47 protein-coding genes and 1 pseudogene (1 of these 48 running past the window's edge) are annotated in these 57,671 nt (G+C 40.8%); 26 read left to right on the plus strand and 22 right to left on the minus strand.

All coding sequences use genetic code 11. From position 1 onward, the window contains the following. A pseudogene (locus WJR50_RS16735) lies at positions 1-385 on the minus strand (hypothetical protein); the annotation flags it as partial. Between the two features lie 235 nt (positions 386-620). On the opposite strand from WJR50_RS16735, the gene WJR50_RS16740 reads away from it, so the two are divergent. Both WJR50_RS16740 and WJR50_RS16745 read left to right on the plus strand, forming a co-directional pair. Further along, positions 621-1,064, plus strand: a complete 444-nt coding sequence (locus WJR50_RS16740; RefSeq protein WP_341294458.1) for a hypothetical protein — start codon at positions 621-623, stop codon at positions 1,062-1,064. A gap of 49 nt (positions 1,065-1,113) precedes the next feature. Then, positions 1,114-1,695, plus strand: coding sequence for a T9SS type A sorting domain-containing protein (locus WJR50_RS16745; protein WP_341294459.1), 582 nt, complete (start codon positions 1,114-1,116; stop codon positions 1,693-1,695). Positions 1,696-1,711: 16 nt separating this feature from the next. Here WJR50_RS16745 and WJR50_RS16750 read toward each other — a convergent pair whose 3' ends face one another. From WJR50_RS16750 to glpK, 3 genes are all read right to left on the minus strand, one after another. Then, positions 1,712-2,452, minus strand: a complete 741-nt coding sequence (locus tag WJR50_RS16750) for an MIP/aquaporin family protein (protein WP_341294460.1) — start codon at positions 2,450-2,452, stop codon at positions 1,712-1,714. A 40-nt stretch (positions 2,453-2,492) separates the two neighbouring features. Next, on the minus strand, positions 2,493-4,052 hold the full coding sequence (locus WJR50_RS16755) for a glycerol-3-phosphate dehydrogenase/oxidase (protein WP_341294461.1): 1,560 nt from the start codon (positions 4,050-4,052) through the stop codon (positions 2,493-2,495). Positions 4,053-4,122: 70 nt separating this feature from the next. Next, positions 4,123-5,610 carry a glycerol kinase GlpK gene (glpK, locus tag WJR50_RS16760; protein ID WP_341294462.1) on the minus strand — a complete coding sequence of 496 codons (1,488 nt, stop codon included), beginning with the start codon at positions 5,608-5,610 and terminating at the stop codon, positions 4,123-4,125. Between the two features lie 318 nt (positions 5,611-5,928). Here glpK and WJR50_RS16765 point away from each other — a divergent pair, with 318 nt between their 5' ends. Continuing rightward, positions 5,929-6,768 (plus strand): universal stress protein, encoded by an 840-nt coding sequence (locus WJR50_RS16765; protein WP_341294463.1) that lies wholly within the window; start codon positions 5,929-5,931, stop codon positions 6,766-6,768. A gap of 58 nt (positions 6,769-6,826) precedes the next feature. After that, a complete protein-coding gene (locus tag WJR50_RS16770) occupies positions 6,827-8,116 on the plus strand; it encodes a cation:proton antiporter (protein WP_341294464.1) in 1,290 nt (429 codons plus the stop codon). On the opposite strand, the gene WJR50_RS16775 is transcribed toward WJR50_RS16770, so the two are convergent. Beyond that, positions 8,117-9,364, minus strand: a complete 1,248-nt coding sequence (locus WJR50_RS16775) for an ABC transporter permease (protein WP_341294465.1) — start codon at positions 9,362-9,364, stop codon at positions 8,117-8,119. 157 nt (positions 9,365-9,521) lie between these two features. Between WJR50_RS16775 and queA the strand changes: the two genes are divergently transcribed. Together queA and WJR50_RS16785 are read left to right on the plus strand one after the other, a co-directional pair. Continuing rightward, on the plus strand, positions 9,522-10,568 hold the full coding sequence (gene queA / locus WJR50_RS16780) for a tRNA preQ1(34) S-adenosylmethionine ribosyltransferase-isomerase QueA (protein ID WP_341294466.1): 1,047 nt from the start codon (positions 9,522-9,524) through the stop codon (positions 10,566-10,568). Between the two features lie 16 nt (positions 10,569-10,584). Further along, positions 10,585-11,259, plus strand: a complete 675-nt coding sequence (locus WJR50_RS16785) for a 2-C-methyl-D-erythritol 4-phosphate cytidylyltransferase (protein WP_341294467.1) — start codon at positions 10,585-10,587, stop codon at positions 11,257-11,259. A 32-nt stretch (positions 11,260-11,291) separates the two neighbouring features. Here the strand turns inward: WJR50_RS16785 and WJR50_RS16790 are convergent, their stop codons facing one another. Together WJR50_RS16790 and WJR50_RS16795 are read right to left on the minus strand one after the other, a co-directional pair. Then, positions 11,292-11,513 (minus strand): DUF2795 domain-containing protein, encoded by a 222-nt coding sequence (locus WJR50_RS16790; protein ID WP_090257868.1) that lies wholly within the window; start codon positions 11,511-11,513, stop codon positions 11,292-11,294. 203 nt (positions 11,514-11,716) lie between these two features. After that, positions 11,717-13,117, minus strand: a complete 1,401-nt coding sequence (locus tag WJR50_RS16795) for a DUF349 domain-containing protein (RefSeq protein ID WP_341294468.1) — start codon at positions 13,115-13,117, stop codon at positions 11,717-11,719. 210 nt (positions 13,118-13,327) lie between these two features. Between WJR50_RS16795 and ettA the strand changes: the two genes are divergently transcribed. Together ettA and WJR50_RS16805 are read left to right on the plus strand one after the other, a co-directional pair. Continuing rightward, positions 13,328-15,007 (plus strand): energy-dependent translational throttle protein EttA, encoded by a 1,680-nt coding sequence (gene ettA / locus WJR50_RS16800; protein WP_341294469.1) that lies wholly within the window; start codon positions 13,328-13,330, stop codon positions 15,005-15,007. Between the two features lie 112 nt (positions 15,008-15,119). Further along, a complete protein-coding gene (locus tag WJR50_RS16805; RefSeq protein ID WP_341294470.1) occupies positions 15,120-16,163 on the plus strand; it encodes a transglutaminase domain-containing protein in 1,044 nt (347 codons plus the stop codon). Here the strand turns inward: WJR50_RS16805 and WJR50_RS16810 are convergent, their stop codons facing one another. Further along, the gene (locus WJR50_RS16810) at positions 16,164-17,363 is read right to left on the minus strand and encodes an aspartyl protease family protein (protein WP_341294471.1); all 1,200 of its coding nucleotides are present in this window, start codon (positions 17,361-17,363) and stop codon (positions 16,164-16,166) included. A 285-nt stretch (positions 17,364-17,648) separates the two neighbouring features. Between WJR50_RS16810 and WJR50_RS16815 the strand changes: the two genes are divergently transcribed. Further along, positions 17,649-19,163: a serine hydrolase gene (locus tag WJR50_RS16815; protein ID WP_341294472.1), complete on the plus strand. Its 1,515-nt coding sequence runs from the start codon at positions 17,649-17,651 to the stop codon at positions 19,161-19,163. Positions 19,164-19,170: 7 nt separating this feature from the next. Further along, positions 19,171-20,646, plus strand: coding sequence for a sodium/proline symporter (locus WJR50_RS16820; protein ID WP_341294473.1), 1,476 nt, complete (start codon positions 19,171-19,173; stop codon positions 20,644-20,646). A 511-nt stretch (positions 20,647-21,157) separates the two neighbouring features. Here WJR50_RS16820 and WJR50_RS16825 read toward each other — a convergent pair. From WJR50_RS16825 to WJR50_RS16835, 3 genes are read right to left on the minus strand one after another with little or no spacing between them, the layout of a single operon-like run. Continuing rightward, positions 21,158-23,080, minus strand: coding sequence for a RecQ family ATP-dependent DNA helicase (locus WJR50_RS16825; protein ID WP_341294474.1), 1,923 nt, complete (start codon positions 23,078-23,080; stop codon positions 21,158-21,160). Positions 23,081-23,137: 57 nt separating this feature from the next. After that, on the minus strand, positions 23,138-23,998 hold the full coding sequence (locus WJR50_RS16830) for a DUF4249 family protein (RefSeq protein ID WP_341294475.1): 861 nt from the start codon (positions 23,996-23,998) through the stop codon (positions 23,138-23,140). 2 nt (positions 23,999-24,000) lie between these two features. Further along, positions 24,001-26,388, minus strand: coding sequence for a TonB-dependent receptor (locus WJR50_RS16835; RefSeq protein ID WP_341294476.1), 2,388 nt, complete (start codon positions 26,386-26,388; stop codon positions 24,001-24,003). A gap of 344 nt (positions 26,389-26,732) precedes the next feature. On the opposite strand from WJR50_RS16835, the gene WJR50_RS16840 reads away from it, so the two are divergent. From WJR50_RS16840 to WJR50_RS16855, 4 genes are all read left to right on the plus strand, one after another. Then, a complete protein-coding gene (locus WJR50_RS16840) occupies positions 26,733-27,164 on the plus strand; it encodes an FKBP-type peptidyl-prolyl cis-trans isomerase (protein WP_341294477.1) in 432 nt (143 codons plus the stop codon). A gap of 152 nt (positions 27,165-27,316) precedes the next feature. Next, positions 27,317-29,497 (plus strand): peptidase domain-containing ABC transporter, encoded by a 2,181-nt coding sequence (locus WJR50_RS16845; protein WP_341294478.1) that lies wholly within the window; start codon positions 27,317-27,319, stop codon positions 29,495-29,497. 10 nt (positions 29,498-29,507) lie between these two features. Next, complete coding sequence (locus tag WJR50_RS16850; RefSeq protein ID WP_341294479.1) at positions 29,508-30,908, plus strand: HlyD family secretion protein; 1,401 nt, start codon at positions 29,508-29,510, stop codon at positions 30,906-30,908. Between the two features lie 6 nt (positions 30,909-30,914). Next, a complete protein-coding gene (locus WJR50_RS16855) occupies positions 30,915-32,399 on the plus strand; it encodes a TolC family protein (RefSeq protein ID WP_341294480.1) in 1,485 nt (494 codons plus the stop codon). Here WJR50_RS16855 and WJR50_RS16860 read toward each other — a convergent pair. From WJR50_RS16860 to rsfS, 5 genes are all read right to left on the minus strand, one after another. Then, positions 32,396-32,836 (minus strand): T9SS type A sorting domain-containing protein, encoded by a 441-nt coding sequence (locus tag WJR50_RS16860; RefSeq protein WP_341294481.1) that lies wholly within the window; start codon positions 32,834-32,836, stop codon positions 32,396-32,398. The genes WJR50_RS16855 and WJR50_RS16860 overlap by 4 nt on opposite strands. A 68-nt stretch (positions 32,837-32,904) precedes the next feature. After that, on the minus strand, positions 32,905-33,738 hold the full coding sequence (locus WJR50_RS16865; protein ID WP_341294482.1) for a hypothetical protein: 834 nt from the start codon (positions 33,736-33,738) through the stop codon (positions 32,905-32,907). Further along, positions 33,698-34,480, minus strand: coding sequence for a UDP-2,3-diacylglucosamine diphosphatase (locus WJR50_RS16870; RefSeq protein ID WP_341294483.1), 783 nt, complete (start codon positions 34,478-34,480; stop codon positions 33,698-33,700). Before WJR50_RS16870 ends, WJR50_RS16865 begins: the two co-directional genes overlap by 41 nt. Before the next feature lie 116 nt (positions 34,481-34,596). After that, positions 34,597-36,735 (minus strand): ATP-dependent zinc metalloprotease FtsH, encoded by a 2,139-nt coding sequence (ftsH, locus tag WJR50_RS16875; RefSeq protein WP_341294484.1) that lies wholly within the window; start codon positions 36,733-36,735, stop codon positions 34,597-34,599. A gap of 58 nt (positions 36,736-36,793) precedes the next feature. Beyond that, on the minus strand, positions 36,794-37,165 hold the full coding sequence (rsfS, locus tag WJR50_RS16880) for a ribosome silencing factor (RefSeq protein WP_341294485.1): 372 nt from the start codon (positions 37,163-37,165) through the stop codon (positions 36,794-36,796). 58 nt (positions 37,166-37,223) lie between these two features. On the opposite strand from rsfS, the gene WJR50_RS16885 reads away from it, so the two are divergent. The 3 genes from WJR50_RS16885 to WJR50_RS16895 all read left to right on the plus strand — a co-directional run bounded on the left by WJR50_RS16885 (position 37,224) and on the right by WJR50_RS16895 (position 40,323). Then, on the plus strand, positions 37,224-38,015 hold the full coding sequence (locus WJR50_RS16885) for a biotin--[acetyl-CoA-carboxylase] ligase (RefSeq protein WP_341294486.1): 792 nt from the start codon (positions 37,224-37,226) through the stop codon (positions 38,013-38,015). A 102-nt stretch (positions 38,016-38,117) separates the two neighbouring features. Continuing rightward, entirely contained in the window at positions 38,118-39,428 is a 1,311-nt protein-coding gene (ahcY, locus tag WJR50_RS16890; protein WP_341294487.1) for an adenosylhomocysteinase, read from the plus strand. Positions 39,429-39,690: 262 nt separating this feature from the next. Next, positions 39,691-40,323: an FkbM family methyltransferase gene (locus tag WJR50_RS16895; protein WP_341294488.1), complete on the plus strand. Its 633-nt coding sequence runs from the start codon at positions 39,691-39,693 to the stop codon at positions 40,321-40,323. 31 nt (positions 40,324-40,354) lie between these two features. Here the strand turns inward: WJR50_RS16895 and WJR50_RS16900 are convergent, their stop codons facing one another. After that, positions 40,355-41,176: a glycosyltransferase family 2 protein gene (locus tag WJR50_RS16900; RefSeq protein WP_341294489.1), complete on the minus strand. Its 822-nt coding sequence runs from the start codon at positions 41,174-41,176 to the stop codon at positions 40,355-40,357. A gap of 150 nt (positions 41,177-41,326) precedes the next feature. On the opposite strand from WJR50_RS16900, the gene WJR50_RS16905 reads away from it, so the two are divergent. Together WJR50_RS16905 and WJR50_RS16910 are read left to right on the plus strand one after the other, a co-directional pair. Beyond that, a complete protein-coding gene (locus WJR50_RS16905) occupies positions 41,327-42,013 on the plus strand; it encodes an O-methyltransferase (RefSeq protein ID WP_341294490.1) in 687 nt (228 codons plus the stop codon). A 189-nt stretch (positions 42,014-42,202) separates the two neighbouring features. Next, positions 42,203-43,123, plus strand: a complete 921-nt coding sequence (locus WJR50_RS16910; RefSeq protein ID WP_341294491.1) for a hypothetical protein — start codon at positions 42,203-42,205, stop codon at positions 43,121-43,123. Here the strand turns inward: WJR50_RS16910 and WJR50_RS16915 are convergent. After that, entirely contained in the window at positions 43,091-44,194 is a 1,104-nt protein-coding gene (locus WJR50_RS16915) for a glycosyltransferase family 4 protein (protein WP_341294492.1), read from the minus strand. The two genes, WJR50_RS16910 and WJR50_RS16915, sit on opposite strands and share 33 nt — an antisense overlap. A 49-nt stretch (positions 44,195-44,243) precedes the next feature. Beyond that, positions 44,244-45,995: a PorP/SprF family type IX secretion system membrane protein gene (locus tag WJR50_RS16920; protein ID WP_341294493.1), complete on the minus strand. Its 1,752-nt coding sequence runs from the start codon at positions 45,993-45,995 to the stop codon at positions 44,244-44,246. Between the two features lie 184 nt (positions 45,996-46,179). Between WJR50_RS16920 and WJR50_RS16925 the strand changes: the two genes are divergently transcribed. From WJR50_RS16925 to nadD, 6 genes are all read left to right on the plus strand, one after another. Then, positions 46,180-47,442, plus strand: coding sequence for a DUF819 family protein (locus tag WJR50_RS16925; protein WP_341294494.1), 1,263 nt, complete (start codon positions 46,180-46,182; stop codon positions 47,440-47,442). Between the two features lie 24 nt (positions 47,443-47,466). Then, positions 47,467-47,724, plus strand: coding sequence for a (2Fe-2S) ferredoxin domain-containing protein (locus tag WJR50_RS16930; protein WP_341294495.1), 258 nt, complete (start codon positions 47,467-47,469; stop codon positions 47,722-47,724). Positions 47,725-47,852: 128 nt separating this feature from the next. After that, positions 47,853-48,884, plus strand: coding sequence for a DNA polymerase III subunit delta (holA, locus tag WJR50_RS16935; RefSeq protein ID WP_341294496.1), 1,032 nt, complete (start codon positions 47,853-47,855; stop codon positions 48,882-48,884). A gap of 82 nt (positions 48,885-48,966) precedes the next feature. After that, on the plus strand, positions 48,967-52,143 hold the full coding sequence (locus tag WJR50_RS16940) for a tetratricopeptide repeat protein (protein ID WP_341294497.1): 3,177 nt from the start codon (positions 48,967-48,969) through the stop codon (positions 52,141-52,143). A gap of 75 nt (positions 52,144-52,218) precedes the next feature. Further along, entirely contained in the window at positions 52,219-52,779 is a 561-nt protein-coding gene (locus tag WJR50_RS16945; RefSeq protein WP_341294498.1) for a fasciclin domain-containing protein, read from the plus strand. Positions 52,780-52,819: 40 nt separating this feature from the next. Continuing rightward, positions 52,820-53,404 carry a nicotinate (nicotinamide) nucleotide adenylyltransferase gene (gene nadD, locus WJR50_RS16950; protein ID WP_341294499.1) on the plus strand — a complete coding sequence of 195 codons (585 nt, stop codon included), beginning with the start codon at positions 52,820-52,822 and terminating at the stop codon, positions 53,402-53,404. Positions 53,405-53,408: 4 nt separating this feature from the next. Here the strand turns inward: nadD and frr are convergent, their stop codons facing one another. The 3 genes from frr to WJR50_RS16965 form a co-directional block, all read right to left on the minus strand. Next, positions 53,409-53,972: a ribosome recycling factor gene (gene frr, locus WJR50_RS16955; protein WP_341294500.1), complete on the minus strand. Its 564-nt coding sequence runs from the start codon at positions 53,970-53,972 to the stop codon at positions 53,409-53,411. 81 nt (positions 53,973-54,053) lie between these two features. Then, positions 54,054-54,758: a UMP kinase gene (pyrH, locus tag WJR50_RS16960; RefSeq protein ID WP_341294501.1), complete on the minus strand. Its 705-nt coding sequence runs from the start codon at positions 54,756-54,758 to the stop codon at positions 54,054-54,056. A gap of 108 nt (positions 54,759-54,866) precedes the next feature. Then, positions 54,867-55,370 carry an acyl-CoA carboxylase biotin carboxyl carrier protein subunit gene (locus WJR50_RS16965; RefSeq protein WP_341294502.1) on the minus strand — a complete coding sequence of 168 codons (504 nt, stop codon included), beginning with the start codon at positions 55,368-55,370 and terminating at the stop codon, positions 54,867-54,869. A gap of 65 nt (positions 55,371-55,435) precedes the next feature. On the opposite strand from WJR50_RS16965, the gene WJR50_RS16970 reads away from it, so the two are divergent. Beyond that, positions 55,436-57,671, plus strand: the 5' portion of a protein-coding gene (locus WJR50_RS16970) for a M1 family aminopeptidase (RefSeq protein WP_341294503.1). Its footprint extends 326 nt past the window's final position; only the first 2,236 of its 2,562 coding nucleotides appear in the window; the start codon lies at positions 55,436-55,438; its stop codon lies off the right edge, out of view.

The raw sequence follows: 57,671 nt of genomic DNA on the forward strand, positions 1-57,671 counted from the left end.
CTAAGTCATGCCACCAAATGGGAACACTTACCCCTCGGTAAAGCACACTCAGGGTGAGAAAGTGATAGGTTTTGCCGTCCCACTGCCATCCACAATCAGATATTGGGTCCTTCTCTTTCAATAAGCTTACCGAAGCCTGCAACAGGCCTATCCAGATGCTCTTGCTGACCTTCCCCGACCACAGCCAACGTTGCAAACGCTGGTAGTGTGAGCGAGAATCAGTGGCCGTGTTACCTAACAGTTTTCCCACTGATCCTTTCAACTTCCAAAGGTTTACCGTCTTCTCCTCTAATAGCAATGCCACCATAAGTAGCGTATTCTTTAGCTGAGCTGTTTTCCAGTCTGGAACTACTTTCTTAAATTCGTCCAATAAGTGAGTGTACATGTTGGTTGTTTTAGTGTTCACCTTTACAACAAACTATTGTGCCTCACTTATTCATTTGTACCGTAGTATACTGGAAAAGATAATGATTTCTATTTTTTCAGGCTAATGAGCGCAATTTAATAGTTGAGTTTTGATTATGGCATGACCAGCGTAAGGTTTTCGCCTATTCACAGGTAATCAAGATAGCATTGCGTATAATGTTTGTTTACTGCTCACAAAAGTAATTAAATTTTTTATGCATTTATTAAAACTCAACTCATGGCAAATTGCTATGAGTGGTATACTTTTATGTATAGCCCTTCCTTTATTTTCCTATGGTCAGCCTTCGCTAGATAAAACAGCAACTACCGGTGATTGGGGTAATAATAATACATGGATGCCCACCGGAGTACCCGGTGATGGAGATGTTATTCTCATTCCCGCAGGAGAAACTGTGACTGTCAGAGGAACAGATCATACACTTAATAATGCAGTTATGATTGTTGAAGGAGATCTGGTAATGGAATCAACTTGTTGGATTTGTGCGGATTATGGGAGTTTAACATTTAATGGCGAAAATTCAGGAGTCATTATTGAAGATGGGGGAGAAGTTATTGATGGCACTGCCTTTGGAGGTGATACACATTTTATAGCAGTGCAGGGTTCAAACAGTATGGTCTGGAGACAACTGCTCATCTAACTGTGGTGATATTGAGGGAAATTATACTTCTACAGGGACAGCGACGGCTATGCCCACTACCTTATCAAATCCCATACCCGTAGAGTTAATTTATTTCTCAGGATACTATCAAAACAAATCTGTGTTTTTAGAGTGGGCTACTGCTTCTGAAACAAATAACAGCCACTTTGAAATTGAAAGAGCAGTTGATGGATTTGAATTTGAAAAAATAGGTGAGGTACAGGGAGCGGATAATTCCACCAGGAAAATTGAATATGTCTTCGAAGACCAACAGCTATCATCAAGGATGGGAAGTATATTTTATTATCGTCTCCGGCAAGAAGACTATGATGGACAATACGAGTACTCTAAAAGTATTGCTGTTTTTAATGAAACTTCCGGTGTCTTAAATCTATGGCCGACTCCCTTCACTGATCATATTAACATATTAATCAACAGTATGGCTAGCGAGTCATTGGAAATAATAATATATGATGTCAATGGAAATACATTTGCATTAAACGATTTTGAAATCTTAAAAGGAAAAAATACCCTTGAAGTCAATGATTTAGGAAGGTTACCAAAAGGTATTTACTTTCTGAATATGGGTAGTAAAAACCTTCAATACAAACGAAAACTGATTAAGTATTGAAGGTGTAATACTAAAGCTACTGCAGTAGCAAATAACTCAGGCCTGCGAGTACACCACCGATAGATGGGCCTACTACAGGTACCCAGGCATAGCGCCAGTCACTGTCTCTTTTTTTATGTACGGGAAGAATCTGGTGCATCAGGCGTGGACCTAAGTCTCTTGCCGGATTAATGGCATAGCCAGTAGTTCCTCCCAAAGAAAGACCTATTGAAAAAACCAACAATGCTACAGGTAAAGCACCAAGCGCGCCCAGGCCAAATTCAGTATCACTGGAAAAATCAGCCGAAGTAAATGAAGGAGCGGCAATATATAGCACAGCGAATACGAGTACAAAAGTACCTATAATCTCAGAAATCATATTGTTTAGAGGACTTCTGAGGGCGGGTATGGTGGAAAAAATGGCCAGCTTTGCATCCTGATCTTCAGTAATTTCTACATGTTGACGGTAAAACAGCCAAACCAGTAAAGCTCCGAAAGCAGCACCTAACATTTGGGCAAGAATATAGACGGGTACTTTGGCCCATTCAAATACTCCCGCTGCGGCTAAGCCTAGAGTTACGGCAGGATTGATATGTGCCCCGCTATATTCTGTCACGGTAAAAACGGCTACAAAAACAGCCATTCCCCATCCAAAAGTGATTACGATCCATCCGGCATTGTTACCTTTTGTCTGGTTGAGTACAACATTTGCTACCACTCCATTCCCCAATAAAATGAGCAGAGCGGTGCCGATAAACTCAGCTGTGAAGTTTGACATTTTTGATAAGTAGTTTAGTAATATGAGGTTATTGTATAATCTATTTGAGTATGTATCCTTCAGCTAGCTTGGTATAGGCTTTTACCTGCTGATCTTCCCAGTTTTTATCTTTATCTAGCTCACGTGCAAGAAGCCTGGCAACTTCAGGTGCCATTTCAATACTGGCTCGGGCATTGAGCAGTAAAGAGCGGGTTCTTCTTGAAAGAAAATCTTCTACAGTTCGTGCCATCTCCTGTTGAGCAGCCCATATCACCTGTGCTTTCACTACAGGCAGATCTTTATGGATTTGCTCTCCCAGTTCTGTTTCTTTGTTAATAAGCTTACGAATAGCAATAATATCTGACCCATAAAAAAACAGAGGGTCTTCTCTGTTTACATTTTTTAGCCAGCCATGAATACGCAAATCTTTGGTCTTGGTTTGTCTCTCCTCCAAACCAGCAATAAGAGAAGCTTTGTCAATTGTATCTTCTCCCATCTTGCGATAAGTGGTCCACTTACCTCCAGTAATGGTGACCAGTCCGCTAATGGATACCATAAGAGAGTGGCTGCGTGAAATCTGAGCAGTGCTTTTGCCATCACCTGTACTCACCAATGGGCGAAGTCCGGCAAATACACTTAACACATCTTTACGGGTAGGGTCTTTGCTCAGATATTTAGCGGCATGCTCAAGGATAAACTCAACTTCTTCTTCCAGTGCTTTAGGTTCCAAGCTCGGGTTTTCAACCGGTGTATCAGTAGTGCCAACAATGGCCTTGTTGTTCCAGGGTACCACAAAAAGTACCCGGCCATCCTCTGTTTTAGGAACCATAATTGCCGATTCTCCGGGCAGGAAATCTTTGTCCAGTACGATATGCACTCCCTGGCTAGGGCGGACAATATCTTTGGCTTCCGGGTTGTCCATTTTTATGACATCATCCACAAAGACACCGGTGGCATTTACTACCACTCTGGATTGTATCTGGTATTCTTTGCCGGTCTCCATATCTTCTGCAATCACCCCACTCACCATATCACTGGTTTTAAGTAAACCTTTTACCTTCATATAATTTACCAGGGTCCCGCCAGCGTCAGCGCAAGTCTGGGCCAGATTGATTGCCAAACGGGCGTCATCAAACTGTCCGTCGTAATAGATTACTCCTCCGCGTAGCCCTTCTGATTCTATGGTGGGCAGCAGTTCAAGGGTTTCCTCTTTGGTGAGACTTTTGGAGGGACCAAGGCCAAGCTTACCTGCCAGCACATCGTATACTTTCATACCAACGGTATAAAATGGGCCTCCCCACCAGTCGTAGGTAGGGATGATAAAAGCCTGATTTCTTACCAGATGGGGAGCATTCTTCATCATCAGGCCTCGCTCATGCAAAGCTTCAACTACCAGAGAAACGTCCCCTTGCTGGAGATAACGGACACCCCCGTGGGCTAATTTGGTACTGCGGCTGGAAGTGCCTTTGGCAAAGTCTGCCTGTTCCAGAAGCAAAGTAGTATATCCACGGGAGGCTGACTCTAGTGCTGTACCTAGTCCGGTTGCACCTCCACCAATCACGATAACATCCCAAATCGTATCATGCTCGGCTATGGTGTTGATCATAATATCTCTATCCATCACGTAGGGGTTTTAAATTAGTGCTAATAGCAGTTATAAGAAAAGAAGTCTGAGAAATAAAAATTGTTTATTACTCAATCCAGGATTTTGACCTTCCAATAGCCTTGTCCCATTGCTTGCGCAACTCTTCAGAGTCAAAATTCTTGTCAGGTTCAAAAGTACGATCCATCTGCCACTGATCCTGTATCTCTTCCAGGTTATTCCAGTAGCCTACTGCCAGACCGGCCAGATAGGCTGCTCCAAGTGCTGTGGTTTCCATTACTTTAGGACGCACTACGGGTATCTGCAGCAAATCTGCCTGAAACTGCATCAGTGTATTGTTAGCAGTCGCTCCACCGTCCACTCTTAATTCTTTAAACTCAATATCAGCATCTGCCTGCATTGCTCTAAGCACATCCATTGCCTGGTAAGCAATACTTTCCAGGGCTGCACGAGCAATGTGCCCATCGGTTGTACCACGGGTAAGTCCCAAAATTGCTCCTCTTGCATACTGGTCCCAATGAGGGGCGCCCAGTCCAGTGAGCGCAGGCACTAAATATACTCCACCATTATCTTCTACAGTATTAGCAAGTGCTTCTATTTCAGAGGAGGATTTGATGATTCCTAAGCCATCTCTGAGCCACTGCACGATTGCTCCGGCAATAAAAATACTACCTTCCAGGGCGTAAGTAGTTTTTCCATCAATCTGCCAGGCTATAGTGGTAAGTAGCTTATTTTTAGAAAGAATCGGTTTATTACCAGTATTCAGCACAACGAAGCTCCCAGTTCCATATGTATTTTTGATCATCCCTTCCTGAATGCACATTTGTCCGAAGAGGGCGGCCTGCTGGTCTCCGGCAATACCCCCGATAGGAATTGGTTCTCCGAAAAGCTTAGGATCAGTTTCACCATACTCCTGGCTGCTGGGTACTACCTGGGGGAGCATGGCCATAGGTACATCAAATTTTTTGGTGATCGTAGTGCTCCACCATAGTTTATGGATATCATACAGCAAAGTACGGCTGGCATTGGTGACATCGGTAATATGGAGATGGCCACCGCTAAGTTTCCATATCAGAAAACTATCCACTGTACCAAACGCAAGTTTTCCCTGTTCAGCCTTTTTTCTGGCATCCGGCACATTATCAAGAATCCACTTAACCTTAGTGCCACTGAAGTAGGCATCTGAGATGAGCCCTGTTTTGTTACGGATAGTTTCTTCAAAGCCTTCTTCTTTGAGTTGATCACAGTATTTTGAAGTGCGCCGATCCTGCCAGACAATTGCTTTATAAATCGGTTTGCCTGTTTCTTTATCCCAGATGATAGTAGTTTCTCTTTGGTTGGTGATGCCAATGGCAGCGATCTGCTTTGCTTTCAGATGTGCTTTCTTGATGGCTTGTTTGGCCACCTCAAGTTGGGTTTCCCAGATTTCATCAGCATCATGTTCTATCCAGCCTGGTTTGGGATAATATTGCTTAAATTCTTTTTGGGCTACTGCGACCATTGAGCCCTGATAGTCAAAGATAATGGCACGTGAGCTAGTGGTTCCCTGATCAAGGGCAAGGATATATTTTTCCATAGGTTAGTTGTTATAAGACTTAAACCTTATTCCGGCAAAGTATTAAGATTGTTTTTTAGCAATTTAGCTTTTCAGTGACTAAAAAAAATATTTTTCATAAGGCTACCCATGATACTAAAAATCTCTTAATTCCATCAAAAAAAGGATATTCTTTTTAGTATTTTCAATTATGGGAATAGGCTATCCCCGATTGTTTGTAGATATAAAAATATCCTTAACTGATAAAAAATAAATATTTCTATTCATCCAGATTAGCACAGGATTTGGATAAATTACTTTTATATTGTATCAGGTTTTATCGCTTCTCTTGCACTTACAATGTTCAAAAAACTCGCTATCGCACTAGCATTCTCCCCTCGTTATGAAGCTATCCTGCATGAGTCCAGGCGTTTCCAGGAGCTTTTTAATGCACACTTGGTAATTATTCACATAGGCAACAAGTCTGATGATAAGGAACAACTCCTTGAAGAAAAGCTGGATGAAATCGGCTTTGAGAAAGATAAAGTGAAAGTAGTATGGCAAAAAGGAGAGCCCGCCAAGCAGATTCTAAAAGTATGTCATAAAGAAAAAGTGGACCTGCTGGTAGCGGGAGCCATGAAGAAAGAGAATATTTTCCGTTACTATATAGGTTCAGTAGCCCGTACCATATTGCGCAAGGCAGAGTGTTCGGTTCTGGTACTTATTCATCCTTCTCATCAGCCACAGCCATTTCGTAAGATTGTGATCAATGGAGGAGAAAAGGAAGCTTTATTTGCTACTCTGTCTAAGGGAGTAGCACTGGGTAAAATGGAAAATGCGCTTCAGATCCATATTTTGCGAGAGGTGCGTATGCTGGGACTGGCAATGGCGGTGGCCGGAGAAGAAGGTAATGAGGATGAATACGGACTTACTAAAAGAAAAATCGTTGACGAAGAAGTGCAGAATGTAAATAAGCTACTCAAAAAACTGGATACCGGAGGAATTAACGTTAACGTTAAAGTAATTGCAGGCAAGCCTGAATTTGAGATTGCAAAGTTCTCGCGTAAGGTAAAATCTGACCTGCTCATACTGAGCGCACCCAAACATAAGCTCAACCTTATTGACCGTATCTTTCCTCATGATATGGAATATTTACTGGCCGATCTTCCCTCTAATCTTCTGGTAGTTCAAAATCCCTGATTAGTTTGTATTTGTTTTTTTCTATTATCTTTAGACAGGTACATCTGTTTAGAGCTATATGGAAAAACTTAACCACGCCGAAGTAGTCAGCCTGCTCATTCAACTTAGCCTTATGTTGGGGGTAGGAAGACTTTTGGCTGAGTTGTTCCGTATCTTTAAACAACCTGCAGTTGTGGGTGAAATTATTGCTGGTATCATACTCGGACCAACCATATTAGGAGCTATTTCACCGGAAGCATTTCACTGGCTTTTCCCTTCAAGTGGACCTACTTCAATTGCATTGGATGGCTTTATACAAATGTCAGTGATATTATTGCTGTTCATTGCTGGCCTAGAAGTAGAACTGCACATTGTATGGCAACAGGGAAAACAGGCTTTACTTACCAGTTTGTTTGCCTTAACTATTCCTTTCATTATCGGTTTCCTGGTCACCTATTATTTTCCTGACTTCTTTAGGTTAAGTAGCGATAGTGATCAAAGGCTGGTTTTTGCACTTTTTATTGGCACCACGATGGCCATCACTGCTTTGCCAGTTATTGCCCGTATATTAATGGATTTATCTCTTTTTAAGTCAGGGATGGGTATGTTGATTATCGCTTCTGCAATGATCAACGACCTTTTAGGGTGGTTAATTTTTACTGTAATCCTCAGTATGATGGGTAATAGTGCAGGTATGGCGGTATGGCAGACAATCTTACTTACGATTGGATTTACATTAGGTATGCTCACTTTGGGTAAAGGCTTGATTAATAAAGGATTACCCTGGATCAATAAAAAGATGTCCTGGCCGGGAGGAGTACTTTCCATTGCGATGGCCTTCTGCCTTCTGGCAGCAGCTTTTACAGAGTTTATTGGGATTCACGCAATTTTTGGGGCATTTATTATTGGCGTAGCAGTAGGAGATTCTCAGCATCTTACAGAAAGAGCCAAAGAGATTTTGCATCATTTCATCAATAGCATTTTTGCTCCTTTATTTTTTGTGTCCATTGGTCTGCATATCAATTTTGTCAGCAGTTTTAATCTCCCTTTGGTTGTGGTTTTGATTGTTTTGGCATTTGTAGGAAAAGTCAGTGGCGCCTACATTGGGGCAAGAAGTGGTGGCTTAGAGCGTCCCCAGGCTTTAGCAGTTGGTTTCGGAATGAATACCCATGGTACTCTGGAAGTGATACTGGGAGCAATAGCGCTGGAAGCAGGACTTATTAGTGACGAAATATTTGTGGCCATACTCGTCATGGTAATATTGACTATTGTCACCTCAGCTCCTTTGATGAAGTATTGTTTGGAGTGGCAGGACAAAACAAACACAGTCAGGAAAACAAGTACCGAAAGCTCACCCAATCCTAAATAATTAGGCTCGGATAGCTTCTACCGGGTCCATACGGGAAGCTACTAAGGCAGGAATTAATCCTGAAATTACTCCTACCAGGCTGGAAACTGTAAGGCCTAAGATGATATTTTTGGGAGTCAGAACCAGGACAAGTGAGCCAATAGGAATAAAGGTAATCAAATAAACCAGAAATAATCCTGCCAGTCCACCGAAGAGACTGAGGAAAATAGACTCAAACAAAAACTGAAAGAGTATAAAATGATTTTTTGCGCCCAGGGCTTTCTGGATACCAATGATATTGGTGCGTTCCTTCACCGAAACAAACATAATATTGGCGATACCAAAACCACCTACCAGGATAGAAAAGCTACCAATGATCCAACCGGCGATGCCAATCACATCAAATATATTACTTACTACTTCTGCGAAGGCTTCCGGTCGGTTGATGGCAAAATCATCTTCTTCCAGCGGACGAAGCCCACGTCGGCTACGCATCAGACCAATAACTTCATTTTCCAACTCTTTCAGCCCTTCATCTTGCTCATAACCACGAATACCAATGGTAGAACCTATTCCATACCTGCTGCCACTAGCGTATAATTTTAAAAAACTATTATAAGGAATAAGGCAGGTAGCATCCAGGCTGGGCGTGTCAATAAAATTTTCTCCCTGCTCCTCAAACACGCCAATGACTACAAATTTAAGTCCCTGTACTTTGATCTCTTTACCCAAAGGGCTAGAGTAAGGAAAAAGCGTTTGCGCTATTTCACTGCCGATAATGGCTACATTTCTCGCCAGCTCTACTTCCCGAGGAGAGAAGTAACGGCCGTACGTAAGAGGAGTATCATACACCTGATTATATTCAAAAGACACTCCGATCAGCTGCACATCGTTCATACTGCTGCTTTCGTGCTGGAGCAGTGCGTTTCCTCTTTCTGCAAAAATTGTCAGGCTGGAGGCCAGGGAGATATTTTCCTGAAGAAAGTCAAACTCGGTGAGTGTAGGTTGAGGACGCTTATAATATTTCCACCAGGGATAATTGTCTTCAAAAATCCAGGGCCATTTCTCTACACGGATCACCTGATCACCCAAAAAAGACAGGCTATCGCGAATACTACGTTCTAGTGAGTCAACAACAGTAAATACCGTAATAATCGCAAAAATGCCTACAGTAACTCCCAAAAGGGAAAGTACAGTACGCAAAACATTGGCTTTTAAAGCTTGCCACGCAAAAATCAGGCTCTCAGCAACTAATTTGATAAAGATCATGTTAATCCTATCTGCCAGCTAATTGGTGAATTTAAATTTGAATATGTTACGATTTCAAAACAAATGTGTAACTTTGCGATTTGCTTTACAGGCACATCTGTCTTGGCAGACATATTCCTTAATATAATAGCAAGCTAATTAATTCTGATTACATCTTATGAAATTATCGGCATTTAAGTTTGAACTTCCTTCAGAACTTATTGCACAGTATCCTGCAGAAGTAAGAGACGAAGCACGGATGATGGTGGTGCATCGTGATACTGGTGAAATTGAGCACAAGGTTTTCAAAGACATTGTAGATTACTTTGACGAGGGTGATGTTTTAGTAATCAATGATACCAAAGTTTTTCCTGCCCGTTTGTATGGTAACAAAGAAAAAACCGGTGCTCAGATTGAGGTATTTTTGCTGAGAGAGCTAAATCAGGAAATGCATCTTTGGGATGTGCTGGTAGACCCTGCCCGAAAAATCAGAGTAGGTAATAAATTATATTTTGGCGATGGCGAACTGGTAGCTGAAGTAATAGACAATACCACTTCTCGCGGAAGAACAATCCGCTTTCTGTATGATGGTGAGAATGAGGAGTTTTATAAAATCATTGATTCATTAGGAGAAACACCTCTGCCTAAATACATCAAAAGAAAAGTAGAAGCTGAGGACCGGGAGCGTTTTCAGACCATTTATGCTAAGAATGTGGGAGCTGTAGCAGCCCCTACGGCTGGTCTCCATTTCACGCAACAGGTGATGAAGAGAATGGAGATCAAAGGAGTACATATGCCTCCGATTACCCTGCATGTAGGCTTAGGAACATTCCGCTCGGTGGATGTAGAAGACCTTACAAAGCACAAAATGGACTCTGAAAACTTTGAGATCAGTAAAACTACTGAAACCCTGGTGAATGAGTCTTTAGACAACAAGAAGAGAGTTTGTTCAATAGGAACTACATCCATGCGTGCCTTAGAATCTTCTGTCTCTGCCAATGGACGACTAAAAGCAAATAATGGCTGGACGGATAAGTTTATTTTTCCTCCTTATGAGTTCAAAATCTGCAATGCGCTGGTAACCAATTTCCATCTACCTCAATCCACTTTATTAATGATGGCCTGCGCATTTGGAGGTTACGAATTGATGATGCATGCTTATGAGACAGCTGTGAAAGAGAAATACAAATTTTTCTCTTACGGTGACGCTATGCTAATCATCTAATAAATCTTTCTTTCCCGTGCAAAAATTTGCTGTAATTGTAGCAGGAGGAAGTGGCAGCAGAATGGGCTTATCTACCCCTAAGCAATTTATTATGCTTCATGATAAGCCTATTTTGATGCACACAATAAATACCTTTTACCAATACGATCAGCAAATTCACATCGTACTTGTGCTTCCCAAACAGGAAATAAGCCGGTGGCAACAGCTCTGTGATGAGTTTAACTTTCAACATACTACTCAAGTCGTTGAAGGAGGACAAAATAGAACTGCCTCTGTAAGGAATGGCTTAGAGGCAATTACTGCCCAGGAAGGGCTGGTAGCTATACATGATGGTGTAAGGCCATTAGTATCATCAAAAATAATTGAAAAATCATACGAAGAAGCAGAGTCAAAAGGAAATGCCATTGTCTCTGTACCGCTTAAGGATTCTATTCGCTGGAGGGTAGGGGAAAATAATAAAGCTGTAGACCGTAGCGAATACTGCCTGATTCAGACACCCCAAACCTTTAAGCTTTCATTAATCAAAGCAGCATACAAAAGGATAGACAACCAAGTTATGACTGATGATGCCAGTGTGCTGGAAGCCGGAGGTGCCAATATAAATCTTATAGAGGGGGATTACAGAAATATCAAGATAACAACCCAGGAGGATTTAAGAGTGGCAGAGGCGTTATGGAGCTCCCTGCCTTAATAGCTTTTATGCAGTTTTTCTCTTAAATACTATTAGTATTCATCCTCATTAAAGAAGAAATCTTCTTTGGTCGGATAGTCAGGCCAAATCTCTTCAATATTTTCATAAGGCTGACCATCGTCTTCCAATTCCTGCAAGTTTTCTACTACCTCTAAAGGAGCTCCCGAACGGATGGAGAAATCAATGAGTTCGTCCTTTGTCGCGGGCCAGGGGGCATCCTCAAGGTAAGAAGCTAATTCTAATGTCCAGTACATGATCCTAATCTTTTTCTTTTCTAACTAATTGATTCAAACAATAAAATGTAATAAAGTAATATTGCAAACGAAATCTCAAAAAACATTCTTAGGAAAACAAATTCCTTACCAGTTCAAGAAATACTGTACACCTATAAAATGCATAATTATGTGATTAATAACATGCAATAAAAAAAAGTTCAAAACAACAAATTAAAGAGTAATTATTTCTGGGATTTTAAGTCATTAATTAACTCTTCCATCAAAGCTTTCTTTACAGCCACTTTTCTTTGCTGCGCTTTCAGCTTGATTTGAACTTCCCGATCCATATTGTTATAAGAGCCAGGGGAGAACTTATCCGCATTTTCTTTGTAAAGATCAAGTTCTTTTTCGTCTCTTACGATTAGGTTGCTTAAAAGATTAATTTTCAGGTTAATTTTTTCCTGCACATCAATATTAGTGTAGTCAGGATTTTTGGATTGCACCAAACGATTTAGAAAACTTTTTTCACTGGCCATATCACAAGCCCTGATAAAGTCGGAAGTAATGCTACCTCCTACTTCACGAGGAAGCTTTCCGGTTCTTTTCCACAAAAACCTCAGTCTTTTTACATCTTCTACCACATCTTCACTGTCTTTTTCAGCAAGCTGGTTAGCCTGAGAAAGAAGCTCTTTCTTACGCTCCAGCATCTCACTTACATTATATTCAGAGTTCTGCTGAAAGTCAGGTTTTCTTCGGGGAGAAAAGCTGCTGCCTCCGGAAGAGCGATAACCACCTCCGGGCCGCGAAGATGAGGAGCCGCGGTATCCTCCTCCCTGAGAGGAACGATAGCCACCACTACTTCCACCAGAAGGATACCGGTTCTGAGGTCTGAAGAATTTTCCTGTAAGATACTTGAAGTCTTTAAAAAGCTTACCGTATAATTTAGGAGGGATTTTGCCAATATCACGCCAGGCAGACTGTAACTCTTTTACTCGTTCTTTTGCGGCCTGACGATCATCACTGCGTTGCAGTCCTCTGAGTTCATATATGATATCGTAGTACTTCTGGATACGGTCACCGATCATTTTCTTACGATCCTCAAAGAACTGGTTGCGGCGCTGAAAAAAGTTGTCTAACACCTCAGTGAAACGTCCTTCTATTTCTTCTTCATGCTCTTTATCAACTGCTCCGGTACGTATCCACTTATTTTTAATCTCTTTAAGCTGGTCAGCTGCTTCCTGCCAGTCGGTACTGTTCTCATACACTTCAGCCTCGGCGATAAGTGCCTGTTTAATTTCCAGGTTTTTCACCCTATTCTTAGAGATGATATCTCTAAGCATTTCTTCAAGCTCATCAAGCTTTTCGTACAAAACCACATAGTCGCCCAGTGCATCAAAATTGGCGAGCTGCTCGCGCATATGAACCAGCTTCATCAGGTATGATCCCTTATTATCGGACTCTTCAATGGCCTTACTAAGGTTGTGTACTTTGGTTTCCGCCATAGCAAAGCGGTCCTCAAAATATTTAATGGTCGACTCTTCACTTTCTCTGACCTCTCCGATTTCTCTTTCGGGATATTCAAGAAAAGCATTACGATAGATTTTACCGTCTTTGATAAAACCGTAGGGATTCTTTGACTCCACTTTTCTAATGTTAGTTTAAGATTGATTATTAGCGATAAAAAGCGCTTTGTTAATGCATGTTTTACCCTTTACGATGATAATTAAATTTTGTGCTACGCGCAAAAATATGTTGAATTTATAATTAATTTGTTATTCTTTATCCATAATAACTTGCAAGATATTTTTTTAGTACGTCTTGTAATTGCGCAACACTATAAAATTCTAGTAACAATGAGTAATGAAAAAATCATTTTTTCCATGTCGGGTGTGAGTAAAATTTACCCTCCCCAGAAGCAGGTATTAAAAAATATATACTTATCATTTTATTATGGTGCCAAAATCGGAGTGATTGGTCTGAATGGGGCAGGGAAGTCTACTTTACTCAGAATTATCGCAGGAACAGAAAAAAACTATCAGGGAGAAGTGGTTTTTTCTCCTGGCTATTCAGTAGGAATGCTGGAGCAGGAGCCTAAGCTTGACCCTGAGAAAACAGTAAAAGAGGTGGTAGAAGAAGGGGTGCAGGAGGTTGTAGATTTGCTCAAAGAGTTTGAAAAAGTGAATGAAGCATTTGCCGACCCGGCTGTAATGGAAGATCCAGACGGTATGCAAAAACTGATTGACAAGCAGGCCAAGATTCAGGAGGAACTGGATCGCGTAAATGCCTGGGAGCTTGACAGTCGCCTGGAGAGAGCTATGGATGCTTTGCGCACTCCACCTTCTGATGCAAAAGTAAGTAAGCTTTCTGGTGGCGAAAAAAGAAGAGTGGCTCTTTGCCGTTTACTCCTTCAGGAGCCAGATGTTTTATTATTGGATGAGCCTACCAACCATCTGGATGCTGAGTCGGTGCTATGGCTGGAACAACATCTGCAGCAGTATAAAGGAACGGTAATTGCCGTTACTCACGACCGTTACTTCCTGGATAATGTGGCCGGATGGATACTGGAACTGGATAGGGGAGAAGGTATTCCCTGGAAAGGTAATTATTCCAGCTGGCTGGAGCAGAAGCAGAAAAGATTATCAGAAGAAGAAAAATCTGAGTCTAAAAGGCAAAGGACATTGCAGCGTGAGCTGGAGTGGGTACGCATGACTCCCAAAGGGAGACAGGCAAAAGCCAAAGCGCGTCTCAGTGCTTACGATAAATTATATAATGAAGAAGCCAAAGAGGGAGAGGCCAAGCTTGAACTATTTATTCCTCCGGGACCACGCCTAGGGAGCAAAGTGCTTGAAGCAGAGCATGTATCCAAGGCTTTCGGGGATAAGCTGCTGTACGAAGATTTATCCTTTAATCTTCCTCAGGCGGGCATTGTAGGTGTGATAGGTCCTAATGGTGCAGGAAAGACTACACTCTTCAATTTAATTACTGGAAAAGATAAACCCGATCAGGGGGAGTTGGATCTGGGGCCTACTGTAGAGTTGGCTTATGTGGATCAGGAACATGATGTGCTGGATCCCAACAAAAGTGTGTGGGAAACCATCTCCGGAGGTAATGAACTGATTGAATTGGGTGGAAGGCAGGTGAATTCCAGAGCTTATGTGAGTAAGTTTAACTTTAGCGGAGCAGATCAGGAGAAGAAAGTGGGTAAACTTTCGGGTGGAGAGCGTAACCGTGTACACCTCGCTATGATGCTCAAAAAAGGAGCGAATTTACTGCTGCTGGATGAGCCTACCAATGATCTGGATGTCAATACACTGCGTGCGTTGGAAGAGGCTCTGGAAAGTTTTGCGGGTTGTGCGGTTATCATTTCTCACGACCGCTGGTTTCTGGACAGAGTAGCTACGCATATTCTGGCTTTTGAAGGAGACTCTCAGGTATATTGGTTTGAGGGTAACTTCACTGATTATGAAGAAAACCGCAAGAAAAGGCTGGGAGATACTGAACCTAAACGTATCAAATACAAGAAGATAGCCTAAGGAAATTTATCTGCATCATACAACGTTAACTTTGCAAACCTGTGTAAGAAAACTAAAGGTTGTGGATTAGAAAATAGCTACTAATCCATGACCTTTGAAAGAAAAAGGTGATATGAGAAAGTTCATGTTGTTAAGCGTATTGTTGCTGGTATTTCAGTTTAGCGTAGCCAATCCTCCTTCCGAGTACAGTAAAATTGATGAGCATGCCCGAAATACTCCTGCCAAGTACAATCGTAGTGTAGAAGATTTGGCCCAGTATTTAACCAAGCCTGCAAAAAATGACTTTGAAAAAGTAAGAAGCTTTTTTGTATGGATGTCTGAAAACATCACTTACGATGTGGATTTATTTCGTCGTTACCGCCCGGGATCATCGTTGAATATTACCGCTGAAGATGTCCTTAAGCGAAAGAAAGCTGTCTGTCAAGGATATGCCGATTTGTTTACTGCGCTCTGTGATGAGGTAGGCATCAGCAGCAGAATGGTACCCGGCTATAGCAAAGGCTTTGGTAACAGCAATCGTACGGATTTCAGTACTGCTGACCATGCCTGGAATGCAGTATATCTTGATAATAAGTGGTATTTACTGGACGCAACCTGGGGAGCAGGAGGACTAAATGATAAAATGCAATATGTAGCTTATTTTAATGAGCAGTATTTTCTTTCTGACCCTAAAGTTTTTATCAAAGATCACATGCCTTTACATCCGATGTGGCAGCTATTGGATTGTCCGGTAAGTCTCAAAGCCTTCGCCAAAGGAGATGAAGCTATAGCGCTAGAGTTATCTGCCGGGAAAAATTGCATAGATTACAATCAGCAGATTGAGGCACTGGATGCGTTAGAGGATGCTGAGCGTACTATTAAATTAGCTGAGGCCGCTTATTCATTTAATCCGGAAAATCATGTAGTGATGGCCCGGGGGTATATGGACTATGCGCATCATATAATGAAAAACATCAGTAGAGAACTGAGGTCTAGAGAGGAAATTGAGCATGCGATAAGTGCTCAGGAAGATGCACTTCAGTATCTTAAGAAGGCTCAAGCCTTATTACAAAAAGTAAAAGATGGCAGCGCAGATATAGAAAAAGACTTTGTTGCCAAAAACATTAAACATAGCGAAGACAATATTAAAGCAATGAAATCAGCATTGAAAAGCTAATCATAATGTTTTAGGATGAAGATTTAGCCTCTTAATCTCATTATTTCTTTTAATCACAATTTCAATATTTCGGGCAGATTTATTCAGGAGGTCGTTCACTTCATAAGATGAGCGACCTTCTGTTTTTACATTATTGATCATCACAATCTCATCATCTTCTGCCAATCCCGCCACAGAGGCTGGTGAGTTGTCAAAAACATGCTTTACAAATATCCGGTCTTCCTTTTGATCAGATTTGACTACCAAGCCTGAATAGGCATCTTTAAACTCTTCTACAAATGAATTATTAGGATACCAGTAAGTAATGCCGTTTTTATAATCGAAAGCAATGTTAAAGCGTTTAAGTAGACCATTTCCAATGTGACCTACACCATCCTTAAAAGCTCTTTTTTGATATTTTGAGCGGTTAAGCCGAATTGGGATATTGGTAAGGCGATAATTTCCAACATCCAGACCATCAAGTCTGCCAGCATAATTTTTGTCAATCAGGCCGGTAAATGTCATAGTGTACACCAACTCGGTGCGGCCAACTTTCGAGAAAAGCTTGTATTCGTCTACAAAAGGTGAATAAACGGTGATAGAAGAGCCTGAACCATTATCAATCTGCAGTCTGCCTTCAAGCGTTTCCCCATTAGCAAGCGTAAGGGCTGCATGGATATAAGGTCTTCCTGAAATTAGTTCAACCTTGTGAGCCGTAAAATTTTTGGGAGGCTGGAAATCATTAGGGTCATAAAAGTCTAATGCAAAATTGTCATAATTCACAATAATCACATAATGATCAAGTAAATCGTGACCAATGATGCCATCCACATTTCTCTCCAATACCTTATCCAGATGAGCTAAAGAAAGATGAGAGATACGCACATTATCTACGGACAGGCCGCCGACATTCACCTGATTACGTTTGGAGTAATAAATAAGAGAAGGCCCTTTGGCTGTTTTTACGGATGATAAGCCATCACTTGTGAGTTTAATTCGCTCAGCTTTTTGCTGACTGATCACGGTAGAAGCTGCTCCGGTATCAAAAATAAAGTTGAGAGGATCAGATCCGTTTACCCGAATTTGAATAAAAATATGCTCGGCATATAATTCAAAAGGAACAGATGCCAAAGTGCCTTTAGCAAAAACGCGTGGACCAGAAAACAGACCGCCTAATGGCAATAATAACAAGAAGTATAATCTGGCTTGGGAAATTCTCATTACTGACAAATTACACTGTGGTTTGATTTGAAACTACAAAGTATATTATTAACAATCATGATACCAGTACGATCAATCAACTTAAAATATACCTATTAAAATTGTGAAATAAAACTCTCTCTCATACACATGTTCGGTGGATAGGGTATTTGTCAATACTTTCAGCTGAGAATTGAGAGAAAATATAATTAGGAGTTAACTCTTGACTGTGCATTTAGATGATGGGTTTTGTGATTTATTTTTAACTTTATAGCTATTTAAATCGCTAAGCCGGAGGAATGTTTTATGAAAAGCCTATTCAATAAATTAATCTTTGTTTTACTCCCTTTGATGTTTATATCCCTCCTTGTTGGGGGGCAGTCATTAGATAAACGTAAAGCTATTGATGAAATATTTAGTAAATATCATGAGCATGAAGGCTTTGAGGGGGCAGTATTGGTAGCTGAAAAAGGGGAAATAATCTACAAAAATGCTTTTGGCCTGGCGAACCGTGAGTGGAACATACCCAATCAGGTGGATAGCCGCTTTGACATAGCATCTATCAGTAAGCAGTTTACAGCCATGCTGGTCATGCAAATGTATGAAGAGGGTAAAATTCATCTGGACAGTGCCATTTCAACGTATTATCCTGAGTATCGCTCCGATATTGGTAAACAGGTTACAATTCATCATCTTTTGACACATCGCTCCGGTATTCCTAATTATACCAGCATTCCTTACGTGTGGTCAGACTCTTTGGTCAATCGCTACAATAAAGAACAACTGGTTCAGAAGTTTTGCAGTGGTGATTTAGAGTTTAAGCCAGGTACAAAATACAGTTATAATAACACAGGATACTTTTTGCTGAGCGTGCTTTTGGAGAAGGTGAGCGGTTTGCCTTTTGATCAACTTCTACAAGAGAAAATTCTCATTCCTGCCAAAATGATGGCTTCCGGTATAGATAAGCGGACAAAACTCATCAATAAGCGGGCTTATGGTTATGTCAGGGAATTAGAGTCCTACGAAAATGCTCGCCCTATGCATATGGATAATCTGCAGGGAGCAGGTAATATGTATGCTACGGTAGAAGATTTGTATCTGTGGGATAGAGCTTTATATACGCATAAGCTGCTTTCCAAAAAAGGTATTCGCCAGATGATGACACCCTATAGCGATCCTAGCGATTCATGGATTCCTCCTTACAATAATTCCTACGGCTATGGTATGGGAGTAGCCTCTATTCCTCTTGAAAATAATGAAGAGACTGAATTGGTATTTCATAGTGGCCATATCACAGGCTATAGTTCTTTTATTGCTCGTTTTGTGGATGATGAACATTTGGTAGTGATGTTGAGCAATACCGGTAATGTAAGCACAGCCCGTATGAACGAGGTTACTCAGGAGGTAAAAAATGTGTTGTACAATTTACCCTTTGAAGTACCCAAGCGTTCACTCCGCAGCTCATTGCTGAAGGTGAGTAAAGAGCAGGGTATAAGAGAAGCTATTCTGAAATATTATGAGCTGGTTGAGTCTTTTCCATATGAATATGATGATACAGAAGAACAACTGAGATTGGTGGCTCAAGATTTATTAGCTGCTAACATGAGAACTGCCGCAGTAGAATTTTTCAAACTAAACGCTAAAGTCAATCCTGGATGGCGAACCTATAATACCCTGGGCGACGTGTATTACGAAGAAAAAAAATATGAGGATGCCTCTTATTATTACAAAAAATCAATCCAGGTAAACCCCAAACAAACAGATAAAGAAATTAATGCTTTTAATGCCTCTCAACGAGCCCTCTCCAGCCTGAGCCAATAATTTAAGGATGACAGCCAAGTATATCGTATTAATCATTTACTTTTTAGCGCTATTTGGTATTGGCTTACTAGCAGCAGCCAGGGTAAAAGACATTAAAGACTATTACGTAGGAGGTAAGAAGCTTGGTTTTTGGGTAGTAGCTTTCTCTACCCGTGCTACCGGGGCATCCGCCTGGGTACTCTTAGGGCTTACCGGTATGGGAGCTATTTTTGGAGTATATGCATACTGGGTGGCACTGGGTACTTTGCTGGGAGAAATCATAGCTTGGTTTTTTATGGCAAAACCCTTCAAGCGCCTTACTGATCAATTTGATAGCATTACTATACCCGATTATCTGGAGAGCCGCTTTAAAGCAAGCTCACCCTGGCTGCGAGGAATAGCCGCCACTGCACTTTCTCTTTTTGTGATGATTTATGTAAGTGCTCAGATTGATGCTACCGGCACTGCGTTTGAGACTTTTTTGGGCTGGAACTATTTCTTAGGAGCAATTTTCGGATTCCTGATTGTAGTGGCTTATATGTCGTTTGGAGGTTTTGTAGCAGTGGCCTGGTCAGATGTTTTTCAGGGTTCCATCATGCTCATGGGTTTGCTTACCATACCTGCTTATTTTTTATTTACTGCGGACATAGGGCAAATTACTGCCGACCTTAAAAGTATTGACCCTGGTCTGTTGAATATCTGGGGGAGCGAAGGGCTTACTGCGATAAGCATAAGTAAAATCATAGGCTTCCTGATGATAGGCTTAGGCTATCTGGGCTCGCCCCAGCTTTTTGTAAGATACATGTCTATTAAGAATACTGCTGAAATAGATATTGGCAAATGGATATCGGTGACGCTTACACTTTTTATGAATGTATCGGCGGTGACCATCGGAATATTGGGGAGGTACTATTTAACTTCTCCAGCTGATGATCCGGTAGCGGTTTTAGGAAATGGAGGGCAGGGTGTACTTATTTTGTTAGTTGAGACTTTAATGCCCGATATTATCAGTGGAATGTATATTGCAGCTATTCTGGCAGCGATCATGTCTACCATTGATTCGCTCTTGGTACTGGCCTCCAGCGCAATTTCTCGTGACTTCTATCAGAAGATATTCCATCCCAGTCTGAAAGATGCTCAATTATCCCTTTTTTCTAAGAAGATTACGCTGGTTTTGTCTTTCACAGCTCTTTTACTGGCTATGATTGTGGCTTTAACTTCACCAAACCGCACTATTTTTTGGTTTGTGATTTTTGGCTGGTCTGGTATCGCCGCTACTTTCTGCCCGGTAATGATCTTATCCTTATTCTGGAAAGACTATAACGAGAAAGGTGCTATTGCTTCCATGGTAAGTGGCTTTTTGTGCGTGCCGGTTTTTAAGTTTGTTTTGCCTGAACTACCAGAATATGGTATATACTTTCAAAATATAGCTGAGCTGTTTCCTTCCTTTATTATTTCTATCTTTCTTGGAGTCACTGTCAGCTTACTGACAAGAAACAAGTAATAAATTCATATTCTTTTACATAATATTTACATTTTGATGATTTTATATCAATTTACTTTATGTTGCTTTATTGCATTTAGCTTTTAATAAATTCATTTTTAGTATGGAAAGTTGAAAAAATAGTATTATATATTGCGATTATGATAATTTTTTAGATTATGAGCTTAAAAAAAAGTACCTAAGCTAGATATTTTCATACATATGTGCTATTTTGCATAAAAAAAGTAATATACATAAACATATGGATAATTTGTATTCGTTTCACAGACTATCTCTAGAAGAAAGGACCCAATTCATCCTTGGAAATGGAGTTTTACTATGCAGCCGTTATTTTGCCGGAAGAAAAGTATTTCTATACTTCACTGGTAAATTTTATGCAGAAATATGGTTTGATACGCGTAAAAGTAAAGTCTCAAACATAATCCCTTTTACTACCACCAAATGTTTGAAGCCCTACTTAGAACTAATAGATATCAGTGATGTATTTAAACCCAAGGTAGATTAAAAAGTATCAATCAACTGCTAATCTACCTTGCTCATCATAATATAGTTCTCCATAATCAAGCATTAGGCGAATAGTTTCCAATAGTTGTTGTTCATTTGCAGGCTGTAGGTCAGCGAGTAGCTTTTCGGAAGCAGTAGGAGTATCGGTAAGGTACTTTTTTACCAATGTGTTTAGCTCCTTATATTCAGCCTGACTTAGGGCTTCATGTTGAGGCGAACGGAGATTTTTCTTTTCTACACAAATATCACAGATGCCACAGGCATCATAGCTGATTTCGTTAAAATATTCAAGCAGTAACTGAGTCCTGCAGCGATGCTGATGTTCGGTATAGTGGATTACTGCGTTTACCTTATCTTTATAAATAGACTTTTTCTGCTCAATGTCCTTATTGGTGATCGGTAGACGGTTGCTATCATAACGGGGCGTCATAAAAGTACACTGCGGTTTATCTTTCTGCTCTTGGTACATTACTACTTCCATATCAGCCATAGCACTGAGCAGTTTTCGGATTTGTACTGAAGGAATTTTCAGTTGGCGGGCCAGCTCATTCTCAGAGATACTCACATAATTTGCATACAACTCACCGCCATACAGCCTTTGGAGAGCTTTCGTCAAGGGATCAAATCTGCCATTGGCTACCTGAAATTTATACATCTCGGTATGATCTATCAGAATATGGAGTTTGGAAGGCGTAAAATAGGCTTCATTGAGTTGTATGAGTCCGTGCTCTTCCAATCTTTGTAAGGCATAATAGGTGGGAGCACTATGCAAGCGGTAAGTTTTGATAAAATCATTCAGGTCAAAATCATAACTAGCCATGTTACTGCTGCCCACCGCAATCCGGTAGTAATTGGCCAGATTTTGATAGACCTGCCTGATATGAGCAAGGTCAGGATGGGCGTCTTCTATTCTACGCTCTAAATTTTGAATATCACTCTGATCGTATAATATGATCGCATAAGCTTTTTTCTCATCTCTTCCGGCACGACCGGCTTCCTGATAATAAGCCTCTAAATTATCCGGCAGGTCTACATGTACCACCACACGTACGTCGGGTTTGTCAATGCCCATCCCAAAAGCATTGGTTGCTACGATAACTCTGGTCTTATTGGCTATCCATTCCTCCTGCTTTCTTGAGCGTTCGTCATTACGTAGGCCAGCATGGTAAAAATCGCTACTAATCTTTTGTTTTTGAAGCCATTGAGCAATGGCCTGAGTACGTTTGCGGCTGCGCACATAGATGACTGCAGTGCCAGGAATATTGCGCAAAATTTCCAGCAGCTTTTGTTCTTTGTTTTCCACTCTACGTACACCATAGGACAAATTGGCCCTGGCAAAGCTTTTTTGGAATAGCTTCGCATTTTTAAAAGCTAGCTTTTGTTGTATGTCCTGCTTAACCTCTCGGGTAGCCGTAGCAGTGAGAGCAATTATATTGATATCAGGAAAAAGCGCACGAAAATCAGCGATCTCCAGATATGGTGGGCGGAAATCATAACCCCATTGGGAAATGCAGTGTGCCTCATCTACGGCTATAAGCCCTATGTGCATACGCTTTGCCCGTTCAATAAAAATATCGGTTTTGAGGCGCTCCGGAGATACGTATAAGAATTTAATATTGCCGTATACACAGTTATCAAGATGCAGGTCAATCTCCCGTCTGCTCATACCTGAATAGATGGCAACTGCTGATATTTTTCTTTGTCGGAGTTGTTCCACCTGATCTTTCATGAGGGCGATGAGCGGTGAGATTACGATGCAAACGCCCTCCCGTAGCAAAGCCGGTACCTGAAAACAAATACTTTTGCCACCACCTGTAGGAAGAAGGGCAAGTGTATCATGACCTGAGAGCACACTTTCAATGATTTCTTCCTGCATAGGTCGGAAGTGATCATAGCCCCAGTATTGTTTCAGTATAGCTCTAGCGGACATTGAAAATCAATATTGTAGTTTTGCAGAAAGTAACTAAATGCAGATTGATTTCAAATCTTATTCTTTTTCTTCAATGGTGGCTCCACCTCCCAGGGCTGAAGAAACCTGGAAAAAACCTAAAGGAGGCTGATCAGGGTTGGTGATATTAATGATGTTAGTGGTCGGATTGCTGGGAGGAGAACTGAACAGGCCTCCGTCGTTGAAAAGCAGCTCAACCAATTCATTATAATAGCTGAACATACTTTTTTCCAGACTATACATCTCTATACGTACAGAATCTCCTACCTCAAAAGCATAGTTCGCCAGCTGTAGGGTATCTATTTCTGCACGAAGAAACTCATCACTCTGGATCAGGTAGTCGCCTCTATCATTATAGAGAGAGTCATCTTCGTAAATCTTGAAACGATAATAATTAATGCCTCTTTCTTTGGGTGTCCTTCCACTAAAGAAAAAGTAGTACCCTTCCTCTAAAAAGGCAGTCTCTTCACGATAGCTATATGAAAAAGAATCCAGTTCAGCTACTGGTAAAATTGTACCTGTAGATTCATATTCGTTTCCCTGATAGCTTACCCTCAAACGGTAAGTGTCGCCCAGGACTAAAGGGATTGTTTGATTCTGATATATACCTTCCTGGTCTTCAATAGGCGGTAAGTCATAAGTGATTCCATTGGTCAAATCATCAAGCTGTAGGTTTGCGTCATTTACCAGGTTATAGACCTCCTGATCGTAATAATTTCCTGATTGAGAAACACTGACGCTCACTATATTTTTTTCGGGCTCATCAGCCCAGTAGGTCAAATTCCCTTCAATCACTAGCTGAGGCTCATCTACCGGTAATTCATAGTCAATCACTTCCTGGCAAGCTCCCAAGCTTCCTAAAAGTAGAAGGGCAATGAAATATATTATGTAATCTCTCATGCTTAAAACTTAAAATTATAGGTGATGGAAGGAATGATGCTGAAAAGATACGTTTTGATGGCTGCCGGGCGTACACTTTCAATCGCTTCATCTCCTTCCAGATCAAAATCAGGGTCTTCGTTATAGAGGTTTTCAAAGGTGATGATAAAAGGGTTTTTTTGCGCATAGGCATTGTACACTGAAAAGCTCCAGCTACTATTCCAGCGACGCCCTTCTTTTTGCTTACTATCTAATACCACTGACAGGTCTAGCCTATGAAAATCCGGCAGGCGGTAAGCATTTCTTCCGTAAGGGTCGTAGTAAGGTACAGATTGACCATCCAAAGAATATCTGCCTGAAGGAAGGGAAACTGCCAGTCCTGTAGAGTAAACCCATGTTCCGGAGAATGTTAATTGCTTATTAAGCTGATGTGAAAGTACCAGAGAAAAATCATGAATACGGTCGTAACGTGCGTTATAAGCTCTTCCGTTGTTAATCCCATCTATTTGTCGGCGGGTTCGGGAAAGAGTATAGCTTAGCCATCCGGTGGTTTTTCCTACATTCTTTTTGAGTAAAAACTCTGCTCCATAGGCCCAACCTCTGCCCGCAGAGATTTCAGTTTCAATATTATTATTGAGCAAAATATCAGAGCCAGACTTGAAGTCAATGACGTTTTGCATCCATTTATAGTAAAATTCCACTGAGGCTTCCAGCGTATTGCTGGCAAAATTCCGGAAGTATCCTGCTGCAATCTGGTCGCCAATCAGAGGCTCAACATAGGTGTCAGCGGGTATCCAGCGGTCAATCGGTAGGCCTGCAGTTGCATTGGAAGCCACCTGCAGATACTGCCGCATGCGGTTATAAGATGTTTTTATGGAGCTATTGCCATTGATGAGGTAACGTGCTGAAAACCGTGGTTCTATACCATGATAAAGCTTGATATTTTCTCCGCTAGCGTACTCTTTCGTATCAGTGATAGTTTCGTCAGAAATAGGAGTACCCTCTTCATAAAGAAACACTTTGCCAGGTCCTATCTGCTGAAAGATAGAGTACCTCAGGCCATACTCCATAGAAATGCGATCGCTGACTTGCTGCTGATTGCCAATATAAATCGCCTGTTCCAGCGCAAATTTATCATCCAATATAAGAGGGGCGAAGTTGGTATCGCCAGAAGGGATGATACTGGGTGGAGCAAATTTATGAAGCTGTACCTGGTAGCCGAAGTCTATAGAGTTTTTAGGGTTAGGAAAAAAGTTGAAGTCCATTTTGGCACTCATTTCCCTGAGCCTTGCCGTCCAGATAAACTCTGCGACTTCCGTATCAATTTCAAAACCATAGTCAAAATTACTATACACGAAAGTAGTATTCAGGAAAAGCTGGTCGGAGATCAGGTAATTCCAACGGGCAGTGGCAGTAGCATTTCCCCAGTTTAGCCCAAACTCATCCGCTATGCCGAAGCGATCACGGCCAAAGTAACCTGACGCAAAAATTTTGTGCTTATCATTGAACTGGTAATTGGCTTTGGCATTAAAATCATAAAAATACAGGGTGTTGTTCCTGATATCTTCATCATTGGATAATTTGAGAAAAAGGTCAGCGTACGTTCTTCTACCGGAGAGGATAAATGAAGACTGGTCTTTCACGATAGGGCCCTCCACAGTTAGTCTGCTGGAGATAGAACCAATACCTCCCGAAACGCTATATTTCTTATTGTTGCCTTCTTTCATCTGTATGTCAAGAATAGATGAAAGGCGACCTCCGAAGCGAGCAGGGATTCCACCCTTGTAAATTTCCAGATTTTTAATGGCATCAGGGTTAAATACTGAGAAGAAGCCTAAGAAATGGGAAGGGTTAAAAACAGTGGCTTCATCCAGCAGTACAAGGTTTTGATCGGCAGACCCTCCTCGCACAAACAAGCCAGTAGTACCTTCCCCTGCTGACTGTACTCCCGGAAGGAGTTGCACGGTTCTTAGAACATCAACTTCTCCAAACAATGCTGGTAAGGATTTGATCTTCTCTATTTGAAGTTCTTCCCGGCTCATCTTAACATCCTGAAAGTTATCCTCCGGACGGGTAGCTGAGATGACAACTTCCTGCAGTTCCATTTCCTCATCGCTCAGTTCAATGGTAATAGTAGTATCAGCTTGCAGAGAAAGGATAAAGCTTTGAGATTTGTAACCCAGGTAGGAATAATTAATAGTATAGTTTCCCTGTGTCAGGGTAAGCGAATAAAAACCATAAACATTGGAAGTAGTGCCGGTTCCAGCGCGTTCTTTGAGCGAGACAGTGGCTCCAATCAAAGCTTCTCCATTACTGGCATCTTTGACATAGCCGCTAATGGTATATTGATTTTGTGCATTAAGTTGATGGGAAAGTATGGCTATCAAAGCCATACAGAAAAACTGTTTCATGTAATCGTGGGTCTTACACTGTGGTTAATGCTTGCAAAAATATCACTATCCTTTATCACTTTAGGTAACAACGCTATGACAGGCTTAGGGATGTAGTTTTTTATGAAAAAAATGAAAACTTTTTATCCTGCAAAAGACTTCTCATTGGGTAAGAATCAATTATTTGATGCACTAAACGGATTGAATTGTAATATATCAATCATTAGTTGTGTCTATAATTGGATTTAACAAAGTTGCTCCTCATCAATTTCCATGAGGGGCTTATATTTAGTATATTTGCAAAATAATTTATTCGGGCAAATTGCCTGATTTTTAGCATATAATTTTATATAAATTTTCTTTTTATGACTGTTGCTAAGAGTGGAAACACAGTAAAAGTACATTATACTGGGAAGCTTAAAGACGGTACCGTTTTTGATTCTTCCCTGCAACGCAATGAACCATTGGAGTTTACTCTGGGCCAGGGCAATATGATTGCTGGTTTTGAGAAAGCTGTTGATGGAATGCAGGTAGGCGATTCTACAGTAGCTGATATACCCGTGGCTGAGGCCTACGGTGAAGTAAGAGATGATATGATTCTGGAAGTTCCTAAAAAAGATGTTCCTGAAAATATTACCCCTGAAGTAGGGCAGCGCCTTGCTGTTCAGCAAAAGGACGGCCAATCAATTCCAGTTACCATTTCAAAAGTGTCGGAAGAAAGCATCACACTGGATGCAAATCATCCACTGGCAGGTAAAGACCTTGTTTTTGAGATTGAGTTGCTGGAAATCAAGTAAATAATAATTTATCATTTAGTATTTGAAGGCTTGTACATTGTGTGCAGGCCTTTCTTTTTAAAAAAATATTGGGAAAACTTGAACTAATGCCAAACATAGAGGTTCATCTATCGTATATGATAGTATTACTATTTTTTGATATAGTTTAACTAATGAATAACCAACAGATTCCTGAAATTCTCAATAGCTTCGGACAAGTACTAAAGCATGAATTCATGTCTCATGCAAATAGTGATGCTCATCAAAACTTTCGGTCTTATAGCCAGAAAGAAATCAATGATTTTATATATGACCTTACTGAAGCGGGAAATAATATTCAATTGGTATTTATGCCAAATACCATTGCGATAGATGAGCTACAAAGCTTTCTTGATGAGATAGAGTTTCCGGTGTTGTTTTTTATTCGTGAGGATGATGTCGTAAATCCTGTAATGTTTTGGTTGGGAAAAGAAACGCTGGAGGCGAAAATATTTACAGAAGAGGGACAAAGAGAGTACGAAGATGCTACAGTCTTAAGAGATGCTGCGTTTTATCAAGATGCGCATGGCCAGGTGGTTTTTATGACAGCTTTCCCGTATCGGAGCATGGTGAGCGATGAAAGAGAAACTTCTGATGAGCATCTCAGCCCTCTCAAGAGATTGCTTAACCTGCTCGGTACAGAGCGAAGAGATATCGGATATATCTACATTTACGCAGTAGCCGTGGGGATTATCAGTCTGTCATTACCCCTGGGTACGCAGGCGATAGTAGGTTTTATTTCTGGTGGTATGTGGTTCAATTCTGTCGTACTGCTAATCAGTCTGGTTATTATAGGGGTATTGATAGCAGGAGGATTGCAAATCATGCAGATTTCTATGGTAGAAGTTTTGCAAAGAAGAATTTTTGCCAAAGCCTCTTTTGAGTTTGCTTACCGTATTCCACGTATCAGAAGCGAAGCCTTGTTTAACTACCACGCTCCGGAGTTAATAAACCGCTTTTTTGATATTATGACAATCCAAAAAGGCCTGCCAAAGCTGTTAATTGATCTTTCAACCGCAGTGCTTCAGATATTTTTCAGTCTTGTGCTTTTGTCTTTTTATCACCCTTTCTTTGTCTTTTTTGGCCTTTTGCTGGTAGCTATACTGGTAACTATTTTTTACATTACAGGTCCAAAAGGACTAAAGTCATCCATTGTAGAGTCCAAATACAAATATAAAGTAGCTTTTTGGCTGGAAGAATTGGCACGTACCATCAGTTCATTTAAAATGGCAGGTACTACCCAGTTACCCATGAAAAAGGCAGACTATAATATCAACAATTATTTAAAGTATCGTAAAGAACACTTTAGCGTACTTATCAAACAGTTTTCCTATGTAGTAGTCTTCAAAACCTTTATTACTGGTGGTTTGCTAATATTGGGTACGTTACTTGTAATTGACCGTCAGATTACGCTAGGGCAGTTCGTAGCCTCAGAGATTATTATCGTCCTGATATTAGGGGCAGTAGAAAAAATTATCCTTAACATGGATACTGTATATGATATGCTAACTGCGGTGGATAAGATAGGGCATGTGACAGACCTGCCTCTGGAAAAAAATGAAGGAATCAAGCTTCCCGCAAACTATTTTGAGAACGGAATCAACATCAATATCAAGAATCTGAATTATACTTATCCGGGAAGTAAAAAAGCAGCGCTAAAAAATATTAACTTAAGCATAAAGGCTGGCGAAAAGCTGTGTATTGCAGGCTATCACAGTGGTGGGAAGTCAACCCTGGTTAATATCATTGATGGGATCTATCAGTCTTATGAAGGGATTGTAACTATTAATCAACTTTCACTGAGAGATCTGGATCTTAGTACACTGAGAGATCATATCGCTAAAAATGTTTCGCAGGATGATATTTTTGACGGTACGGTACTGGATAATGTAACGGTGGGAAAACCGCGCTCAGACTATAGCACTGCCATTAAAGCAATAGATGATGTGGGCGTAAGTGATGAAGTAAATCAGTGGGCCGATGGTTTGCATACTGATCTGGTGAGTGGAGGAAAAAATATTTCTACTTCAACGGCTCATAAACTAACGCTTGCACGCTGTGTGGCTAAAAATCCGAAAGTGATCATTTTGAATGACTTTTTTCAGTTTTTTGAAGGAGCCGAGAAATTGAAACTTATTAAATACCTTACGAGTTCTGAGCATAATTGGAGTTTGTTATTGGTTTCCAACGACCCGATGATCATGAAGCATTGTGACAGAGTTATTATCATGAAGGAGGGAGAGATAGTGTCAGAAGGTAAGTTTGCTGACTTGAGTACCGATCACCATTTACAAGAAGTTATAGTAAACGATTAATATCATTGATATGAGCAATCTGTTTAGCGCTGATAGAGCAGGGGCTACAAGAAATACTTGGATGGGTACTAGCATATCTTCCCGACTAGAATCCATGAAAGTTTTAGAATCCCCACGAGCAGGTAGAGTACTAGCGCGTTGGATAGGCGGTATCGGGATATTTTTGTTCTTAGTGCTTTTTTTACCCTGGCAGCAGAATATTGTCGCTACAGGAGAAGTTACTGCCTTTTCTCCTAAAAATCGTCCTCAGACTATTGAGACCGCTATTCCCGGGCGTATTGAAGAATGGTATATCAGGGAGGGACAGGCAGTAAATAAAGGGGATACCATACTCACTTTAGCGGAGATAAAAGATAAGTTCTTTGATCCGGAGCTACTGATCCGTTTGCAGGAACAGATTACTGCCAAAGAAAGCAGTATTGATGCAAAAGAACAGAAGGCTTTTGCGCTCGAGCGTCAGGTGAAAGCGCTCAAAGAGGGACTAGGACTAAAAATTAGGCAGGCCCGGAACAAAGTACAACAATCTGAACTAAAAGTAGCCAGTGACAGCATGGATTACCAGGCTGAAATAGTGAGCTTTGATATTGCTAAAAATCAGTTTGAACGCCAGAAAGTCATGTTTGATCAGGGCTTAAAATCTCTCACTGAATTACAGGTGAAAGAGCAGAAATTTCAGCAGTCGCAGGCAAAATTACTCTCCAGTGAAAATAAATTTCTGGCCAGTAAAAATGAGTTGATCAATGCGGTAATTGAACTGAGCTCAATTGAAGCTGACTATCTGGAAAAAATCAGTAAGGCAGAATCTGACCTGAGTATGACGCGTTCTGATCTTTACGATGCAAGTGGTAGTCTGGCAAAGCTAAGAAATGAGTATGCCAATATGAGAATCAGAGCTGATCAATACCACATTATTGCTCCCCAGGATGGGTTTGTCGTCAAAGCTTTGAAAACTGGTATTGGAGAAACGATCAAAGAAGGGGATGGAGTGGTTACTATCATGCCCAGGGACCCTGATATAGCTGTAGAGTTATATGTAAAACCTATGGATGTACCTTTACTCACCGAAGGCAGGCATGTACGCGTTGAATTTGATGGGTGGCCGGCTTTACAGTTTTCAGGTTGGCCCAGCGTAGCAGTAGGTACATTTGGAGGTAAAATTGAAGTTATTGATTATGTAGAAACAGAGCTCAAACAAGGTAAGTATCGAGTGCTGGTAAAGCCTGATCCAGAGTATGACGGTGACTGGCCAGAACAGCTGAGAGTAGGCTCAGGCGCAAACGGTTTCATTATGCTGGATGAAGTTCCTCTCTGGTATGAAATATGGCGTCTGTATAATGGTTTCCCTCCGAGCCTTGAAGAAGAACCTTCTGGCGAAAATAATGAGACTTATCAGGCCAAAGCAAAAAAGTAATCAAAAATGAAGAATAGGAATAGAGAAATGTGGGCACTGTGCTTCCTGGTAAACCTGGGCCTTATTTTCTCGGCACAGGCTCAAAATGAAGAAGTGTTAAACACAGAACAGGCATTCTCAATTGAAGATTACTTTGCAAATATTATTCAACACCATCCCGTAGTAAGGCAGGCCAGGTTTCTTTCAGATTTGGCTCAGCAGGAAATTCGTTTGGCAAAGGGGGCTTTTGATCCTAAACTTAAATCAAATTACAATATCAAGGAGTTTGATGGTACTACCTATTATAATACCTGGGATAGTAAACTTGAAGTTCCTATATGGTTCAATACAGACTTAAATGTAGGCTATGAGCAAAATGACGGCGAGTATCTGAACGAACAACTCAAAAATACCAGTGATGGGTTGATCTATGCAGGTGTAGCTTTACCCATAGGCCGAGGTCTTTTTATTGATGAAAGAAGAGCTGCGGTACGTCAGGCCAACCTTATGCAGGTAATGGCAGAGGCCGAAAAGATCAAAGAAATTAATAAGGTCCTTTTAAAAGCTGCTAAAGCATATTGGGATTGGTACAATGCCTATCAGAATTTCCTTATCTATGAGGAAGTAGAGACCTTGGCAAGAGAAAGGTACAATGCTATTGTTCAACAGGTAGTTAATGGAGATATTGCTCCATTTGATTCACTGAAAGCATTTATAAACTATCAGCAGCGTGAAGTACAAAAAGAACAGGCCCAGCTAGAGTATAATAATGCTGGTATTATGGTCTCAAATTTTTTGTGGAGCAGTGCACAAGATGAAGATACACAGGCTATTCCTTTACAACTGGCAGCCTCTACCTATCCCATCCTAAGTGATCCTTTGACCAGACATCAGCTATTGGATATGCAGACCTTAAGCACTTTAAAAGATAGCGCCCGGGTGAACCATCCTGAAATTATAAAGCTAGATACCAAAATTAGTCAGCTTGAAATTGAACAGCGTTTGAACAGAGAGTTTCTTAAGCCTGAAATTAACCTTAAGTATAATTTTTTGACAAAGCCTACCGGTGGAGGAAGTGATAACGTAAATGGTAGTGGAGACGAAAACTTTTTTTTGAATGACTATAAATTAGGAATGGAGTTTTATTTCCCCCTTTTTCTACGAAAAGAAAGGGCGAAGCTTGAAAAAACTAATATCAAACTGGAACAGAATTATTACGAGAGGCTGAACCAGTCAAGGACTATAGAAAATGACATTAATATAGTCTACAATTCGCTGTCAAACTTCAGTGAGCTTATTAGTATGCAGAGCAGAATGGTGGATAACTATCAGGCATTGCTTAGAGGAGAAATCATCAAGTTTGAAAATGGAGAAAGTTCTGTGTTTTTAATCAATACCCGGGAAACAGAGTTGCTGGATGCTCGCATCAAATTGCTTAAGCTTCAAACGCAATACGAAAAATCAAAAATAGAGTTATTGTACGCTGCAGGTGTCCCCTACCTACAACTTTAGGATACTACGATACTCTTGGTTTTGTTAAATTCCTTATTGCCTATTTCTATAATAAAAAATTTAGTTTTAAGCGAAGAGAGGTCAAATTCTTTTTTAAAAGAACCACGAATACGGACATTCTCCTCATACAGCAGGTTACCGATGATATCATACACTTTGATAGAAACCATTGCTTTGGTATCATGAAGAACATTCAGAGAAAATTTGCCCTGATCCAAAGGGTTTAGCTCAAAGTCGAAATCCTGATTAAGGGGAGCTTTGCTGTATTTCAGTTTGGTTTCATTGATTTTGGAAGTGCTTTCCTGGATGGAAGTGTCCTGCAAAACCGTAGGAGTACGAAAAATAGCCACATCTTGTGCAATAGATAGGGTGCTTATCAGGCAGAAAAATATGCCCGCTAACAAATAAGACTTCAGATGTGCTGAGTAGTTAGTCATACTTCTCAAAAGTAAGGAATTATATTAAAAAAGAACCTATACAAAACAATATTTTGATAAGGAAGGTGTTAAAGCTCCAATAAAAATGTTTTGATTTGCTGATCTGTGATTACAACAAGATTTTTGTCTATTAAGATCACAAACTGTATATCCTCCACACCCGGAATAATATATTTTTCCTGTGTTGAAGTCAGAAGGTCAAAAAAGTACACTTTATTATCAATAGCGTAGTAAAGCTGATTACTGCTAATCTGAAAGGGATGGTCAATTTCTATGGGAAACTTATTGATCAGATTTCCTAAAAAATCAAATACCAGTATTTCATTATCCTGCCAAAGGAAAAGCCTGTTGCCATATTCTTTTAAAGTTTTTATCTCAGCTCTTTCTGATAGAAAATACTGAAGGTCTACCTTGAGTATCAGGTCTTCCTGTATCGGGCTGTATTTTACAAGTTGAAGATTATTTTCATCAAATAGCCATATCATCTGATCATTGCTCAAGGCAGCTACACTGAAGTGACTGAAAGGGGCCACTTTTATCTGAGCTGTTTGAGAGGGGGTTAAAAAACGGTCAAAAAACTGAAACTCCTGGCTACTTTCATAAAAGGCAAAGATCTTCAGCATTTGGGTCGCATCCAGATTGCTAACTCTGTTGAGAGTGGGAGAAGAGTAAGTTTGTAAAACTTCCAAATGCTGATCATATTTACTTAACTCACCTGACGTTGTAACTATATATAAATGACCTAATGCATCAAAAGAAACAGCAAGAGGCTTACTGATAGCTATACTGTCCTGCACAGCCAGAGATTGAGCAGCAATGGTAGAATGAAGGGATGAAAAAATCAATAATAAGATGAGCCTCTTAGTTCTGATAAGTTTCCAACGAAAATTGACTGCCATCATGTACGCCATAAGTTTGAAAGCTGATCCATTCCCCAATATTAAAGTAACGGCTGTTTTCGTTCAGTGGTATTTCCAGAGGAAGGTGTCTGTGACCAAATACATAAACATCATGATGAGATTTAGCTTCTACTTCAAGGCAGTACTGATAAATCCATTCATACTCTTTGCCCTTGAAAGAGTCATCAATTTTCATGTTTTTCTTCCGACTTTCTTGCGACCAGAAATGTGCTAGCCCCATACCCCAGCGTGGATGAATTGCTGCGAAGATCCTTTGAAGAAATTTTGAGTGAAATAGCTTTTTCAAAAACTTGAAGAAATGATCACCACCACCCAGACCATCACCATGGCCAATGTGTAAAAGCTGATTGTTAATTTTGATACTTACGGGCTCTCTGATGACCGGCACATCCAACTCCTGAGGCAGGTAGTCAAACATCCACATGTCATGGTTACCGGTAAAAATGATGATGGGAATGCCTTTGTCCCTTATTTCAGCAAGTTTGCCCAGAAAACGGATAAATCCCTTGGGAACGGTATGTTTATATTCAAACCAAAAATCAAATAAGTCTCCCAACAGAATGATGGCTTCTGCATCATGAGATACTTTTTCTAGCCAATTAATGATGAGACGCTCTCTGGATCTGCTTTCTTCATAGGAAGGGGTACCCAGATGAAAGTCAGAAGCAAAATAGATTTTTTTATTGGATGTTAGTGAAAATTGAAAAGCAGGATTGACTTGCATAATGCCCGCAAAGGTAATTTGATCGGACTAATTTTAGGTGCTTTAATGAAAAAACTTAATAACAAAAAAAGCTGCAAATTGCAGCTTTTTTGTCAATACGGTAACCCACAGAATTGTTATGAGTTTTTATTTTCTTCTTCTACCGAAGTTTTTTCCTTTTCATCCTCAGCGGAAGCGGAGTCTTCTTTTCCGTTAGCCTGAGCTTGTTTAGGAGCATCTTCAGCCTGATCTTCGTTTTCAGTGTCTGTACTCTTAGCTTTAGCCTCAGTGCTTTTTTCTTTTTTCTTCTCCTGAGCCTCATCTTCTTCAGTATAGGCCTGATAAGTGGTAGGCTTACTGAATGGCCTCTTGCCGATCAGACGATCAAGATCTGACTGGAAAAGAATCTCTTTATCCAGCAACTCCTTGGCAAGTACTTCCAACTGCTCTTTCTTATCCAACAGCAACTGCTTGGTACGAGCATAAGCATCGTTGATGATTTTTCTTACCTCTTCATCAATGGTCTCGGCAGTAGCTTCAGAATAGGGCTTGTTGAAATTATAATCCCCCTGCTGAGAGTCATGGAAAGAGATATTGCCAATTTTATCGTTCATACCATAAATGGTTACCATGCTGTAAGCCATTTTGGTAATACGCTCAAGGTCATTTTGCGCTCCTGTTGATATCTTACCAAAGATTACATCTTCAGCGGCTCTACCACCCAATGCCATACACATCTGATCCAGCATCTGTTCGGTAGTGTAAAGGAACTGCTCTTTGGGTAAATACTGTGCATAGCCTAAAGCAGCTACTCCACGCGGTACAATACTTACTTTTACCAAAGGGTCAGCATGCTCTAAAAACCAGCCAGCAATAGCGTGGCCTGCTTCGTGGTAAGCCACAATGGTTTTTTCCTCAGGAGAAATAATCTTGTTCTTTTTCTCAAGTCCACCAATTACACGGTCAATGGCATCGTGGAAATCCTGAGTTTCTACCATTTTTTTGTTACGACGTGCAGCGATCAGCGCAGCTTCATTACAGATATTGGCGATCTCGGCACCGGCAAAGCCAGGAGTCTGTGCTGCCAGTTTCTTAGGGTTCACATCTTTAGAAACCTTGATAGGCTTAAGGTGGACCTTAAAAATAGCTTCACGGCCTACAATATCCGGCTTGTCAATAGAAATCTGACGGTCAAATCTTCCGGGGCGCAACAAAGCAGAATCCAGTACATCAGGACGGTTGGTAGCTGCCAGAATGATTACTCCAGAGTCGGTTGAGAAGCCGTCCATTTCTGCTAAGAGTGAATTCAATGTGTTTTCACGCTCGTCATTAGAGCCAGGCATGGCTCCTTTGCCACGGGCACGGCCTACCGCATCAATCTCATCAATAAAGATGATACAAGGTGCTTTTTCTTTAGCTTGCTTAAACAAGTCCCTCACACGGGCAGCTCCCACACCCACAAACATCTCCACGAAGTCAGAACCGGAAAGTGAGAAGAAAGGAACACCTGCTTCACCTGCCACGGCCTTGGCCAGCAAAGTTTTACCAGTACCGGGCGTACCTACCAGAAGTGCACCTTTAGGAATCTTTCCTCCTAAGTTGGTATACTTGGAAGGATTCTTCAGGAATTCTACTATCTCTCGGATCTCTTCTTTAGCTTCATCCAATCCGGCAACATTGTCGAAAGTGACATTGACACGGTTTTCAGCATCAAACAAAGCTGCTTTGGATTTGCCGATATTAAATATTTGCCCTCCGGGACCTCCGCCACCTGCCATACGACGCATCAGGAACCAGAAACCAAAAAGGATCAGGAACAGGAATCCCCAGTTGAGCAGAAAACTGGTAATATCTGAACGTTCCTCCACCCGATAGTCAATTCTGTCTTCCACCGGAAGTTCTTCCTGAGCTTCTTCAAAGTTTTCGTCAAATATGTCAGGGTTGGGAATTTTGAGCTTATAGTGAGGTCCGTTGGAGACAGAAAAAGGGTTCTGTTCTTCCACCTCATTTTTATATTCACTTTCCTGTAAGGCCTCGTCGGTAAGTGTGACCTCTACCAGGTTTTGGTTTCTTACCAGCACAACGTCTTTTACATCACCTTCCCTCAACATCTTATCAAATTGCCGCTGGGTGATCTCTATGGCTGATGAGTTTTTATTAAGATAAGTGATGGCGAAAATAAGCAGCACCAAAGAGAGTATGATCCAAATCTGATAATTGGGTCTCTGCGGCGGCTTACTGAGTGGTTTTTTCTTCCTTTTGGTGTTATTTGCCATTTATTTCCTCTTCTAATCCAGGTTTAACAAAACAAACGCTAGAACGGTTATGAATAATTTATAAAGTTTTATACTGAGGCTCTGATTCTATTTCTGTGATCTTTGCGTCTCCCCAAAGTTCTTCCAGGGCATAAAAATCCCTTCGGTCTTTCTTGAACACATGAGCTACTACATTCACATAGTCGAGTAAGACCCACTCTTTATTCTCTTTTCCCTCCCTGTGCCAGGGATTTTCTTTATTATTTTTGTGAACTTCTTTCTCTACAGCATCAGAAATTGCATCTATGTGCGTGTCAGAGTTTCCAGAGCAGATGACAAAATAGTCAGCGATAGCGTTTTTTACTTTGCGCAAATCCATGAGCAAGATACCTTCAGCCTTTTTTTCCTGCATCCCCAGTATTACAACTTTACTAAGATCTTCTGAATTCATGAAATATTTATACCTTGTTTTTTCAATAATTGAAATTGAATTACAATATTACTAAAACTTGCCCATAAATTCTTTCAACACTCAATTCATAGGCAGACAATTCTTACATTTTCCTGTCTGTGATTCTACCAACGCAGTGGTAATGCAAAAGTTGGCATCATCGCAGGCTGAAAACCGCCTGGAAAACGGTGCAATTGTATTGGCAGATTTTCAATCAGCCGGTCGTGGTCAGCGAAACGCCCAATGGACAGCCTCACCAGGCCTTAACCTTACATTTACCATTGCTCTTTTTCCCAGTTTGCTAGTACAGCAGCAGTTTTATCTCAACATCATTACAACGTTGGCTATTGCTGACAGTTTAAAACCGCATCTGGATGAGTCAGTCTCCGAGCGGCCCTCCAGGCGGCTCAAAATCAAATGGCCTAATGACCTATACTATGATGACTACAAGCTATGCGGTATTCTGATTCAGAACAACCTGAAAGTCAATATGATTCAATCCTGTGCCATTGGCATTGGCTTAAATGTAAATCAGCTCCATTTTGATAATCTACAGGCTACTTCTCTCAAAACTATTACCAAATCCTCATGGAACAGGGAGGACGTACTGAAGGAAATTGCGCTCAACTTTGAGGAACGTTATTTTCAGCTCAAAGCTATGGAGTTAAGTCAGCTTAAAACAGAGTATCTGGCCCAACTCTACTGGTTTGATGAATGGCATACATTTCAGGATCAGCAGGGAACATTTCGGGGAAAGATCATTGATGTGCTGGAAGGGGGTGAGCTTTTGGTAGAAAGAGAGGCCATACGAAAACAATATCAACTGAAAGAAATTACTTATTTATACTAATCAGATTGCTTTATTAATAAGCCTGAGCATCAATTTGATGTTGAAGGATTATATCGTAATTTCGCGTCATAATTTTCAAGAACCTAGTAAAAAAAAATTCAAATGGTTGACGAAAAAGTTCGCTACAAGGTAAAAGATATCTCTCTCGCTGACTGGGGGAGAAAAGAAATCCGCCTCGCCGAGGCCGAAATGCCGGGCCTCATGGCTATCCGTGAGGAGTATGGTGCGCAAAAACCTTTAAAGGGAGCTAGAATCGCCGGATGTCTGCACATGACCATACAGACGGCAGTTTTAATTGAAACATTGGTTGAATTAGGTGCAGATGTTACCTGGTCTTCTTGTAATATTTTTTCCACTCAGGACCACGCTGCTGCTGCCATAGCGGCTGCTGGTATCCCTGTATTCGCCTGGAAAGGTATGAACGAAGAAGAATTTAACTGGTGTATTGAGCAGACCCTCTTCTTTGATGAAGATAAGAAGACTCATCTAAACATGATTCTAGACGATGGGGGTGACCTTACCAATATGGTATTGGATCATTATCCTGAGTTTGTGAAAGACATCAAAGGTCTTTCAGAAGAAACTACTACCGGAGTACATCGCCTGTATGAACGCATGAGAAAAGGTACGCTTCCTCTACCTGCCATCAATGTAAATGACTCAGTAACCAAGTCCAAGTTTGACAACAAGTATGGTTGTAAAGAATCTCTGGTAGATGCTATCAGAAGGGCTACTGACGTAATGCTGGCCGGTAAAGTAGCAGTAGTAGCCGGTTACGGTGATGTAGGCAAAGGATCTGCGCAGTCGTTGAGAGGCGCCGGGGTAAGAGTTATTGTTACTGAAATTGATCCAATTTGTGCTCTACAGGCTGCCATGGACGGTTTTGAAGTGAAAAAAATGGATAACGCGGTTCCCCGTGCGGATATAGTCGTGACCGCCACTGGTAACAAAGACATCCTCGTAGACCGTCACTTTAAAGGCATGAAAGACAAGGCTATTGTATGTAACATCGGTCACTTTGATAATGAAATTGATGTAGCCTGGTTGAACAAAAATGCCAAAAACAAAACCGAGATTAAGCCTCAGGTAGATCTGTATGAGCTTGAAAATGGCAATGAGATCATTCTTTTAGCAGAAGGTCGTCTGGTAAACCTCGGCTGTGCTACCGGTCACCCTTCATTTGTGATGTCTAACTCATTCTCCAATCAGGTGTTGGCTCAGATTGAGCTTTGGAAGTATTCTGACAAATATGAGAATGCAGTGTATACTCTGCCTAAGCATCTGGATGAGAAAGTAGCAGCGTTCCATCTGGCTAAGATCGGGGTTGAGCTTGAAGAACTTTCTCAGGATCAGGCTGAATACATAGGAGTAGAAGTAAAAGGACCTTTCAAGCCGGATTATTATAGATACTAAGCTTAAGTGCTTATTTAGTAAAGTAAAAGTAAAAACTCCGCTTTAATAACAGAGCGGAGTTTTTTTATAAGAGATTATCGGAAATGTTAATAGTATTTTAAAGTATCATATGTCTTCTGCTAAAAATAAATTTAACAGGTACAACAACTTAGTCGAGAGGGTTGCCAACTGGAAAGCATACTTGTTTTTTAAGCTTTTTAATAAAAAAAATGATTTTGATTTTCAACTCCGAAATTCTTTTTCAATTAAAGTGCAGCGTAATATGCTGCCTGCGTTCAAAGAATCTTTTCTGGATGATATTTATCTGAGGGGCTTTCCCCAAAGTGTACTAAAGAAAAAAAACTTAAAAGTGATAGATATTGGCGCCAACGTTGGCTTTTTTTCTCTGTATATGTTTTATCAATTCCTAAATGCCAGAGTACTGGCCTTTGAGCCTATTCCTTATAACTTTGGTGTGTTAGAACAATACCAAAAGCGGTTTAAGGATTTTGATTTCCATATTTTTCCTAAAGCAGTGGGAGGTAAAAATGAGAAAATTACTCTAAATGCCAGTAAACTGGATGGGTATACTACGATGGCAAGTGTATTTGAAAGCAGTAAAAAAGGCCATCAGATAGAAGTAGAAGCATTGAGCCTGGATACTGTCTTTGATCAGCATCAGCTTAAGCAAATTGATCTCCTTAAACTAGATTGTGAAGGAGCAGAATATGATATTATCTATAACGCTTCAGAAGAAACTTTAAATAATATCAGTATGATGAGTATAGAAACACATCAAGGGGTACAAAAAGATGAGAACTTACAATCTCTTCAAGTTTTTCTGAAGAAAAAAGGGTTTCAGTTGAGTGCCTTGGATGAAGGCAATACCGGGTATTTGTGGGCCTGGAAAGTGTAAGTTCAAGCATTGAAAGTTAGGTGTTCATGTATCAGACGCTTTCTTTTACGATACCATATTCAGTCCAGACCTTTTTTTCTTCCTTTGTTACTTTTCTGATACCCCGGTTTTTGTCTATTGATTTTTCTGTGCGATAAGGACGAGAATGATCCAGATGTAAACAAATTGCACTATAGCGAATTTGTTTGGACTTTATGCCTGCGTTATACATTCTTTCCCCCAGTTCGCGGTCCTGGCCACCATACTGCATACGTTCGTCAAAACCGTTTACTTTAACTATGTCTGCTTTCCATCCAGAGCTATTGTGCCCGTTCCAGGGCGATTTGGCGGGCGTGATCCAGTTCATAAAATCAGCGAATTGCCCTTTGGCAGTCAGCTTAATTGTCTTATATGTCTTAGGTAAGCCCTTATCATAAAGCCAGGTTTTTGAAAAAGCTCTTCCGGATGCAATGTCTTCTTTTTGTACTAAATGGCTTACTTCCGATGAAAGTTTGAAATATCCTCCTGAAAGAAAATATCCCGCTTGACTTCTATTCACATGTGTTGCCACAAAATCCTGACGTGGAATACAATCACCATCAGAGAATATCAAATAATCAGCGTCCGTGGCTTGAATGGCTTTGTTCATAATTCTTGATTTCTGAAACCCTTCGTCTTCCTGCCATACATGCAAGAGCCTATCATTTCCGAATTTCTGCTTATATTCCTCAATTACATTCTTGGTTTCAGCACCCGAACCATCATCTGCCACTATGAGCTGAAATTTCTGATTACTTTGTTGTAAGTAGCCAAAAAGTACTTTGTCGAGCCAAACAGGTTCATTATAAGTAGTAATAATTACAGCAACCTTCATCAAATAAGAAGTAATTTGTTAAAGAGTCAAAATAAGCTAATAAGGTGAGTATCGCCAAATATAGTTTTAATACGAAGAATAAATATTAGCATTAGGTATGAATACTATGTATTTTGGCTTTTTGAATACCAATTAATATAAGAATTTTCAATGTTTAGCCGGCCTACCAGAACCAGCATATTGCAGGTGATAAAAGACTATAAAGCGATCATACCCCGAAAGCTAAAAATGAGCTATAGGCCATGGATGCGGCAAAAAGAGATTGATATAATACTGGCAATATTGAAAGGAAGTAATCCAAAATATTGTCTGGAGTGGGGCTCTGGTTTCAGTAGCCTTTATTTTCCTCAATATTTATCAAATGAAGCCAAGTGGTTGGCGCTTGAGCATGAAACTACATGGGGTAATACCGTGAAAGGTCTTAATAAAAGAGAAAATGTAGAAATCAGAGTTGTTACTCCTGATAAAAACTCATGGCAGGGAGATGGTAATTACGAGGAGTTTAAAAGCTACATTGAGTCTCCTGTAGGGAATAAGTACGATTTGATCATCATTGATGGGAGAGCTCGAATGGAGTGTGTACGTAAAGGAAAATCCCTACTCAGCGATAAAGGGGTGATGATTTTACATGATGCCAACCGAGAAAAATATCGTGAGGTAAAGGGTAGTATGGAGCATACAGCGCTTTTTACAGATCACAGGAGGGGGTATGGAGGAATATGGGTAGGTTCAAAGCAACCCTTGACGAAAGTGTTAGATGTAGATTTCTACCAAAATGTATGGCAATCACATGATAAACTGTCAAGCCTATTTTCTATTAAGGCTTCAAAAAAATAGGGCCATTATAATCCACTCAGTAAATTGATGAGATTAAATAAGTTAGAAAAAGAGTTCAAAAAATTCCTTAATTATCTAAATCCAAAAAGTTACCTCCAATACAAAAGCCTCTGTATAGAGAGAAGGCCAGTTTCATATTCCGAAGTTTCTTTAACTATTAGTTTTGATAGTGAGTTTTGGCATGATGATATGGGACGATACGCTTATGTGTTGCTCAAAGCGCTAACAAAAACGGGCTTGCAAATAGGGATAAAGGCAAATTTTTCATTTTTATCCCGACTTGATAAATACAAAAAATTACTGCTCAGGGAAAACTTCAAAATTATCAGCGATAGCGTACAGCATTCGGATAGCATTAAGTTCTCTGCTTCGGGTAAAGAGGTTCGGGTTGTTTCTGCTGAGCCTCTTGCACCCATAAAGTTCAATAATACATGCTTTCCATTTCCCTACATGATGCACCCCAGGATATATGAGTTGGGTTATGACCTTAAATCAGTGGAGCTAAGAAACAATCCTAGAAAAGGCAAAATACTTTTTGCCGGAAATGCAGAGAAAAAAAATTACTCAGGAGGAAATGTAGCTACTTTTTATCAGAAAACAACCCGTTATGGGATTTTGACATTCCTTGAAAAACATTCCTTATTAAATGTAAAAGTAATAAAAGACAAAAGCGATTTTACTCAGGATGTCTATGCTAACCAACTTACAATAGCCCGAAGCCAGGCATTTAAAATTCCCTTTGAAGAATGGTTGCCAACCCTAGGCTTGTTTGATTTTTTTTTAGCATGTCCTGGTTCAGATATGCCCATGTGCCACAATGTGATTGAGGCTATGTCAGTAGGAAGTATACCGATTGTAGAGTATCCTGAATATTTTCACCCTGCCTTAGAACATGGAAAGAATTGCATAGTTTTCAATGGAAAAGAAGATCTGGTTAGCCAATTACAGGGAGTAATTAATATGGATCAACAAGCTATTGATACGCTCAGAAGGGGCACAATTACTTACTATGATAATTATCTAAAGCCAGAAGTATGGGTAAGTAAAATGGTGGATCCTAATACAGAAATTACTGAATTAGTTTTTAATGCCTGGAAAGTTAGAGATTAAATTTTCAAATAATTGCTCATGCCTGTCAATGGTCCTGTCAATAGAGAACTTCTCCAAAGCAGTTATCTGACCGTATGCTCCCAATTCCTTTCTTAGATTTTCCGACTGCATCAATTTTTTGATCAGAGAAGCAAGTTGCTGAATGTTCTCGTTTTCAAACAAATAACCATTTTTCCCTTCTTCAATCAACTCCCGGTTACCACCCAGGTCGGTGGCAATCACAGGTACCTGCAAAGCCATGGCTTCTAGCAGAGACTGAGAGAGTCCCTCAATGGTGGACGGCAGCACTTTGATGTCAAAGAGAGGATAATAATTGAGTGCCTCATCATTAGAAATGGCACCGGCGAAATGAATTTCATGAGGAAGGGTATAGCCGGAAATGATTTTCTGAAATTCAGGAGATGATTCTATGCCGACAAAAATCACTTTTACGGCTTGATCTAACAAGGCGATGGCTTCAAGAAGCTGCCTTTGTTCTTTCAGGCGAGCTACGCAGCCAATCACGAAGTCATTTTCTTGTATGGCATATTTTTCTCTGAGTGCTTTTACCTGCTGTGGGTTTACCTTATCATATTTTTCCCGCGGTGTACCATTGTAGATCACTTCAATATGCTCAGCGCTGATGCCAATTTTCACCAGCGATGCTTTTACCCCCTCACTTACTGCAATAACCTTGTCGGTTCCTTTTTCATAAAACCAGCTTTGTCCAAGAATGCCCATGCTAAGGGCCAGCTGTCTGCGGGTATGCACCAGTTTGACCGGAAGTTTATAGTACCAACGGGCTAAAATGGTGGTGTAGCGGTCTTTGCTGGATTGCCCGTCAATGATATCTATTTTGTAATCGCGCACCATCTGCGCGATATGACGGATATTTTTCCGATCCAGCTTATGCCGGATTTGCATGGGAATGTGTATTACTTTAGAATCTTCCAGCAGTTCTCGCATGAGTGAGTTGGCCGGACAGGCTACATAAACCTTATGACCTCTTTCGCTCAGACCTTTGGCCAGGTAAGTGGTGGAGTAGGTAGAACCGGCCATGCCGGCGTATTGTGAAGTGATCAGAATATTCATAAGCAGCACTAAAGAGCCGCAATATTAAAAAAAGCTGATCAAAACACCATCAAGGGTCTACGGTCAGTATCCAGGATTGCTGAAAAGCATCGTTTTGCTTAAGCCTTTCCAACTCCTTCAGGGCCTGATCTTTATCAGAGGCCTGGAAGATATGCACGTAAAAATATTTTTTCTCGCTATGGTAGCCAATTTCAGGGAAGAAGCCTTGTTGAGTTAGTTTATCTGCCATCTTTTCCGCATTAGCCTGAGTTGAAAAGGTTCCGGCAATGATGTAAAAACCACCTTTCATAGTAAGAGGATGTACATCTTCCTCAGTTTGTTTTTCTTCAAAAGGTGAGCTGTTCCACTCCATTTCCTGTTTTTCTTCTTTCTGCTGCCTCTGGTTTTGATCAGGGGTAGGGGAGACAGTTTTGGGCTCACTAACTTTAGTTTGAGAAGAATTCTGAACAGGAGTTTGCGTATTCGTATGCTCACCCAACTGTATTACCCCTTTGTTTCCGGAAGTATTTCCAAAAGAATCAAATTTCAGATCTTCATAATCTTTTTTCTGCTGTGCTTTCTGCTGATTCGGGAAGCTATTTTGTTTGACAACCGGAACAGCTTGCGTTTTTTGCTCAGCTTCTACAGCTTTTGAGCTTTCTTCAATGATGATATCATCATTATTTTCTACCTCCTCTGATGCTCCGGATTGAGTATTGCTATCAGAAGGCTGATTTTCAATGATGGTAATGTTTGCGTTCGGATTGACCTTCTTTCTGTCAGGTACTTCTTCTTTTTCCTTCTTTTTGCGCTTACGCTGTGATTTTTCTCGGCTTTTGGCGTGCTTCTCTATGAGCGCTTCGTCAGGTATATCATCTATGGTGTTTTGGGTAGAGAGTCGGGGTTTTCTTTTCAATACCTCTTTCTTCTTTCCTATGACTAATCCTAATTGGACTTCATGGGTACCCATCCCGTACACAGATACTTCACTACCCCCAGTGCTGTAAGCGTAGCTGAGTTTTAGGTTTTTTACTCTGAAACCGGCAGTTCCGCTCATACCGCTCTGCTGTTGGTAGCCACCACCTGCCCAGAAAGAATCGTTGAAATAAAAGATACCCAGGGCTTCCAACTGGCTGGGTTCCAGGGTAGAATAATGATACAAAACTGTAGGCTCAAAAGCCGTTGTGCCTTCCTCATTGAAGTTGAAGCGATAATGCGTGCTGAAGATCATCCGGCTGAACTTATCAAAAGTTACATCGCTAAAACCTTCCAGCAAGATGGGAGGTGGTGTGAAAAGATGAGGTAGGGACACACTCAGGTTAAAGCCGCGATTATGATATTTGAACCCAAAGCGGCCATCTAGAAAAGTCTGGTTGGAAAGCGCAGCTTGGAGTACCAGGTCATCTCCAATATTCATATCGGCCAGATCGTAGCTATGCATGCCTATACCCGCAGAAAAAGCAGTTTTGATATAATGTTCATACTCAGAAGACAGAGGAATCATGTAAGCCATTGAGAACTTTACTGCATTATGCTTGAGTGCTCCCAGACGGTCATCCACTATATCTGCCCCGATGAATAGTGGATTGGCATTGCCGATAGGAGAGTGAAAAATGAGTTGTGTACTCATAGGAGCACCCTCTACACCGTACCACTGCTGCCGATGGGTGAGGTAAAAAACAGTGTGTTTGTCATAACCAGCGTATGCCGGATTATAAAGGTAGGGGTTGTTATAATAGTGAGTGAAATAAGGCATGCGCTGAGCCTCAGAGGTACAGATACTGATGAGTAGTAATAAAAATATGATGACTGTTTTTCTCATTGTGGCTTCATCTCGGCATACTTTCTCAGAAACAAAACTAGCAAAGATTAGCAAGCTAAAATTTGGACTTACGGTCTGAACTTACCAATGAATTATTCTGTGCCGAATTGAAGAAAAACAAAATCAGAGCATTTTTTCGTTACTCGCCCCGAAAAGCTTAGTTTTGGACATTCAAAAACCGCTTATGGAACAAGTTGTAGAAGAATCTCCTGTCTTTACAAACGATGCAGTAGTACTGGGTATACTCTTCGTAATTCTTGCCTTTGTATTTCGTACATCAGCCAGCAAAAGTCCCTTCTGGCAAAAGTTTTATACTTATGTCCCCTCGGTACTGCTTTGTTATTTTATTCCCGCCATTCTCAACTCATTGAACATTATCTCTGGTGAAGAGTCTAATCTATATTTTGTTTCTTCCCGCTACTTGCTGCCTGCCAGCTTACTCCTGTTTACATTGGGTATTGATCTCAAGGCGATTTCCCAATTGGGTATTAAAGCTGTAGTGATGTTCTTTGCCGGTACTTTAGGCATCATCATCGGAGGCCCCTTAGCTATGATGATCGTTTCTTCCTTTTCACCTGAAACTGTAGGTGGCGCAGGGCCCGATGCGGTGTGGCGTGGCTTGGCTACCATTGCAGGAAGCTGGATTGGAGGGGGAGCCAACCAGACAGCCATGCTGGAAGTATTTGGAGCGAGCACAGATCTGTTTTCAGCGGTGCTGGCAGTAGATATTATCGTCGCGAATTTATGGCTGGCAGTATTGCTGTATGGCAGCGGCAGGGCCGAGAAAATTGATAATTATTTTAAAGCAGATGCCTCTGCGATTCATTATGTGAAAAAACAGGTGGAAGAGTACGCAGCCAGCATTGCGAAAATCCCCACCGCAGCAGATACCATGACCATTCTGGCAATAGCCTTTGGCATCACAGGCTTTTCACATTTTGCTGCTGATTTGATCGCTCCTTATCTGGAAGCTAATTATCCTGTCTTAAACAAATTTAGTTTAACTTCTGATTTTTTCTGGATAGTGGTCATTGCCACTACAGCGGGACTGATTCTTTCTTTTACTAAGGCGCGCAAACTGGAAGGTGCAGGTTCATCACGTTTTGCTACTGTCTTTCTCTATGTATTGATTGCCAGTATTGGTATGCAAATGGATATTACCACCGTGGTGAGTAATCCGGGTTTGTTTATGGTGGGAGGGATATGGATCTTCATTCATATTACCTTCTTGCTCATTGTTGCTAAACTGATCAAAGCTCCATTCTTTTTTGTGGCAGTAGGTAGTCAGGCCAATGTTGGTGGAGCAGCATCTGCGCCGGTGGTGGCCTCAGCTTTTAGCCCCTCGCTGGCACCGGTAGGAGTATTGCTGGCGGTCTTGGGTTACTTCGTAGGAACTTACGGAGCCTGGCTTTGTGGTATCTTAATGCAATTAGTTGCCGCTTCCTGATGTTAAGTGGAAAAGTAATGAAAAATGAGTAAGGATAAAGACATACATCAGCAGTTTATTTTTGTGTGCAATGGAAAAGACTGCAAGAAAAATGGCTGCAAGGATATTCAAAAAGCAATCAAAAGCGAGCTTAAACGAACAAAGCAGCAGAAAGCGATCAAAATTATTGGTACCAAATGCACCGGCAAATGCAAAAAAGCCCCGGTAGTCATTGCCAAAGAACAGTGGATGACTCATATGGATATACCCAAAGCATTGGAAGTAGTGAAGTCTATGTTATGATTTAGAAGTAGGAAGCCTGAAGTTGGAAGTTTTGGCTTCACACTTCCAGCTTCCTTTCTGCATAGTTCTGAAGAAATGATATTTGTGTGTTAAGTGGAAGAAATTTCGCTAGAAACTACTAAGCAAACATGCCCCATACACCTGAATCTGTACTTAAATCACTGCGCGAAAAGCAATATGCACCGCTTTATTTTTTGCAGGGGGAAGAACCCTACCATATAGATCTGATTGCCGATTACATTGAGGAAAATGTACTTACAGAAAATGAGCGGGGCTTTAATCAGATCATCATATACGGAAAGGATACCGACGTAAGTAGCATTCTGAATAATGCCAAGCGATACCCTATGATGTCGGAGCGGCAGGTGGTGATAGTACGTGAAGCACAGGAAATACAGGACTTTAATTCCAAAAATGGCCAGCAGCTGATGGAGGCTTACGTGAAAAACCCTATGCCCTCCACCATTTTGGTGTTTTGTTATAAATACAAAACCGTGGATGGCAGAAAACCTCTCAGCAAATTGCTGGATAAATTTGGGGTGTTGGTTGAGTCAAAAAAGATGTACGACAACCAGCTACCGGATTGGATCGCCCAGTATGTAAAGCATAAAGGCTTTCAGATAGACGATAAGGCGGTACAAATGCTGGCGGATTACATAGGGAATAACCTTAAAAGACTGACCAATGAGATTGAGAAAGTGCTGATTAACTTCAGGCAGGGAGATGAAGAAGGAAAAATTACGCCGGCAGTTATCCAGAAGTATATTGGTATCAGTAAAGAGTATAATGTATTTGAGTTGCAAAAAGCGCTGGCAGTGCGTGATGTGTTAAAAGCTAACCACATCATTCAGTACTTTGAAGCCAATCAAAAGGCCAATCCTATCATACCTGTGATTGCGCTCTTGTTCACTTTTTTTAGTAAGTTGCTACTGGTACATCAGTCTTCTGATAAGTCCGAAAGAGCATTGGCAGGAGTGTTAAAAATCAATCCTTTTTTTGCTAAAGAATATAAAATTGCAGCAGTAAACTATCCGTTACCCAAAGTAATTGCCAATATTCATCACCTACGCGTTGCTGATCAGCATGCAAAAGGAATAGATAATAACGGGGGAAGTGATGTACAGATATTAAAAGAGCTGATCTTCAGGCTGATGCATTAAGATTAAGATCTGGTATAGAGAATTTTTGTACTGCTAAATCGTTTAAGAAATAAAATTACTCAGTATTCATATGCCCATAAAAGTGAAAAAGTTAACATTTCTATTTTTTGTACTGCTATTTACTTTTTCTGCTCAGCTGCAGGCTCAACAGTACCTTGCTGAAGTAGAACCTATCTCCTGGTATCAAAAAGGCTTGGACCTTTTGGACAAGCAGAAGTATAGCGCAGCCCGTGAAGCTTTTGAAGAATACCTGGAAGCTGACCAAGCCAGTGAGAGAGCCGTAGAGGCTGAGTACTATATTGCGTATGCCGCACTGAGGCTATACAATGCCGATGGTGAAGCTAAACTTGCGGAATTTGTCAAAGACCATAGCAGTCATCCTAAAGCAATAAGGGCTAATTATGAACTGGGTAACTTTTATTTTAAGGACGAGAATTACGATAAAGCTATTGAGTATTTTGAAAAGACCGATACTCAGAACCTTACGCAGGAAGAGAGAAACACAAGAAATTTCAAGCTGGCGTATGCCTATTTCACACAGCAAAATTTCTACGAGGCCAAACCTTATTTTGATCAGGTAAAAGCTTCAAGCAGCCCTTTTACCAGTGCAGCCAGCTACTATTCAGGCTATATTGCTTATCAGCAAAGCGACTTTGAAGAGGCTTTAAGGGACCTGAGAAGGGCCGAGCGGGAAGAGTCATATGCCCAGGTAGTTCCTTACCTGATTGCCAATATTTACTACAAGCAGGGAGATTATGCGCAGCTCCAGCGCTATGCTCAGGGTATTTTGGATGATGCAGGAACAAACCGGAACCAGATTAAAAATCTGCCGGATATTATGCTACTGGCGGGTGAAGCTTATTTCATGCAGGGTGATTATGCGAAGGCAGAGCCTTTTTTAAGTGAGTTCGCTACCCTTCGTCGTCCGGAGGCCCCAATGATGTACCGCTTGGCTTTTGCCCAGTACAAAACCGGAAAAGAGCAGCCAGCCATTGACAATTTTAAGCAGATCGCTTCCCGAAAAGACAGTATTGGCCAGTTTTCTTCCTACTATCTGGGATTATTATACGTGAAGCAGGGCAATGAAAAGTTTGCATCTTCTGCTTTTGAAAATGCTGCCAGTATGAGTTTTAGCCCTGAAATTAAAGAACAGGCGATGTTTAAACTGGGTAAAGTACAGGTGGCCTTGGGAGAACATGGCAGAGCCATCCAGACTTTACAAAGTTTCAAACAGAATTATCCAAACAGTGAGCACACTACCGAAGTAAACGATCTGCTGAGTGAAGCTTACCTTAATACCCAAAATTATGCACAGGCCATTGAGTTTATTGAAAGCTTACCCAACAAAACTTTGCAGGTTCGTAAGGCTTATCAGAAAGTGAGTTTTTATGCCGGTACCCAGGCTTTCAACCAGTCAGAATATTATGAGTCGGTGCAGCTATTTGACAAATCTCTCCAATATCCTATTGAACGTGAGCTGGTGGCAGGCGCAAATTTCTGGAAAGGCGAAGCTTACTCAGTAGGTAAGAAGTATGAAGAAGCGATTAATGCATACGCAGCAGTATTCAGAGCTTTGGGAGATGAACGCCGACTAGAAGGCATGAATGAGATGTACTTTCTTAAATCTCGTTACGGAATCGGATATGCCTATTACAATACGCAGGAGTATAGCAAGGCCAGAGAGCATTTTGAAAAGTATGTACAAACTATTGAACAGAAATCTAATGCTAATCCTACTGGAAAGCTCAACTACGAGGATGCGCTCATCCGCTTAGCGGATACCTATTATGTGACAAAAAACTATGCTCAGGCTATTAATACTTACGATAAAGCCATTCGTCAGAATAATCCAGATATTAGCTATGCCTACTACCAGAAAGGAGTAATTCAGGGCATACAGGGAAGAATGAGCGATGCCCGTGCCAGCCTGGATGTCGTGATTGACCGCTATCGTGACTCTCGCTATAGAGACGATGCCATATTCCAGAAAGCACAACTTTATCTGGAAGAAGGAAATTATCAGCAGGCAATCAGTGGCTTTAGCCGACTGCTGGAGTCCAACAGTCAGAGTAATCTGTTGCCGTATGCCTATTTAAGAAGAGCCTTGGCTTATACCAATTTGCAAAAGTACGATCAGGCTTCGGCAGACTACAAGCAGATTATCAAAAACTATACAGATCATACTACCGCAAATTCTGCTCTGCTGGGTTTACAGGAAGTACAATCCCTGGGTGGTGAAAGCGATGATTTCTCAGATTATCTGGCTATTTACAAGAAAGCCAACCCTGAAGATAAAGAGCTGGGAAATATAGAGTTTGAGTCGGCCAAAAATCTGTATTTCACCCAAAAATACCAGCAAGCGATTCCTAGCCTGCAGGAGTTTATCAGTAATAATCCTGATAATGCCAATGTAGGAGAAGCCCGCTATTACATTGCAGAGTCTTATTATCGTTCCGACCAGATTGACAAAGCCCTTGAAGTGTACTACGACATTGCTGATGAAGGTACTTCATCCCGTCTCAACCGCTCAGTACAGAGAATTGCTGAACTGGAAGAAAGCAGAGAAAATTACCGGGCTGCTATTCAATACTATAACCGGCTTGCTGCTTTGGCGGGTAACAAAAGAGAACAATTTAATGCCTGGTCTGGTATGATGACCTCTTACTATGCGCTGGGGCAGAATAACGAGTCGTTGCTAGACTCAGTCAACTACTATGCAGAGCTGATTCTGGAAAAAGGAAACGTTTCGGCAGCGGCAGAGAATATGGCTATGCTCTATCAGGGAAAAGTAGCTTATGAAAAAGAAAACTATGAGAAAGCCATAGACAGCTTTCTGAAAACGCTCAACACCGCCAAAGATGAATATGGAGCTGAAGCGCAGTATTTAATGGCACTGATACAGTATGATCAGGAAAAATATGCTGAGTCTATTGAGACACTGTATGATCTGAACAAAAACTTTTCGTTGTATGAAAACTGGCTGGGGCTTTCATTTCTGTTGATAGCTGAAAACTATATTGCACTGGAGGAAAACTTTCAGGCAAAGGCTACGCTTAACTCGCTCATAGAAAACTCTCCTTTGCCACGTATCAGAGAGCAGGCAGAACAAAAATTGCAGGCTCTGGATAAAATGGAAGCTGATAAAGAAGCTGAAGAACGTAAGCAGGATAGTCTCCAGATAGAAGAGGAAAACCAGATTATCTTGGAAGAAAACGCTTCTGACACTATCAGAAGTGAAGAAAACAGGCCTAAGCAATAAAATTTTAACAAATGTGATTGTTAGTAGGTTGAAAGAGTAGAGACCTATTTTTTAATCTAAATGAATCACATTGATATGAAGTTTTTTGCACATATTTTCTTAGGCTTACTTATTATTAGTATTGCGTCTTGTGTCAAGAGCAAGGAAGAACTTGAAGAAAAAAGTGATGTTGAGTTTGAATCTGATGTAATGGTAGGCAAAGAAGACAGTGATCTGAGAATAGGAGATGGGAACATTTATCAGACCGTGGGAGATAATGAATCTTTAGCCATACTCCACAATGCCTTAAGAGCTACCGGTCTTGACTCTGTATTATCTCAGGATGGACCTTATACGCTTTTCGCACCTTCAGATAATGCTATAGACGAACTTACCCCCAATTATGCAGATGCAGTTCCCGGATCTGTGGAGAGGGAAGAACTGAAAAATATTCTGATGCATCATGTAGTGAAGGGGAGCTATAGCGATACTGAAATTGCCGGAATGAAAGAGTTAGAGCCATTATATGGAGACCCACTTCAAGTAATCAAAGTTGATGGTACAATTACCTTAGATAGTGCAGCTTTGATATTCAGCGATCGTGAAGCCGATAATGGTTACGTTCATATAGTTGACGAAGTGCTTTTCCCTGAGTAAATTGGCCTTTATTACAGATAGGAAAATTTAATCTCATCAGGTGAAAGTAGGGCTTTTCTTTGGGTCATTTAATCCCATCCATATTGGGCATCTTATTATTGCAAATACCATCAGGGGATATGCTAAGCTGGATCAGGTCTGGTTTGTAGTTTCTCCTCAAAACCCATTTAAAAGTGCCAAATCTCTTTTATCTGATGTAGATCGTTTGCGGATGGTAGAGTTGGCTATTGAGGATAACTTTGAGCTTAGAGTTTCCAATGTTGAGTTTAGTATGCCTAAGCCAAGCTATACGGTAGATACGCTGACCTATCTGAAAGACCGTTATCCTCAGCATCATTTCAGCCTGATAGTGGGAAGTGATAACCTGAGCCATTTTCACAAATGGAAAAATTATCAGGAGATTCTCAATCACTACGGAATGATCGTATACCCCAGGCCAAACACTGACGAAAAGAAAGTCAAGGAGCAAATAAAAAACCATCCTAATATCAGGATGGTTAAAGCTCCACTAATTGATATCTCTGCCACTTTTATCCGGGATAGTATCAAAAATGATGTTCCCATCAGATATTTAGTGCATGATAAGGTGGCAGAGTATATCGATGCCAAGAAATTTTATCTCTGAGTACTCAGACGGTCATGATCTCTTTCTCTTTTTCTTCAAATATGCTGTCTATTCTAGCATTATATTTATCAGTAAGCTGCTGAACATTATCTTCCCCTTCCTTTACATCATCTTCAGAAGTACCCTCTTTCAGTAACTTTTTGATAGAATCATTAGCGTCTTTGCGAATATTACGAACACTCACTTTGCCATTCTCAGCTTCATTCTTTGCCTGCTTTACCAGGTTCTTACGCCTTTCTTCAGTGAGCGGAGGAATATTAAGACGCACAATTTCACCATCGTTTTGAGGGTTTAGTCCCAAGTCTGAATTGATGATGGCACGCTCAATTTCGTTGACCATCTTTTTTTCCCAGGGCTTGATCATTACTGTGCGGGCATCAGGCGTAGTAATAGAAGCTACCTGGTTGATAGGAGTATTGTTTCCGTAATATTCCACCATAAGGCCATCCAGCATATTGGGTTGTGCTTTTCCAGCCCTGATTTTTTTGAATTCTCCCCTGACGTGTTCAATGGCTTTTTTCATATTATCTTCCGCCTCGTCAAGGTACATTTGAATCTCTTCAGTCATTGTTCAAAAATTAAATCAACAATAATAGTAGGTATAAATATGATAACTCAGATCAATCTTCAAAAAAAGAGAGGTAAGGCTTTAGTTAATTAAAGTGCCTACCTCATGACCACTCAGTAAGTTGTACAAATTACCCGGTTTATTCATATCAAATACGATGATAGGTAAATTGTTTTCCTGACAGAGGGTGAAGGCAGTCATGTCCATCACATTGAGGCCTTTCTGATACACCTCGGTAAAGGTAATGTTAGAAAAACGTTTGGCGTTGGGATCTTTTTCCGGGTCAGCAGTGTACACCCCGTCAACACGCGTGCCTTTGAGTACCACATCCGCTTCTATCTCAATAGCCCTGAGACTGGCGGTAGAGTCGGTAGTAAAGTAAGGGTTACCAATTCCTGCTCCAAAAATGACCACTCTGCCTTTTTCAAGGTGGCGGACTGCTCTTCGGCGGATAAAGGGCTCACAAACCTGCTCAATCTTAATGCCTGACATCAGGCGGGTATATAAACCGATTTTTTCCAGAGCACTCTGCAACGCCATAGCGTTGATGACGGTGGCAAGCATGCCCATATAATCGCCCTGTACACGGTCCATGCCTGACTTCTCTGCCTGTACGCCTCTGAAAATATTGCCTCCACCAATCACAATAGCAATTTCAACACCTGCATCTTTCACCCTTTTGATTTCTTGGGCATATTGTTGAAGCCTGTCAGAGTCAATACCGTACTGCTGGTTTCCCATGAGCGCTTCACCGCTCAGCTTTAAAAGGATTCTTTTATATTTCATTCAATTGGGTTTTGATGGTCAAATATAGAAATACCAAAAATAAGTTGACAGACAAAACCAATTCGATTTTCAAAAAAGGCATAAGCTGACTTTTTTTAGTAAAGAAATTTATTCAAGTACTACCATCAGTTGATTTTTCTCTACACTCTTTCCGGCTTCCACATGGATTTTTGCGACCTTTCCATCGCCGGGTGACTTGAGTACATTTTCCATTTTCATGGCTTCCAGTGTCAGCAAAGGAGCGCCTTTTGATACTTCATCTCCCTCACTCACATGAAATTGCAGGATAAGTCCGGGCATAGGGGCCAGGATTTCTTTATCTGCAAGCTCATCAGTATCCTGCATACCCATAGCCTCAATCAACTGATCAAAACGATCCTGTAGCTTGATTTTCACTGGTTTACCATTAATCTTTAGCAAAAAATCTTTTTTTGAGTAATCAGCTTTCACCACTTCAATTTTGTAAGAGCGATGCTTATGTAAAAGGTGAAAAATATGATCTGTGAGGGGAGTAAGTTTGTAGGAAAAATCCTGATTGTTGATTAGTGTTTGTTCCGATTTTAGCTCAACTTCGTACTTTTGTTGATCATTAACGTTAGCCTTTAGCAGCATTGCGGTTGTGTCAGGTTTAGATTATGCGTTTAAGATAACATTTCATTCTAATTAATCCATACTTCATGCAGTTTCTTCGTGCTTGTTTGATTATCATATTATTGTCAAATGTTGCCTGTAGGTCTACTCAGCTAGAGGCTCGTAAAGATGGCCCTATGGCTCAGGATTCAGTGCAGCAGGACTCAATCCAAAATAATAATGTTGCACCCCTGGAAAATGAAATTCAGGAAGATGCTGACCCCTACCAGCCTTCTCATACGCGTGAGTTTGACCTTTTACATACCCGGCTTGAGGTAGAACCCAATATCGCAGCTCATACTTTGGATGGTATTGCTACGCTACAACTACGGCCTTATTTCTATCCTAAAGAAAGACTGCTTCTGGATGCCAAAGGATTTGAAATACAAAAGCTAGTACTATGGAAGGATGATCAGGAAAGCCCACTTGAATACGACTATGATGGTTATCAGCTCGCCATTCAATTAGATCGTACTTATAACCGTCAGGAAGATTTTTTCATAAAAATTTATTATACCGCCAGACCGGATGAGATTGAACTAAAGGGAAGCACGGCTATCACCCAGGATAAGGGACTGTATTTTATCGGCACTGATTCCACTCAGCTTGGCCCAAAACCGACACAAGTATGGACACAGGGGGAGACCCAGGCTAACTCCTGCTGGTTCCCTACCATTGATGCACCCAATGAACGTACTACCCAGGAAATGCTCATCACTGTAGATTCAACCTTCAAGACACTTTCTAACGGACTGTTGGTATCATCACAATTTAATGATGACAATACCCGTACAGATTATTGGAAAATGGACCAGCCCCACGCTCCTTATCTGTTTATGATGGCCATTGGTGATTTCGCAGTAGCAGAAGATCAGTGGCAAGACATAAAAGTAAGCTATTATGTAGAGCCTGCTTATGAACCTTTTGCCAGGGATATTTTTGGGCGGACTCCCGAAATGATGGAGTATTTTTCAGAACTATTGGGGGTTGAATATGTCTGGCCAAAATATAGTCAGGTGGTAGTGAGAGATTTTGTGTCAGGAGCTATGGAAAATACCACTGCCTCGGTATTTATGGAAAGCCTTCAGGTAGATGATAGGGAACTTATTGATTACCATTGGGATGACATAATTGCGCATGAGCTTTTCCATCACTGGTTCGGAGACCTGGTAACCTGTGAATCCTGGGCTAACCTGCCTCTCAACGAATCTTTTGCTACTTATTCAGAGTATTTGTGGAGCAACTATAAATATGGTGAAGATGAAGGAGAGTACACCCTTTGGGAACAGGGGCAGAATTATTTTGCTGAAGCTGAGGAGAAACAGGTAGATCTTATACGTTATCGTTATGAAGATCAGGAAGATATGTTTGATCGTCATTCCTATGATAAGGGTAGCCGCATTTTACATATGCTTAGAACCTTTCTGGGAGATGAAGCTTTTTTTACAGCCTTGCACAATTACCTGAACGAGCATGCTTATACATCAGTAGAAGTACATGATTTAAGGTTAGCTTTTGAAGAAGTAAGTGGACAGGATCTTAATTGGTTTTTCAATCAGTGGTTTTTGTCTTCAGGGCACCCCCAACTTCAGGTGAAGCACCTTTACGATAGCGGCAAGCTTAGACTTAACGTACAGCAGGTTCAAAATTTTGAAAAAACACCTCTGTTTACTCTCCCTCTTGAATTGGAAGTTTGGGTAAATAATGAACCTCAAATATTTCCCCTGATGATAGATCAAGCAGAAGAAAGCTGGAGTTTTGATTTAAGTCAGAGACCCGATTTGCTAATCTTAGACCCTCAGGCTGACCTGCTCATGAAAGTTGATCACAATAAAAGCCCGCAGGAATGGACCTACCAGTATCAGCATGCGTCCAACGTAATAAGAAAGATGGAGGCACTGGAAGCTTTGGCACAGGATAGTGTGGGGAGTAAGGCAGCCAATATCTACAAAGAAGCACTTGAGGATGATTTTTGGATGATCAGACAAATGGCATTAAATACCCTTGAATTATTTCCTCAGTATTTGAATGTTGAAGATATAAGCAAAGTATTAAAAATGGCCGGACAGGATAAGAAATCATTAGTAAGAGCAGATGCTATATCCGTATTAGCAGCACTGGATGCAGATAAATACAGGGCAGTTTACCAACAGGGCATGCAGGACAGTTCTTATGCAGTAGTAGGTTCCTCTATTGCTGCCTATACGCTAAGTAATGCAAATGACAAAGCATCAGTTTTTGAACCCTATGAAAAGTATTCTAATTTCAACGTAGTGATAGCGC

This window comes from Catalinimonas locisalis (assembly GCF_038039535.1).
Classification (GTDB): Bacteria; Bacteroidota; Bacteroidia; order Cytophagales; family Cyclobacteriaceae; genus Catalinimonas.

What these genes read in the sequence shown, in the direction of transcription:
- WJR50_RS16740 (WP_341294458.1), top strand. Translation starts at nt 621, where the DNA reads ATGCATTTATTAAAACTCAACTCATGGCAAATTGCTATGAGTGGTATA.
- WJR50_RS16745 (WP_341294459.1), top strand. Translation starts at nt 1,114, where the DNA reads ATGCCCACTACCTTATCAAATCCCATACCCGTAGAGTTAATTTATTTC.
- WJR50_RS16750 (WP_341294460.1), bottom strand. Translation starts at nt 2,452, where the DNA reads ATGTCAAACTTCACAGCTGAGTTTATCGGCACCGCTCTGCTCATTTTA.
- WJR50_RS16755 (WP_341294461.1), bottom strand. Translation starts at nt 4,052, where the DNA reads ATGGATAGAGATATTATGATCAACACCATAGCCGAGCATGATACGATT.
- glpK (WP_341294462.1), bottom strand. Translation starts at nt 5,610, where the DNA reads ATGGAAAAATATATCCTTGCCCTTGATCAGGGAACCACTAGCTCACGT.
- WJR50_RS16765 (WP_341294463.1), top strand. Translation starts at nt 5,929, where the DNA reads ATGTTCAAAAAACTCGCTATCGCACTAGCATTCTCCCCTCGTTATGAA.
- WJR50_RS16770 (WP_341294464.1), top strand. Translation starts at nt 6,827, where the DNA reads ATGGAAAAACTTAACCACGCCGAAGTAGTCAGCCTGCTCATTCAACTT.
- WJR50_RS16775 (WP_341294465.1), bottom strand. Translation starts at nt 9,364, where the DNA reads ATGATCTTTATCAAATTAGTTGCTGAGAGCCTGATTTTTGCGTGGCAA.
- queA (WP_341294466.1), top strand. Translation starts at nt 9,522, where the DNA reads ATGAAATTATCGGCATTTAAGTTTGAACTTCCTTCAGAACTTATTGCA.
- WJR50_RS16790 (WP_090257868.1), bottom strand. Translation starts at nt 11,513, where the DNA reads ATGTACTGGACATTAGAATTAGCTTCTTACCTTGAGGATGCCCCCTGG.
- ettA (WP_341294469.1), top strand. Translation starts at nt 13,328, where the DNA reads ATGAGTAATGAAAAAATCATTTTTTCCATGTCGGGTGTGAGTAAAATT.
- WJR50_RS16805 (WP_341294470.1), top strand. Translation starts at nt 15,120, where the DNA reads ATGAGAAAGTTCATGTTGTTAAGCGTATTGTTGCTGGTATTTCAGTTT.
- WJR50_RS16810 (WP_341294471.1), bottom strand. Translation starts at nt 17,363, where the DNA reads ATGAGAATTTCCCAAGCCAGATTATACTTCTTGTTATTATTGCCATTA.
- WJR50_RS16815 (WP_341294472.1), top strand. Translation starts at nt 17,649, where the DNA reads ATGAAAAGCCTATTCAATAAATTAATCTTTGTTTTACTCCCTTTGATG.
- WJR50_RS16820 (WP_341294473.1), top strand. Translation starts at nt 19,171, where the DNA reads ATGACAGCCAAGTATATCGTATTAATCATTTACTTTTTAGCGCTATTT.
- WJR50_RS16825 (WP_341294474.1), bottom strand. Translation starts at nt 23,080, where the DNA reads ATGTCCGCTAGAGCTATACTGAAACAATACTGGGGCTATGATCACTTC.
- WJR50_RS16830 (WP_341294475.1), bottom strand. Translation starts at nt 23,998, where the DNA reads ATGAGAGATTACATAATATATTTCATTGCCCTTCTACTTTTAGGAAGC.
- WJR50_RS16835 (WP_341294476.1), bottom strand. Translation starts at nt 26,388, where the DNA reads ATGAAACAGTTTTTCTGTATGGCTTTGATAGCCATACTTTCCCATCAA.
- WJR50_RS16840 (WP_341294477.1), top strand. Translation starts at nt 26,733, where the DNA reads ATGACTGTTGCTAAGAGTGGAAACACAGTAAAAGTACATTATACTGGG.
- WJR50_RS16845 (WP_341294478.1), top strand. Translation starts at nt 27,317, where the DNA reads ATGAATAACCAACAGATTCCTGAAATTCTCAATAGCTTCGGACAAGTA.
- WJR50_RS16850 (WP_341294479.1), top strand. Translation starts at nt 29,508, where the DNA reads ATGAGCAATCTGTTTAGCGCTGATAGAGCAGGGGCTACAAGAAATACT.
- WJR50_RS16855 (WP_341294480.1), top strand. Translation starts at nt 30,915, where the DNA reads ATGAAGAATAGGAATAGAGAAATGTGGGCACTGTGCTTCCTGGTAAAC.
- WJR50_RS16860 (WP_341294481.1), bottom strand. Translation starts at nt 32,836, where the DNA reads ATGACTAACTACTCAGCACATCTGAAGTCTTATTTGTTAGCGGGCATA.
- WJR50_RS16865 (WP_341294482.1), bottom strand. Translation starts at nt 33,738, where the DNA reads ATGATGGCAGTCAATTTTCGTTGGAAACTTATCAGAACTAAGAGGCTC.
- WJR50_RS16870 (WP_341294483.1), bottom strand. Translation starts at nt 34,480, where the DNA reads ATGCAAGTCAATCCTGCTTTTCAATTTTCACTAACATCCAATAAAAAA.
- ftsH (WP_341294484.1), bottom strand. Translation starts at nt 36,735, where the DNA reads ATGGCAAATAACACCAAAAGGAAGAAAAAACCACTCAGTAAGCCGCCG.
- rsfS (WP_341294485.1), bottom strand. Translation starts at nt 37,165, where the DNA reads ATGAATTCAGAAGATCTTAGTAAAGTTGTAATACTGGGGATGCAGGAA.
- ahcY (WP_341294487.1), top strand. Translation starts at nt 38,118, where the DNA reads ATGGTTGACGAAAAAGTTCGCTACAAGGTAAAAGATATCTCTCTCGCT.
- WJR50_RS16895 (WP_341294488.1), top strand. Translation starts at nt 39,691, where the DNA reads ATGCTGCCTGCGTTCAAAGAATCTTTTCTGGATGATATTTATCTGAGG.
- WJR50_RS16900 (WP_341294489.1), bottom strand. Translation starts at nt 41,176, where the DNA reads ATGAAGGTTGCTGTAATTATTACTACTTATAATGAACCTGTTTGGCTC.
- WJR50_RS16905 (WP_341294490.1), top strand. Translation starts at nt 41,327, where the DNA reads ATGTTTAGCCGGCCTACCAGAACCAGCATATTGCAGGTGATAAAAGAC.
- WJR50_RS16910 (WP_341294491.1), top strand. Translation starts at nt 42,203, where the DNA reads ATGGGACGATACGCTTATGTGTTGCTCAAAGCGCTAACAAAAACGGGC.
- WJR50_RS16915 (WP_341294492.1), bottom strand. Translation starts at nt 44,194, where the DNA reads ATGAATATTCTGATCACTTCACAATACGCCGGCATGGCCGGTTCTACC.
- WJR50_RS16920 (WP_341294493.1), bottom strand. Translation starts at nt 45,995, where the DNA reads ATGAGAAAAACAGTCATCATATTTTTATTACTACTCATCAGTATCTGT.
- WJR50_RS16925 (WP_341294494.1), top strand. Translation starts at nt 46,180, where the DNA reads ATGGAACAAGTTGTAGAAGAATCTCCTGTCTTTACAAACGATGCAGTA.
- WJR50_RS16930 (WP_341294495.1), top strand. Translation starts at nt 47,467, where the DNA reads ATGAGTAAGGATAAAGACATACATCAGCAGTTTATTTTTGTGTGCAAT.
- holA (WP_341294496.1), top strand. Translation starts at nt 47,853, where the DNA reads ATGCCCCATACACCTGAATCTGTACTTAAATCACTGCGCGAAAAGCAA.
- WJR50_RS16945 (WP_341294498.1), top strand. Translation starts at nt 52,219, where the DNA reads ATGAAGTTTTTTGCACATATTTTCTTAGGCTTACTTATTATTAGTATT.
- frr (WP_341294500.1), bottom strand. Translation starts at nt 53,972, where the DNA reads ATGACTGAAGAGATTCAAATGTACCTTGACGAGGCGGAAGATAATATG.
- pyrH (WP_341294501.1), bottom strand. Translation starts at nt 54,758, where the DNA reads ATGAAATATAAAAGAATCCTTTTAAAGCTGAGCGGTGAAGCGCTCATG.
- WJR50_RS16965 (WP_341294502.1), bottom strand. Translation starts at nt 55,370, where the DNA reads ATGCTGCTAAAGGCTAACGTTAATGATCAACAAAAGTACGAAGTTGAG.